The sequence below is a fragment of the Prevotella lacticifex genome (assembly GCF_019973375.1).
GTDB lineage: Bacteria > Bacteroidota > Bacteroidia > Bacteroidales > Bacteroidaceae > Prevotella > Prevotella lacticifex.
Genome location: NZ_BPTV01000001.1, coordinates 230,687 through 288,357, shown reverse-complemented (window position 1 = coordinate 288,357; position 57,671 = coordinate 230,687). Strand labels below are relative to the sequence as shown.

The following is a 57,671-nucleotide window of genomic DNA, read 5'->3' as shown; positions in this document are numbered from 1 at the left end:
CTACCGGCGGCTGATGGCGAAGAACTTCACTGCCGTCGCCGATTTCCACGATGTGCTGCGTACAAAGTATGTCAGAACACGGTTCAACGTCAGTCTCACCGACCATGTAAAGGTGGAGCACATCGACAAGCACAGGGCTGAGAAACGGCGGTTGTGCGACTATAGTAATAAGGTAAGGAAACAGCTGCCCACGTCTTTCGACAACTACAGTGATGTTCTTGCCAAATTGGGTTATCCCGTAAAGCTCGACTTCACAAGCATCTTCGGCGAGGGGAAGGGCGATATGGCGGCATTCCCGGCGCTTATCGGCACCACGAAGCCTTCAGGACAGAAGTGGATAGGACTGGCTCCGTTTGCCGCCCACCAGTGGAAAGTATATCCCGTGGAGATGATGGAGGCCGTAATTCGGCTTATAATCAATGCTCATCCCGACTGCCGGATATTCTTCTTCGGCGGCGGAGAGGGCGAAATGATGCACTTCGACCAATGGTGCGCCAAGTACGACCAGTGCACCAATGCCTCGAAAGTGCTCGGCGGACTTGCCAACGAGCTTATCCTCATGAGCCATCTCGACGTGATGCTGTCGATGGACAGCGGAAATATGCATCTCGCAGCGGTGGCAGGATGCAAGGTTGTCAGCGTCTGGGGAGCCACACACCCCTTTGCGGGATTCCAGCCATGGCATCAGGACGACAGCGACAGCATCGGTGTCGACTTGCCATGCCGGCCCTGCTCGGTATATGGAAACAAGACTTGCCGCCGCGGCGACTTTGCTTGCATGCGGCAGATAACACCGGAGATGATTGCAGAGGCCGTGGAGAGGCATCTCAAATAGATTATCATTCATCCATTATATGTCCCAAGTTAAACAGATAAATAAGGTAACCCTCCGTAATTTAAGGATGGAGGATTACGACCAATTGGCTAAATCGTTCCGGCGCATATACGGCGACAGCGATGTATTCTGGACCCACGAGCAGATAAAGAAGCTCATAACCATCTTCCCGGAAGGGCAGGTGGTCATCATCGCCGACGACAAAATTGTGGGCTGCGCGCTCAGCATCATCGTCGACTACAATATGGTCAAGGGCGACCACACATACGCTCAGGTCACTGGCAACGAGACGTTTAACACCCATGAGCCCGACGGAAACATCCTCTACGGCATAGAGGTGTTCATCCATCCCGACTACCGCGGACTGCGCCTTGGCCGACGGATGTATGAATACCGGAAGGAACTCTGCGAGAAACTGAACCTCAAGGCTATAATGTTCGGCGGTCGTATACCTAATTATCATAAGTATGCCGACAAGATGCGCCCGAAAGAGTACATCGAGAAGGTGCGCTCAAGGGAGATTTACGACCCCGTTCTCAATTTCCAACTGTCGAACGACTTCCACGTCCGGAGGGTTATCAGGAACTACCTGCCCAACGATGAGGAGTCGTGCCATTGCGCTTGTCTGCTCCAGTGGGACAATATCTACTATGAGCCGCCCAAGGAACAGAACAAGGTGGAGCGCCGTCCGACGGTCAGAATAGGTCTGGTGCAGTGGCAGATGCGAAACTATAAGGACATCGACGACCTCGTGGAGCAGGCCGAATTCTTCGTCGACTCGGTGTCGAGCTATAAGGCCGACTTCATCCTCTTCCCCGAATATTTCAACGCACCGCTCATGGCTCCGTTCAATAAGATGGGTGAGGCACAGTCGATACGTGCCCTGGCACAATACACTGAGAAAATTCGCGACCGCTTCCGCGAACTCGCCATCAGCTACAACATTAATATTATCACCGGTTCCATGCCGTTCATAAAGGACGACGGGGGACTGTATAATGTGGGATTCCTTTGCCGGCGCGACGGCTCCATGGAGATGTATGAGAAGATTCATGTCACCCCTGATGAGCAGAAGTTCTGGGGTCTCAGCCAGGGCTCGAGGGTAAAGACCTTCGATACCGACTGCGGGCGCATCGGAGTGCTTATATGCTATGATGTCGAATTCCCCGAATTGTCGCGACTCTTGGCCGACGATGGCATGCAGATCCTTTTCGTTCCCTTCATGACCGACACGCAGAACGCCTACAACCGGGTGCGTATCTGTGCGCAGGCCAGGGCTATCGAGAACGAGTGCTACGTGGCTATAGCCGGCAGTGTAGGCAATCTGCCGCGCGTTCAGAATATGGACATCCAGTATGCGCAGTCGGGAGTGTTCACCCCTTGTGACTTCCAGTTCCCGTATGACGGGCGGCGCGCAGAGGCAACACCTAACACTGAGATGATTCTCGTTGCCGATGTCGACCTCAATCAGCTCTCAGAACTCCATACTTATGGTTCCGTCCGCAACCTCCGCGACCGCCGTAAGGATCTCTACGAAACACGGTTCAAGAAGTAAATCACATGCCGGCCACAGCTTTCTGCGGCCGGCATGTTGCATTATATTGCCATTGTCAGCCTATCGTCACGACCGATTTTTATCGCCGTCACCACTCTTCCGATGAGTTCTACCTGTAGTAAAATTCTGATAACCAATAACCTAAGCACCACCTTATCAAGGCAAGTGTAGCTTACGACCTTTTATATATCCCTAATAATTACGGTTTCTTGGTGAATTCTATGGATGCAGAGATAAACCAATAGCATAGTGTTTTCTCTATCATCCTTGTAGCCTGGAAAAGACAACTCAACAACAAACCAATATCGAAATATCTTTACACCATCCCCAAACCTATCGTTTCGGCCTCTAAAACGGCCTGTTTCAGCTTGCGAAACGGACCGTTTTGCATCCCAAAACGGACCGTTTTAGAACGCAAAATGGCATGTATTGGCAACCCTCTGATAATCAATGCAGTACAAAGACGGTGCGATAGACGAAATGATATGAATTATTTTTACATCTTATTGCCGGTATTCTCTTGTTGCTTTACCCTATTCCATCAGTATTCCACCAACTGTTGCCATGCAGATGCGATGGATTCGGGTAGCGGGGTGATAGTCTCGGGGATGGTAAAACTCCAGATGTGGTTCTTCTCTTTCATTATTTTCTTCATCTGTTGCCTTGTGACCATCTGCCGGTCGGTGACGAAAAACTCGCTTGTAACGCTGATTTTCTCGTCTGTATCCTCCCCGCGGTACCTCGCAAGATACTCCGTGTGCTTGCCGAAAGAGATTATGGCGTTGTGGTTTTTGCCGTTTACAGTAGAGCGTTTCTCAAAGTCCTGATATCCCGTCATGGTCGCTTTAACGCCGTACATCTTCAGTTGGCTCATGTCAAGGCTATGGTCGGGTCGTCCCGCTAACTCGTCGAGAACAATCGTTGCCGTCGAGTCGGTGCGCGCGATGTTTCCCGCTTTATGGCTGAGGAAGTAGATGTCGCCGTTATTGCGGGTGGAATATTCGTCGGCACTGATACTCTTCGACAGCGGTGTCACCTCAAGATTGGGCAGATTTATCTGTACGAAGAGGTCGTCGCCGTTGGCTTTCGGGGCTTTTCTGCGCCTTTCGCCGAGGAATTTCCGCTGGCAGAACGTGGCATCGTCGGTGCTGTCAAGAGGTACGAATATCTCCATGTAGCCGTCCCAGAAGTATGTCAGCGCCGAGTCAGTGGTCTGATATACACGGTAATAGCCTTTCAATCGCTGAAAATCCTGTGCGCCGGCGGATGCAGCGCACAGGATTGCCATCACGAGAATTATTATCTTATGAACGTTCATTACTATTTTTTTCTTCTCTTTCCGCCTTTTTTCCCGCCTTTATTCCGTTTCCGGTCGTCGCGCCGTTTGTCGTCGAGACTTACGGTTTTCTTCGTTGTAGGAGCGTCGGGAGAGTCGTCGGCAATGATGAAGTCGAGTTGTTTCTTCTCGAGATTAGCCTTTGCCACCTGTATTCTTATGGGGTCGCCGAGCTGATAACAGTGGTGATGGCGTCGTCCGATGAGACAATAGTTCTTTTCGTCGAAGTCGTAGTAGTCGTCGCCGAGGTCGCGCATGGAGATCATTCCCTCGCAGTGGTTCTCGTCGATTTCGGCATATATGCCGTAGCTCTGGATGCCAGAGATGTGGGCGTCGAACTTCTCTCCAACGTGCTCGCCCATGAATTCGACCATCTTATACTTTGTCGAGTCGCGCTCAGCGTTCTGTGCCACCTGCTCCATATCAGAGCAGTGCTCGCACAGTTCCTCATACTTATCCTGATTTGCCGACCGTCCGCCGTTCTGATACCTGGTCAGCAGGCGGTGCACCATGGTGTCGGGGTAGCGCCGGATAGGTGATGTGAAATGCGTGTAGTAGTCGAACGCCAGTCCGAAGTGGCCGATATTGTGGGTCGAGTATTTTGCTTTCATCATCGACCTGAGGGCAATGGTCTGAATCAGCTTGGCCTCCCTCTTTCCTTCAACCTCATCCATGAGGGTGTTCAGAGCCCTTGCCGTGGCACCTTTCGTGCTCGACGACTTCAGCTTGTAGCCGAATTTGGCCGAGAATTCCCGCAGGTTCTCGAACTTCTGCGGGTCCGGATTGTCGTGGATGCGGTATGGCAGCGTCTTGGCTTTCTTTCCTTTTTTCACCTTTCCCACCATCTCAGCGACACTTCTGTTGGCTAAGAGCATGAACTCCTCTACGAGCTTATTGGCATCCTTCGAGCGCTTGAAGTAGCAGCGTATGGGCTTTCCCTTCTCGTCGATGTCGAAGTGCAGTTCCTCGGTATCGAACTTCACGCTTCCGTTTTTGAAGCGTTTCTTCCTCAGCATCTTAGCGAGTCGGTCGAGGGTGATGAGCTGTTCGGCATACTGTCCCTTGTATCCGTCGGGTCCGGGAGCCGGTGCCGGCTCACCCGTTCCGTCTATAACACCGTTATCCTCAAGCAGTTGCTGCACCTCCTCGTAGGCGTATCTCCTGTCCGATTTTATTACGGTGTGTACGAGCCGGAATGCCTTTACGTCGCCTTTCTCGTCGAGATTGAACACTGCGCTGTAGCACAGCTTCTCCTCGTTAGGGCGCAGCGAGCATACGAAGTTGCACAGATGCTCCGGCAGCATGGGTATTGTCCTGTCGACGAGGTATATGCTTGTGGCCCTCTTCTGGGCCTCACGGTCGATGATGTCACCCTCCTTGACGTAATGGCTGACGTCGGCAATGTGCACGCCGACCTCCCACAGTCCGTTGTCGAGCTTCTTTATGCTCAGCGCGTCGTCAAAGTCCTTGGCGTCTTTCGGGTCGATGGTGCACGTCCATGTGCCTCTGAAGTCCTCCCTCTCGTCGAGATCGGACTTCGTCACCTCACCTGTAATCTTGTCGGCGGCATCCTCCACGCGTTTAGGATACTTGTAGGGCAGACCATACTGGGCAAGGATAGTGTTCATCTCGACGTCGTTGTCGCCGGCAGGACCGAGCACGTCGATGACCTCACCGACAAGATTTTTGTGGTCGGCATCGGGCCATTGCGTTATCTTCACTACCGCACGGTCGTCGGTTTTTCCTCCTTTGAGTTTCTTTTTTGGTATGAGAATATCGTGTACGAAGAGGTTCTCCTGCGTCACGAGGAATGCGATGTCGCGGTCGACACGCAGTCGTCCGACGAATGTATCCTTCTTTCGCTGAAGAATTTCCGTCACCATTGCCTCCTTGATGTGCTTCTGCCGCCGGGCCATTATCTGCACCCTCACCCTGTCGCCGTTGAGTGCCGACATCGAGTTGCGTTCCGACACGAAGATTGGAGTGCCGCCGTCGTCGGGCTGGAAAGTATTCTTTCCGTTCGATTTTCTGATGAAAGTACCCTCCTGGACCTGTCCTTTAGTGTTCAGCCGGTAGGCGTTGTCGCCGACCTTGGCCAGGAAGTCGTCCCATGCCATCTCGTCCATGGTGTCGATGGCGAGCATCTTCTGCGGGTGTGTAGTGAGATGCAGGGCCTTGAATATCTGCTTGAAGCTGAACGTCTCGCCTGGTTGCGTCTGGAAGAAAGCCGTGAGCTTTTCAGCCATTTGCTTTTTAGTGAGGCGTCTGCCGTTTCCATTTCCTTTTGCCATAGTAGTAATATCCACAATGTTAATAAAATAAGACGAATTGTACAACAATCGTCGCCGAAATCATTAATGTAATGATTCTGTAGGCAAAGTAACAAAAAAGTTTGTACCTTTGCAAGCAAAACAGATTAAATCTTGATGAAAAAAATATTAATTACGGGTGCATCGGGCTTTATTGGCTCGTTTATCGTCGAGGAGGCCCTGCGCCTTGGCATGGAGACGTGGGCCGCCGTCCGCTCTACGTCGTCGCGAAAGTACCTCACCGACAGCCGCATCCACTTCATCGAACTCAACCTTCAGGACGTGGCGTCGCTGCGCCGTGAGCTCGAGGGCCACCAGTTCGACTATGTCGTCCATGCCGCAGGAGTGACGAAAGCCCTTCGCAGCGACGATTTCTTCCGTGTCAACACCTACGGCACAAAGAATCTTGTAGAGGCCTTGATGAGCCTTCACATGCCCTTGGAGCACTTTGTCTACATGTCGTCGCTGAGCGTCTTCGGGGCCATCCGCGAGCAGCAGCCCTACACTGAGATTGAACCCACCGACACCCCACGCCCTAACACCGCCTACGGCCGCAGCAAACTCGAGGCCGAGCGCTACCTCGCCTCGCTGCCGTCGGCCTTCCCCTACGTCATCCTCCGGCCCACCGGCGTCTACGGTCCGCGCGAGAAGGACTACTACGTGATGATGAAAAGCATCAAGGGCCACACCGATTTTGCCGTTGGTTTCAAGCGTCAGGACATCACCTTCGTATATGTCGGCGATGTCGTCCAGGCCGTTTTTGAGGCCCTCGACCACGGTGTCACCGGTCATGCCTACTTCCTCAGCGACGGCAGCGTCTACCAGAGCAGCACCTTCAGCGACCTCGTCCACGAGGCCCTCGGCCGTCCGTGGTGGGTTCGCATCACCGCTCCCTGCTGGTTGCTGCGCGTAATCACGGCTGTCGGCGACATCATCGGCCACATCACCGGCCGCATGATAGTGCTCAACAACGACAAGTATAATATTCTCAAACAGCGCAACTGGCGGTGCGATATCACCCTTGCGCGCAAGGAGTTAGGCTTCGACCCGCAGTGGGACCTCAGCCGTGGCGTCGCCGACACCGTGGCCTGGTATAAGGCCAACGGGTGGCTCTGAGGGCCGCACCGGAGCCGTTGTCGTTCCCTGCAAAATCCTTTCCTCCATAGGAAAATAACCAAAACGAATCAATGACAAAGAAAGATAATACCAGTCTGCTGACCGTGGCAGGTCTCAAGGACCTCTTCGCCATAGAGAAGAAACCCCTCGGCGGTCTGATGGTCTTCGAGAAAGTGGCCATCGCCTACGCCGCGTTGACAACCCTTCTCGTCCTTTTTCTCTATACCCGCATGTCCGACCCGTCGGCCATACTCATGGCCCGTGTGCGATTCTTGGCTATGACCCTTGCCCTGTGGGGCGTCTATCGCCTTGTGCCCTGCCGCCTGATGCTCGGCATCCGCGGGGTCGTTCAGCTCGCACTGTTAGGCTTATGGTACCCCGAGACCTACGACTTCAACCGCTTGTTTCCGAATCTCGACCACCTCTTTGCGCAGTGGGAGCAACAGCTCTTCGGCTGTCAGCCGGCACTGCTCTTCTCGCAGGTGCTGCCGAGTCACGTAGCCAGTGAGCTCTTCGACATGGGCTATGGCTCCTACTACTTCATGATAGCGGTGACGGCCATGTTCTATTTTGCTTTCCGCTATCGCGAGTTTGAGCGCGCCACCTTCGTCATCCTCGCCTCGTTCTTCGTCTACTACCTTATATATATATTCCTCCCCGTTGTCGGTCCCACGTTCTACTATCATGCCGTAGGACTGAAAACGATAGCCGAGGGAGTGTTCCCCAACGTCCACGACTACTTCCTCACCCACACCGCGAGCCTGCCCTCGCCGGGCTATACCGACGGTGTGTTCTATCAGTTTGTCGAGGATGCCAAGGCAGCCGGCGAGCGTCCCACAGCCGCCTTCCCCAGCAGCCATGTCGGGGTGAGCACCATCTGCATGCTCCTCGCCTGGCATAGCGGCAACCGCCGTCTGTTCTTCGTTTACCTTCCTTTCTATATCTTCCTCTGCTGCGCCACAGTTTATATCCAGGCTCACTACCTCATCGACGCCATCGCCGGACTCATCACCGGCGTTGGGTTCTACTTCCTCATGATGTGGCTGTCAAGAGGAATGGAGAGGAAATAACCGTCGGCCGAGGCGTGCCGGCAGAGTGATTATTGCAAATGGAATGAATAAAATTCCATTTTGCAATAAATCACTAAAATAAATGGCTTAACAGTAAGCTACTTCAGATATTTATTACTACCTTTGCATAAATTGCTTGTTTAACCTGTATTAATATTCAATCATTATGGCATACACAAGGATGACGGCCTCGGAGGCCGCAGAACTTATTCACGACGGTGACAACATAGCCATAGGTGGATTCACACCCAACGGCGACCCAAAGGCTGTGTTCCGCGAGTTGTCGAAACGTGCCGTCCGCGAGCATGAGGCCGGCCACCCCTTCAAGGTCGGAATCTTCTCCGGCGCATCGAGTTGTCAGAGCATCGAGGGCGACATGGCGTTGGCCCATGCCATAAAATTCCGGGCTCCGTTCTCGACGAACAAGGATTTCCGTGAGCATGTCAACCTTGAGGAGATAGAATATGAGGACATGCACCTCGGCCACATGGCTGAGCGCCTGCGCCATGGTGTCTACGGCACTATGGACTGGCTTATCATCGAGGCCTCCGACATCGTCGAGGGTACCGACGAGTGCCGCTTGTCGCTGACGTCGGCCGGTGGCATCGCCACTACGGCAGCCCGGCTGGCCCGCCGCATCATTATCGAGCTCAACCACTTCCACAGTCCGCTCTCGCGCATGCTCCACGACACTTTTGAACCCGGCGAGTGCGGTTTCGGCCGTCAGCCAATACCCATTATCCACGTTCTCGACAGGATTGGCAAGGACTACGTATCCATCGACCCTAAGAAGATAGTTTGTGTCGTCGAGTGCAACATCCCCGAGGAGGCCCGTCAGTTCAAGGCTCTTACCCCCACGACGGAGCAGATGGGCAACAACGTTGCCGAGTTCCTCGTTGCCGACATGAAGGCCGGTCGCATACCACCGCAGTTCCTGCCCATCCAGAGCGGTGTGGGGGCCACGGGCAACGCCGTCTTGGCCGCTATGGGCAAGAACCATCACATTCCGAGTTTCGAGGTTTATTCGGAGGTGGTCCAGGATGCGGCCATCGACCTCATCGAGCGCGGTCTCGTCAAGGCGGCGTCGGCAACGGCCATGACAGTCACCAATGAGGCCCTGCACCACGTCTACGACAATATCGACTTCTTTGCCAAGCACCTCGTCATCAGGCAGAGCGAGATTGCCAACTCGCCGGAGGTCATACGCCGCCTCGGGAGCATCGCCATCAATACGGCCATCGAATGCGATATCTACGGCAACGAGAACTCCAGCCACATCTGCGCCTCGCGACTGATGAACGGTATCGGCGGCTCGTGCGATTATGAGCGCAACGGCTACGTGTCGATATTCACCACACCGTCGACGGCCAAGGACGGAAAAATTTCGGCCATCGTGCCGTTCTGCTCGCATATCGACTCCACGGAGCACGATGTCGACGTCATCGTCACCGAACAGGGCGTTGCCGACCTCCGCGGCAAGGGCCCTCTGCATCGTGCCCATGAGATAATAGAGAACTGCGCCCACCCCGACTACCGGCCTCTGCTCAGGGAGTATCTGCGCATCGCCGAGAAAGGGCATACGCCCCACAACCTGCGCGCTGCCTTCGCCATGCACGACACTTTCGAGCGCAAAGGCGACATGCGGCTAACCGATTTTGGCGAGTATATAGGGTAGGGGGAGTGATGTTTCAAATGCAATATTATTTCATTCAGGTGCACTTAACTTCATCACTTTTCATCAAGACATAAATTTCTATCCTGATTATCAGCTCATTATGGTTTATCTATGATGATTTGGGGCGACGCATTGGCAGTGTAATCCCATTGAACGAAGAACGGTTAAATAGACAACCATAAACTGAAACCAAAACCAATAAAACCCTTTGTGTCAGCGCCAAGAGCTTTCGCTCTTTGCCATTTGTGGTTTGATGGCTTGTGAGAGGCTGGGCCTCTCACCGCCCTCAACCCACAAATGGCAGATTCACCTTCGTAGGATCTTGGCGCTGACACAAAGGAAAACCTTCAAAACAAGCTAACGCCACAGAGATTCGGTCTTACGACCGACCGGACGGCTTCTAACCTGCCTATTATCGAGCCAAAAGCCATAAAAATTTCGCTTTTTGGCTCACTAATAAGTTATAAGTGAGCCAAAAGGAGCAAAAATTGAGGCTTTTGGCTTGGTAATATCGGTTTTTTTATGTATTTTTGCCTCAGTAAAAAGAGCTATATATGAGTGGACTGATAGGAAGAGAAAAGGAGAAACAGCTATTGAAGCTGTACATAGAGAGCAATCGCTCTGAGTTCATTGCCATTTACGGACGGCGGCGCATCGGTAAGACGTTTCTCGTGACAGAGACGTTGGGCGACAGGCTTGACTTTGACATGACCGGCGTCATCAACGGCGATTCAGCCATGCAGCTCACCAGCTTCGCATTGTCCCTCACACAGAGCGGCTACACGGGAAAACGCCCGGCAAACTGGATAGAAGCGTTTTCGGCCCTGAGAGAGGTGATCACGGCACGCGGCAATCAGCAGCAAGTGCTTGTTTTCATCGACGAGATGCCGTGTCTCGACACGCCAAAGTCGGGTTTCGTCCCTGCGCTCGACCTCTTCTGGAACGGGTGGGCAAGCCGACAGAAAAACATAAAACTGATTGTTTGCGGCTCGGCTACGACATGGATGGTGGACAATATCATTGACAGTCACGGCGGTCTCCACAACCGTATCACGCACGAGATACACCTTCATCCTTTCACTTTGCACGAGACGGAGGAATACCTCAAAGCCAATGATTTTCACTGGAACCGTCTCACTATATGCCAGACCTATATGATACTCGGTGGTGTTCCTTATTATCTGAGTCTGCTCGACAATAAGTTGGGGCTGCCGGCGAATGTCGACCGCTTGTTCTTTTCGGATGATGCCGAGTTGGCCGGCGAGTATGAACGGTTGTTCAGTTCTCTCTTTCGCAATCCGCAGCCTTATAAGGACATTATACGTCTGCTGACGGACAACAAAAGCGGACTGACGCGCAAGGAGATAAGCTCCAAACTGGGAAAGGAAAGCGGTGGCAATCTGTCGAAAATGCTGACAAACTTAGAGAACTGCGACTTTCTGAGGAAATATAATGTGCGCGAGAAAAAGATCAACTCCAACAATGGCATCTATCAGCTGACTGACTTCTATGTAAGATTCTACAACGATTTCTGTCGACTGCACTCCACCGACAGCCACTATTGGTCGAATTCGTTGAACACGCCTAAGCAGAACAACTGGTATGGTCTGGCCTACGAGCGGCTCTGTATGGCGCATGTCCAACAGATAAAACAGGCACTCGGTATCGCTGGAATACGCACGGAATATTACTCCTGGCGCAGCAAGCAAAGCAAACCGGCTGCACAAGTGGACCTGATTATCGAAAGGGCGGATGACATCGTGAACCTCTGTGAGATCAAATACAGTCGGGGCAAGTACACGATAGACGCCAACGAGGAGGAGAAGCTCCGCAACCGTATTACCGATTTCGAACAGGAGACGGGACTCAAGAAGGCCATACAGCTGACAATGATTACAACCTATGGCCTGAATGAAAACGCCCACTCCTACGAGGTTGCAGCGTCGCTGGACATGAACGCTCTATTTTAAACTGTTTGTCACAGCCTTAGGAATAATGCGACTTACACTTGACGACAGAGCCAAGCGTAAGCCGGAAATTATGATTACAGCCTTAGCGTTGCTCCAAAACCTGCGTGTCGCCTTCGTAATGTACGGCATTTCCGACCGCGAAGGCACCAAGCGGCTCACCGATTTCGGAGAGTATATAGGGTTGGGGAGAGGTGTTTTAAATGTAATAATATTTCATTCAGTTGCGCCGTTTGGTTCACTCTTGCAACTGATTGATAATCAGACGTGTAGAGAAACATGCCTTTTCGCGTTCTAAAACGGTCCGTTTTGCAAGCCAAAACGGACCGTTTCGCGTCCTGAAACGGGCCGTTTTAGAACGCAAAACGGTATGTATTGTAATGGTGTAAATATATTTCAACAACACGAAACGGTTTCCAAGGGTCTCGCAGTCGGTTTCGTGAGTGATTTATTTCCTTTCCTTTTCGCCGTCGGGAAAGAACCGGAATGATTGCTCTGAGGGCGGTTGTGCTTTCAGTGTAAGCTTATATAATATATGTGTAGCGGCCGTTCATCTCTTTCCTAACTTCTCCTCAATGCCATCGCGGTAGGCTCTCCACAGCACGGGCAGGTCGCTCATCGTCCACGCGTTGGTGAACGGCATGGAGAGAAGGGCCGGAATCCAGTAGCCAAGAAGCATGACGAAACCGCGCAGGTGGCGTACGCCCCAGTTCTGTCCGTAGTGGTGACTCATGTAGGTTTCGTTGCGCAGCTGATAGTAGCGCTTCCATTTCTTCTTCTGGTTGCGCGTCGTCCACGTGTCGGAAGAGAAGAACTTATGCTTGTCCATGAGTGCCGCGGGAATATAATAAAGGCTGAAACCTGCAAGGTGAGCCCTCAGACAGTAGTCGGTATCGTCGCAGAAGATGAACAGGTCGCGGTTGGGCAGTCCGATAGTCTCGACCACCCGTCGGCTGATGAGCGGTCCCTCGAAGTCGCAGCCCACAATGGCTATGGCCGTCGCGGGGTCCTGGGCCCTGTCGGCGAAGGTCTTCTGGCGCAGCTTCTTTCCATGCATCGATGCCAAGGGATTGGCGAAGTTGAAGTGGCAGAACTCATGCGAGAACACCTCGCCGTCGAGCAGTCGGCGTGGCGCGAGGATGCCTGTGCGCTCATCGGTGGTGTGGAGGAGCAGCCGGCTGAGACAGTCGGGACGCGGGAATACGTCGTCGTCCATGCACCATATCCAGTCGGCGCCACCGTTGTAGGCCTCCTTGATGCCGGTGTGGAAACCACCTGAGCCTCCCACGTTCTCCTGGTGGATGACCCGTAGGTCGGGACCCGCGGCCTCGGTGTCGAGCCACTGGCGGGTGCCGTCGGTGGCTCCGTTGTCGACAACGATGATGTCGGTGAGGCTCTTCTGTGACCGCAGGGCGGCTATACTCTTCTTGAGCAGTTCAAGACGGTTGTAAGTGACGACGACAGCTGTAACTTTCATTTTCGTTGATGAATTATAGGGGTTGGTTGATTGTAGAATACAAAATTACGAATTTTCTTGTATTTATATGATAAAAAAGCTGATTTTGTCGACAAAAAGAATATATGACCCCAAAGATAATCCATTTATGCTGGTTCAGCGACGACCCTTATCCTGTGGAAATTCAGGCCTGTCTGAACACGTGGCGGCACCTTCTGCCCGACTATAAGATTCGCTTGTGGGACGCCGATGCTGCCCGCTCCATCGGCTGTCCGTTCATCGATGAGGCTCTGCGGTGCCACCGGTGGGCTTATGCCGCCGATGCTGTCCGCTTCTATGCCGTGTGGAAGGAGGGTGGTGTGTACATGGACAGCGACATCTTCCTCCGCCGGAGGTTCGACGATATCATTGTCGACGAGGGCTGCGTGACGTTCAATGAGTTCTTCCCCGACCATGATGGCCATAGTGCGCTCCAGGCAGCGTTCTTCATCGGCAGCAAGGGCAACGAGTTCTGCAAGCGGGTGTTCGACCATTACAATACCTCTGACTATGAGGAGGTTATCTCGCCTTACATCATGGCCGATGTCGCGGAGAAGTATTTCGGCTACCGCAACGAGGATACCGAGCAGCACCTCGATGGTCTGACGGTCTATCCCTCGCGACTTCTCACCCCGAGCAAGCGTTTCAAGGTTGCCGCCGACGCCTACGGTGTGCACTGTATCTACGGCAGCTGGCGCAAGCGGCGGTTCGGCCGGCGCATCGAACTGGCTTTGAAGCACGCCCTCTTCTGGGTGAAATTCAGAATTCTTGGCATGTACCGCTGACGGTTTTGTGGGGCTGAAGAGGCCGTATTGTCCGTCAGAAGGGATATTTCCGACGGATGAAAACAAAAAAAAGAGACCCACGTCAGTCACAAATTGTGGTTGGCGTGGGTCTCTTTCTCTTATTATAAGGGACGGAACAATGATTTCTGACAGATGGGATGGGCTGTTTTTCCGCGACTCTTTCTATTACAGTTCGAGACGGAACGGCACCTCGTGACGCTTTCGGTAGCTCGTCCAGAACTTCGCTCTTGCCGGCATGACAATGGCTAAGGCCTTTGCGGCATCATAGTGGCGGCAGTCGGCATAGGTGCGGACGACAATCTCGGTGAAGGCTTTCGGTCCCCAGAACTTACGCAGATTGAGCAGTCCCTCCTTCATTGCCACCGGTCCGAAGTGCATCCTGTTGATGTCGACGATGGCGAGATGATAGCCGTCGGCGTCCTCCTTCCACAGCACGTTGCCCGGTGTGAAGTCCTTGTGGAGCACATCCTTCGAGTGCATGTCGGCGGCATAACGACCTAAGGCTGCTGCGGCCTCCTCGTATTCGCCCTCCTTTGCGTTGCCGAAGTCGTAGTAGGTGTGGCCCCAGTCCATCTGCTGGCTGACGAAATAGCTGTAGCCGAGGAATCCAAGGGCGTTGCGTTCCTCGATGAGGGCGATGGGTTCCGGGGTGACGATGCCCTTGGCTAAGAGCAGCGGAGCATAGCTGAAGGCGCGCTGTCCCTTCGGTTTGCGCAGTCCGGAGGAGTACACTATGCGGTTGATGCCGTGGGGAACGTGGTAGCGCTTGACGTTGATGAGTGTGCCGTCGGGGGCTTTTATCACCTTGATAACGTTCCGCAGATGGTAGATCTCGGAGCCTTCGTGGTCGAAGACGGTGGGAATGGCGGTGAGAAAGTCGCGCAGTGGCTCGTATTTCGGGTTTATCGTTATTGTCTGTGGCATGGTGTCGTGGTGTGGGTTATTGCTTTTCGGCGGTTTCTTTCCTCGGTATCACCTTCCCGTTGACAACCTCAAAGCGGCGGTTGAACTCCTCGTGGGTGCGCTTCCAGCGGTTGTGCGACCACAGATAGTATGCCGGTTCTCGGCGGATAGTGGCCTCGAGCATTTTGAAGAAGCGGCGCGTAATCTCATATTCGGGCAGTGATGCCGGATTCTTGGTGATGAGACGGTATGTCAGCGAGTAGTAGCCGCGGCGCTGACGGGTTAGCTCAGCGTAGTAGACGGCATTGTTCATCTTGCGCATGATGAGCTCGCCACCGGTGAAAACGGGGGTGTCGTGATTGAGGAAGGGCAGCCACAGATGGATGTTCTCCCACTTCGGGAGCTGGTCGCTGATATATCCGAAGATGTTCATCCGTCCCTCCCGACGGCAGGTAACGAGCTGTCGGAGGATGTCTTTCTTCGGTACCGGTACGGCGTTGGCCTCATGTGAGCGGATGCGACGGAAGAGATCGTCGAAGGCTTTGTTGTAGAGCGGGTGGTAGATGAGGCCCACCATCGAGTCGCTGGGCAGGTCCTTGCCAACGCACGAGAGCCACTCCCAGTTGCAGTAGTGGCCGAGGATGGCCGCAACGTTCTGCCCCTGACTGAAGCATTCCCTTATCTCGTCGCTGTTGGTGATGGTGAAACGGCGGTTGAGCTCGTCCTCGCTGATACTCAGGAGCTTGACGGCTTCGACGAAGTAGTCGCAGAACCAGCGGTAGAAACGCCGCTCTATGTCCTTAATCTCTTTCTCGCTCTTCTCCGGAAACGATGTCACGAGGTTGCCGCGGACTATCTTCCGTCGGTATCTGACGATGTAGTAAGCGATGAAAGCTACCACATCCGACAGACAATACAGCAGCCTGAAAGGCAGCAGACTTATGACATAAAATATCCTGTACACCATTTTCCTTCTCTTCTTTAGTCCTTATTCTTGCATGTTGTGGAGTTTTCCATTCTCTTTTTTTAACCCTTACCTTGCATGTTGTGGAGTTTCTCCTTCTTCTCTTTAGTCCTTATTCTTGCATGTCGTGGAGTTTTTTGTAGTATCCTCCGAGTGCCATGAGCTCGTCGTGGGTACCGCGCTCCACTATTCTTCCCTCGTGCAGGACACATATCTCGTCGCTGTTCTTGATTGTCGAGAGCCTGTGGGCAATGGCAACGGTGGTGCGTGTCTTCATGAGTTTGTAGAGAGCGTCCTGCACGAGGCGCTCACTCTCAGTGTCGAGGGCCGATGTGGCTTCGTCGAGGATAAGAATCGGCGGGTTTTTGAGGATGGCCCGGGCTATCGATATGCGCTGGCGCTGACCGCCGGAGAGTCGTCCGCCACGGTCGCCGATGTTTGTGTCGAATCCTTTCTCCGACTCCATGATGAAGTCGTAGGCATTGGCTATCTTCGCCGCTCTGACGACTTCCTCCTTCGTTGCGTTCTCCACGCCGAAGGTAATGTTATTGTAGAAGGTGTCGTTGAAGAGGATTGCTTCCTGGTTGACGTTGCCGATGAGACTGCGTAGGTCATGGATTCGCAGGTCGCGGATGTTTATTCCGTCTATCAGAATCTCACCTTTCTGTATGTCGTAGTACCGGGGAATGAGGTCGACGAGGGTCGACTTGCCGCCTCCGCTCTGTCCTACGAGTGCCACGGTTTTTCCCTTAGGTATCCGCAGATTGATGTCGCGGAGCACCCAGTGCGGCTCACCGTTGTCGTTTTTGCTGTCGTTGTAGGCGAAGGAAACGTTGCGGAACTCTATCTCATGCTCAAAACTGTCGATGCTGACAGGGTCGGGGCGCTCGGTGATCTCGGTCTCGGCTTTGAGAATTTTGTCCACGCGCTCCATAGAGGCAAGCCCCTTCGGGATATTGTAGCTGGCCTTGGAGAAGTCCTTCAGCGGGTTGATGATGCTGTATAGGATAACGAGATAATAGATAAACGTGGGTCCGGTGATGACCGGATTGGACCTGAGGACGAGCGTACCGCCAAACCACAGGACCACGATAATCATCACTGTACCAAGGAATTCGCTCATAGGGTGGGCCAAGGCCTGCCTTGTGTTGACACGAGTGAGGTCGTCGCGGTATTCGGTGTTGATCTTATTGAATCGTTCGTTCATCTTTTTCTCGGCAGTGAAGGCCTTGATGACGCGCAGACCGCCAAGAGTTTCCTCCACCTGACTCATCGTATCGCTCCACAGCGACTGCGCTTTTATCGACTGCGCCTTTAGCTTTCGGCCTACGAAACCCATGAACCACCCGAATATTGGGACAAAGATAAGGGTGAAAAGTGTCAGCTGCCACGATACGAAGATGAGCGTTCCGAAGTATATAATGATAAGTATCGGGTTCTTGAAGAGCATCTCCAACGATGCCATTATGGAACTGTCGATTTCCTGAACGTCACCAGTCATGCGCGCAATGATGTCGCCCTTGCGCTCCTCTGAGAAGAATCCGAGGTGCAGGGATGTTATCTTCCGGTACAGCTGATCGCGTATATCGCGCACCACCCCCGTCCGTACCGGAATGAGGGCGGCGGCACTCAGGAAGTAGGCCCCGGTCTTGAGGAATGTAGCGAAGGCCAACAGCGCACCGATGATGAGCAGTGTGTTGCTGGCGCCGACGGCATCGATAACCTGCTGGACGTAGTAGTTGGCGTTGTTGGAGATAACATCCTTGATGTCGGCCGAGCCCAATGCCATGAGGTGTGTGACCCTTGCCCCACCGTCAGTCTTGAAGAGTATCTTCAGGATTGGGATGAGAGTGGCGAACGAGAAGATGTTCAGCAGTGCCGACAACAGGTTGAACACTATTGTCAGAACGATATACTTCTTATATGGCGGTACAAATCTGCGTAGAACTTGAAGGAATTCTTTCATCGTTGTTTTTTTCTCGTTATTATTTTTCGTCTACTACCTCGCCGAAGAGCGTGGCACTCGTCGAGCCGGTGATGCGCACCCTTACGGTCTCGCCGATGTGGTGACAGCCCTTGTCAATGATTACGGCCTTGTTCTGCTGGGTGCGTCCCATGAGCTGGTTGCGGTCGCGCTTGCTGAACCGTTCGATGAGAACGTCGAACTCCTTGCCCTCGTCCTGCTTGTTGCGTTCGGCCGAAATGGCTGTCTGAATGTGTATTAGCTTGTTCAGACGGCATATCTTCTCCTCCTCGCTGACATTGTCGGGGAGGTGCTTGGCGGCGTAGGTGCCGGGGCGCTCGGAGTATTTGAACATGAAGGCCGAGTCGAAACCGACCTCCCTGACGAGCGATATTGTCTGCTCAAAGTCCTCCTCGGTCTCGTCATGATAGCCGACGAAGATGTCCGTAGTGAGCCCGCAGTCGGGTATTATGCGGCGAATGGCATCGACTTTCCGCAGATAATCCTCGCGGGTATACTTCCGGTTCATGTCGTGCAGCACCTTATTCGAGCCGCTCTGGGCCGGGAAGTGGATATGATGGCAAAGGTTCGGCTCGTCGGCAATGGCGTGGAGAATATCCTCCGACATGTCCTCAGGGTTCGAAGTGGTGAACCTCACCCTCATATCGGGAACGGCCTCGGCCACGGTGCGGAGCAGATTGGCGAACGAGCAGACGTGTACCTCGGTGCCGTTCTCCTCTTCGACGATGACACCATTGTCCGGCCGCTTGCCGTTGGGGAGCAGACCGTAGGAGTTGACGTTCTGTCCGAGGAGCGTAACCTCCTTATATCCGCGGTCGTGGAGGTCGCGCACCTCAGCGAGAATGCTCTCGACGTCGCGCGACCGCTCCCTGCCCCTTGTGTAAGGCACTATGCAGTAGTGGCAGAAATTGTTGCATCCGCGCATTATACTCACGAATCCGCTGACCCGGTTTCCGCCTATCCGCGTCGGGATGATGTTGCGGTAGGTCTCCGTTGTCGACAGGACGACGTCTACTGCCGGTGTTCCGTTCTCCACCTGGGCAATCATTTCCGGCAGGTTGAGGTAGGCGTCGGGACCACAAACGAGGTTGGCATGATGGTTCTTTATGAGGTCGTCCTTGACCCTTTCGGCCATACAGCCGAGAACGCCGAGGATGGGCCGCGGCGCGCTGCCGCCTCTCTTCTCGTCGTCGCCCTTCGTCCTCATGGCGTTGAGCTGGTCGAGGCGATGATAAATCTTGTTTTCTGCGTTGTCCCTGACGGAGCAGGTATTAAGGAAAATGGCGTCAGCGTCGGTCTCGTTGTCGGTGGGTTCGTATCCTGCCATCTGCATAATGCTGGCTACAACCTCCGAGTCGGCAACGTTCATCTGACACCCGTAAGTCTCAATAAATAACTTCTTCATTACAATAAATGTGGGTATAAGCATACAAAGATACACAATTTTGAAGGCGATTGCAAGAAAATGCCAATATTTAACATATCGAAAATGATTTCGACCAGTACAATTTAATAATTTTTTAATGTGTCTGTAGACTTTTATGTAGGGGGATAATATTATCTTTGTCGGACAAAACGGAACCATTATTAAATACTGACGACGGTGCATTACACGATAAGTCCGGTGGCTGGGAGATTCGTCCCAAGTGGCTGACTCTCATCCCTCAGCAGTTATTTTACCCCTGATGAGTTCAATACATCCCATTTATTTGCATGGGTTTTGTTTATTTTCTACCTTTGCATCCGAAGAAAACATTATTCACGAACAGACAAAACGAACGACAAAAATATGAAACACTTATTTCTTCTCCTGTCCCTCGCGCTGACGGTTATGACCGCCAATGGTCAATCGTACCGCAGCGTGATAGCCCAGAACCCCCGTAAGTCGGCCAGCAACTACTCCGTCTATCCGTCTCCTAAAGGCCCGTTGGCACCGTCGCCGGCCGGCTACCGTCCCTTCTACATGTCGCACTACGGCCGTCACGGTTCCCGTTTCCTCATCGATCCCCGTCAGTACAGCCGTCCGGTAGCCATCCTTGCTCATGCCGACTCGCTCGGTATGCTCACCGCCAAAGGCCGTTCGGCACTGGCCTCCGCACGTGCCATGGCTGCCGAAGCCCTCAACCGCTATGGTGAGCTGACACATCTCGGAGCCTTGCAGCACCGTCAGATAGCCTATAGAATGGAGCACCGGTTCCCCGAAATCTTTGCCGACACCACCACGACGATACAAGCCCGCTCGACGGTAGTTATCCGTTGCATCCTCTCGATGGAGAATGAGCTCCAGGAGTTGCTGCGCTACAACAGCAGGCTGAAGATAGACTGCGATGCCTCGGAGCACGACATGTACTACATGAACAACTATAAAGACACTATGGTTCAGCGCCTTCGCAAGTCGGAGGAGGTTCGCAAGGCCTATTCCGACTGGGTTTCGGCCCACGTCGACAACCGTCCTCTCATGCATCGGCTGTTCAATAACGCCACTTATGCCGACACGATAAGCTCGGCTGACGTACTTGCCGCCGACCTCTTCCATCTCGCCACGATAGCCCAGAACTCCGAGATTGGCGATAAAATCGACCTCTACAACCTCTTCACCACCGACGAACTGTACCATCTGTGGCAGCAGACGAATGTGTGGTGGTACCTCAACTATGGTGCGTCGGCTGTCAGCGAAGGCCGCATGCCGTGGGCCCAGCGGCTCCTCGTCCGCAATATTGTCGATGAGGCCGACTCCTGCCTGCGTCTCAGCCACCCTAATGCCACAATGCGCTTCGGCCACGAGTCGGTGGTGCTGCCGTTGGTATGCTTGCTCGACATCGACGGCTATGGAGTCCAGACTGCCGACCTCGACAGCCTCGAGGCCCTGAAATGGATAAACACCAACATCTATCCCATGGGCTGCAACGTGCAGTTCGTGTTCTATAAACCCACCGACGGAAAATCTGATAAGCCCGTCCTCGTGAAGGTTCTGCTCAACGAGGAGGAGGCCACCCTGCCCATCCGTCCCTACACCCTGCCCCGGAAACCGCGCTCCCGTGCCGCTGCCGACAACGGTAGAACGGCCGCAGGAGTATATTATTCGTGGCCCGATGTCAGACAATACCTCCTGTCGAGGGCAATGCAGGGGTGTTCCGAAGAATGCTGCCGTGGCTCCAAAAACGGTTGAAAAGCTTGCGTGAGGCACCTCTCCGTGACTCTAAAAATAAGTGAAATGCTTGCGGGAATTGATTTATAGTTATACCTTTGTGGTCGAAACGGCCTGAGCTAATGATTTGAGAGCTACGTTGTTGCAACTGTAGAAAGCTGATTGGCGGCCCTCTGTTCCGTCGGATGCCAAGCTGTTTGGCTTCAAAGGATAACGGCATCGTGGTCTGCCGGGAGGTAGAAAATTGCCATCCGGCGCGTCATTTCCATACGATGAGACCCGCCGCGCCCCCTACACATTAAAGAATAAAACATAAATACTATCATTAAGATGAGGCTTATAACCAGAATTATGACCATGCTGCTGATGTTCGTTTGCACCGTAGCAACGGCCCAGACCACCATTGTCAAAGGAGTGCTCCAGGACTCTGTCACTCACGAGGGCGAGCCCTACGCCACTGTCAGGGTGTATAAAGGCACGAGCACCAAAGGCTCTGCCGATGCCATGTCGGTGACCGATGCCGACGGCAATATCCTCCAGAAGGTCACGGGCCGCGGCCGCTACACCATCGTCATCAGCAGTGTGGGCCGCAAGACCATCGTCCGACAGCTGATGCTTGAGGGTCAGAAGACCATCAACCTCGGCACATTATACGTCGAGGACGACACCCGCCAGCTCCAGGGCGTCGAGGTGGTGGCCCAGAAACCCCTTGTGAAGATGACCACCGACAAGACAACATACGACGTCCAGAGCGATGTCGACTCGAAGTCGCAGACCGTTCTCGACATGCTCCGCAAGGTTCCGATGGTCACCGTCGACGGTCAGGACAACATTTCAGTAATGGGTTCGAGCTCGTTCAAGGTGTACGTCAACGGCAAACCGAGCATAATGTTCTCGTCGAACCCGTCGCAGATTTTCAAGTCGATGCCCGCCTCGTCGGTGAAGTCGATAGAGGTGGAGACCAACCCCGGAGCGAAATACGATGCCGAGGGCACTGGCGGCATACTCAATATCATCATGGCCGACGGTGGCGGCAAGGGCGGCGGCGCGTCGAGTCTTAACGGCTACAACGGCTCAGTGCGCGTCAGTGCCACGAACAACAACTGGAACGCCAGCACGTTTGTCAGCGGACAGCAGGGCAAGCTAACCTACAGTGCCAATGTCTTCCACAACAATCCGTTCCCGATGAAGACCTCCGTCGACTTCCTCCGCACCACCTACGGCTCGGCTGGGGCCTCGGGCAGCAACGGCAGCGCCTACAACATGCACTACTATCAGGACAGCAAGTCGCGTGTGCCGTTCTCGATGATGAATGTCAGCCTCGGTTATGAGATCGACTCTGCCAACCAAGTCGACGTCACCGTCGGCGGCAACCACTTCGAGCTGAAGAATACCGGCCACCCGCTGACCACCCTCAGCGGCGGCGTCTTCGGCAACGGATTCTCCTATACCAACCAGTTCGATATGAAGCAGCGCAACTCCTCAATCGACGTCAGCGCCGACTACCAGCGCTTCCTCAACGCCAAGCGGACGAGCAATATAGTCTTTACCTATATGTTCAACAATGCGCCGTCGCACAATTCCACCCGCACCGTCTACGACTGGTTCAGCACCGGCACCACCGTATCGCCTACGGCCACTGCCGACGCGCAGGCCGCAGGCAACGGCCAGATGCCGATGTCGTTCAACGACCTCTACTCCGACGTCCACAGCCGCGGCACCGAGCATATCGGCCAGATCGACTACGTGACACCCCTCGGCAACGACAACCACAAGCTCAGCGCCGGAACAAAATTCACCTCGCGCGCCAACCACAGCGACTCGCGCTACTTCAACGTCGTCAACGGGGAGGATGTCTACAATGCCGACAACAGTTCGGAATATAAGAACGACGTGAACATCCTCGCGGGCTACGCCGAATATACCGGCACCCTCGGCAAATTCTCCACACGCCTCGGCGCACGCTACGAGCAGTCGTGGGAGAAAGTGAAGTTCGTCCATGGCGCCGGCGACGACTTCAGCCGCCACTACGGCAACTTCGTTCCCACCGGCAGCCTCACGTGGAGTATCGCCCCGACGACAAATCTCGGAGCTTCCTATGCCATGCGCATATCGCGTCCGGGCATCAGCTACCTCAATCCGTACCGCGACCGGTCCAATCCGACCTCGCTCACCTATGGTAATCCCGACCTCGACGTGGAGAAAACCCATAACATCAATGTCGTATTCAACTACTTCACACCGAAGTTTGTCATCAACGCCACGGTCAACCAGAGCTTCTGCGACAACCAGATTTACCAGTACAGCTTCATGGACGGCGACATCTTCAATACCACTTACGGCAACATTGTAAGGACGCGCCGCACCAATCTCAGCATCTTCGCCAACTGGTCGCCGACGCTCAAGACCCGTCTCATGGGTAATGTGCAGGTGGGCTACGGCGACATGCGCTCGCGCCAGTTAGCCTATCACAACAGCGGATGGAACACCAGTGCCTTCGTCAACTTCCAGCAGACACTTTGGTGGGACGTGAAGTGGAGCCTCGGCATGTTCGCACGCACCAAGGAGATTAACCTCCAGAGTCTGTCGGGCGATATGAGCATGCTCTTCACCACGCTCTCGAAGGATGTCATCAAGGACAAACTCAACATATCGGTGATGTTTGTCTCGCCGCTGAGCAGCCGTCTGAAGATGAACAGCGAGAGCTTCAACAACGACTACTACCAGCGTCAGAACATTGGTGTCGACATGCGCAGCGTCGGTCTGACGGTCACGTGGAACTTCGGAAACACCAAGCGTCAGTTCCAGAAAGCGGGTGCAAACAAGTCGAGCGAGTTCAACGAGCGCCAGCAGCCAGGCCAGCAGCTCGGAACGCTGGGCGGCGGCAGTGGCTCAAATGAGGGGATAGGATTCTGATGCCGCCCCCTCCGAGCCCCACGCCCTTGTGGTGTGGGGCCGTCGTCCGGCCAACTGTAGTGTGTGGGCGAGCCCTGTCCGCAATGATGACAGCGATGCTCTCCCGTAATCGGAAGGAACCGGTTATTAATACGAAAAATCCTTACACGATTCCAATACATATCATTTTGGCTTGCAAAACGGCCCGTTTCATCTTGCGAAATGGGCCGTTTTGCGTCCTGAAATGGGCCGTTTCGCAATGCAAAATGACTCACTTTGTAAGTCGTTGATAATCAAAGGATAACAAAGACGGGTGGAAAACGCGTTGAGTTTGAATTATCTTTACATCATCAAACCGGTTCCTGCCGATTGTTTCCGCTCCATTCCGGCTCTCTCGTCCGGTATCTGAAATGTTATTGGGCGGTTACGACGGAAATGTTGTTTAGGCGGGTTGAGAATCTGATTCCGATGTGGCGGTTACAGTCCCGTGGGTGCCACGATGCATATTGTCTTCATCTTGACGTAGTCGACGCTTACATACATGAATCCATGATAGGGGTTGTCGGTGCCCCAGCTGTTCTTCATGATGAAGAAAGGCTGGCCCTTGCTGTCGTGGGCCAGACCCATAATCTCCATGCAGTGGTCGTCGGTGGTGAGATGATTCTCAAACTCCCGCTGCCTCTCGTCCTGCACATCGTCGCCGGGATTGTCGTCGAGGGTGGCCACACCGTTCTGGAACGCGAATCCCGGTTCGCTGATGTCGCCCTCCCAGCACACGGGATGTCCGTGGCGGATGTTCCTGACGATGATGCTCACGAGCGAGTCGATGGGCACGTTCATGAACGCGTCGGAGAATCGGTTGTCGGGCACCTCGAGGATGAACGGCTGTCCGAAGGGATGATGAGTGAAGCTCGTGAAGGCCTGATATTCATTGTCGCGGCATACGCTGTGGGCAAACTCCAGTGGCGTATATACCGCTCCGAGCATGTAGACGCGCGGTATGCAGGTGTGGATGTCGCGGTCGAGGAGTGCCGAGAGGCGGTTGTCGAACTGCCGCAGCGACAGTCCGCCCTTGGCCATCTCCTGCACTTTGCGGCAGACGACGTGGTAGTCGGTGGTGCTGTCGGCGTGGAAGGCATCGTAGTGGTCGAGGCCGTAGATGCCGATAAGGTGGATGAGCATCGGTGCCATGCCCCGCAGGCTGACCGTTCCGCGGCGGGTGATGAAGAGTCGGCTGGCCTGCTCCTCGATGAACTTGCGCGCCACGTAGTCGGCACTGAGGTTCACCGAGTCGCCCTGCATGAGGTGCTCGGTCTCCATCGTGGCCAACATGGCGTAGGCCCAGCACAGGTCGCTGTGGCCCTGGTCCTTCACAGGAGTGGTCTTCAGTACCACGTCGTTGGTGAAACGCTCACCGGCGGCTTTCCGCTCCGGCTGCTTCCGTCCGCAGCCGGCGATTATCATGCATGTACAGAGTATGGCTATTGCCTTCTTCATCATCGCGTATTGATTTTTGCTTTCGTCGGGAATCTGCGCCCGTGCCGTTCCGTTCATGACAGCGCGGGGACTCAGCGGCTCCCGTGTAGCAGTTGCAAAATTACAAAAAATATCCCGAATATTTATGTAATCCCAACCGCCAATTTTCAATTCTCAATTATTATCGTTACCTTTGCACCCATGAATGCAAAACTGAACGATTTTGAGATAATGGCACCTGTCGGCTCCCGTGAGTCGCTCTCGGCAGCCATCCAGGCCGGCGCCGATTCGATATACTTCGGTGTCGGCAAGCTGAATATGCGGTCGCACTCGGCCAACCACTTCGACATCAGCGACTTGAAGGAGATTGCATCCGTCTGTCGCGACCATGGGATTAAATCCTATCTCACGGTGAACACCATCATCTACGACAACGACCTCGCCGACATGCGCGAGATTCTCGATGCGGCCCGCGAGGCCGGTGTGTCGGCAATCATCGCCTCCGACGTTGCCGTCATGGCCTATTGCAATGAGATTGGCCTCGAGGTCCATCTGTCGACGCAGCTGAACATCTCCAATATCGAGGCCCTGAAGTTCTACAGCCGCTTTGCCGACGTGAGCGTCCTGGCCCGCGAGCTGAACATGGACCAGGTGAAGAAGATTCACCTGGAGATCGTCGACGGCGACGTGCGCGGTCCTAAGGGTGAGCTCATGAGAATCGAGATGTTCTGCCACGGTGCCCTGTGCATGGCTGTGTCGGGCAAGTGCTATATGAGTCTGCATGCCGCCAACCGCTCTGCCAACCGCGGCGAGTGTGTGCAGATATGCCGTCGGTCGTACACCGTCACCGACAACGAGACGGGCAATCAGCTCGACATCGACAACAAGTACATCATGAGTCCTAAGGACTTGAAGACCATACGCTTCATCGACCGCATGATGGATGCAGGCGTGAGGGTGTTCAAGATTGAGGGTCGGGCCCGTGGACCAGAATATGTCTACACCGTCGTCACATGCTATAAGGAGGCCATAAAGAGCGTGCTCGAGGGCACGTTCACCGAGGCCAAGAAGGACGAATGGGACAAGCGGCTCGCCACCGTCTTCAACCGTGGATTCTGGGACGGCTACTATCAGGGTCAGACGCTCGGCGAATGGAACAAGAACTACGGCTCGATGGCCACGGAGAAGAAGGTGCTCATCGGTAAGGTGACGAAGTATTTCAGCCGTCTCAACGTGGCTGAGATTGCCGTCGAGGCCTCCGATTTCAGTCTTGGCGACCGTCTGCTCATCACCGGTCCTACCACGGGAGTGATGTATGTCACCGCTACGGAGATTCACGACGACAACGGCCCCGTGACGCATGCGCCCCAGCACATCCGTGTGTCGGTGCCCGTCGAGGGAAAGGTGCGCCCCAACGACAAGGTTTTTAAGCGCGTAAAGGTAGAAGGCAACAATTAAGTGATGGAGCCGCGGGCTCCTTAACAATTCAATATACGACAATGACAATAAACGAAGCTCAGGATGAGGTCATAGAAGAATTTGCCGACCTCACCGATTGGATGGACAAATACCAGATGCTCATTGACCTCGGCAACGACCTCAGTGAGCTGGACGAGAAGTACAAAAACGACTCCAACCTCATCGATGGATGCCAGAGCCGCGTGTGGCTGCAGTGCGATTATGTCGACGGACAACTCATCTTTACCGCCGACAGCGACGCCCTCATCACCAAGGGAATCATTGCCCTGCTCATACAGGTGCTCTCCGGACATACGCCGCAGGAGATTCTCGATGCCGACCTGTACTTTATCGACAAGATTGGACTGCGCCAGCATCTCTCGCCGACACGCTCCAACGGTCTGCTCTCGATGGTGAAGCAAATCAAGAACTACGCCATAGCCTATAAAGCCAAGGAGGACAATGCATAAGCTGCGCACGATAGAGATGTCGCGGCTCACCGTCGGCGAGTTCAAGGCCTCGCGGAAGATTCCCCTTGTGGTCGTCCTCGACGATGTGCGGTCGGCGTATAACGTCGGCAGCGTGTTCCGTACGGGCGATGCTTTCCGCATCGAGAGGGTGTGCCTCTGCGGTATCACGGCCACACCGCCAAGCGCCGAGATTCACAAAACGGCTCTCGGAGGTGAGGACAGCGTCGACTGGACGTATTATAAGGATACCGCCGACTGCGTCGCCGCCCTCCGCGAGCGCGGCTACAGCGTGTGGAGCGTGGAGCAGGTGGACCACAGCGTGAAGCTCAACCGCCTCGATGAGGTGACCATTCCCGGTGCCGACGGCCACGGCGGTGTGGCTGTCGTCTTCGGCAACGAGGTGAAAGGGGTGCGCCAGGACATCGTCGACATGAGCGACGCATGCCTCGAGATACCGCAGTTCGGCACAAAGCACTCCCTCAACGTCAGCGTTACGGCCGGCATCGTCATCTGGGAGTTTGCCCGTCGCCTCATGACCTCCCTCCGCGGCTGACGGTATTTCCGAGTCCGAAGGACGGTGGAGCTATACATTATATATATAGCAACGACGGCACTCAGGCTATATAATCTGTTGAAATCAAGAAAGTTTCTTCGGCTTTTATGCTAATCCAATAGTAAGAATAATCCTTAATCACAGCCCTGCATTGCGACCGTAGTCAGGCCTGATTGAGGATTATTCTTGCTGCTGAGGTCGATTTGACGGCCCTGAGGGCTACTTCTCAAGTGTCCATGTGGACTGCTCCGAATACTTAGGGCGTAGTTAATATTTTTCTTGAGTGTAGTTAATCTCTTTTATGCAAGATAGTTGCCCGCATCGGAGGAGATAAACTGCGAACGGAATAAGGTTTCTGGGCTCTGCTGGTGGCTGCCAGACACATTTATATAATATATTTCAGCATTTTATTCTTTTTTACCCTTTTAACTTACGGCCTTCCTACTTTTTTTTACTACCTTTGTACCCCAAAAAGTTTATAAGGACAATTAATCACAAGCGTATATGTCTTATTTATTCTCCTCAGAGTCAGTTTCGGAGGGACATCCCGATAAAGTTGCTGACCAGATTTCCGACGCATTGCTCGACCAGTTCCTCGCTTACGATCCCAACGCCCGTTGTGCCATTGAGACGTTCAACACCACGGGGCAGGTCATTATCATGGGTGAGGTGCGCTCAACGGAGTATATCGACCTGCAAAATATTGCCCGTCAGACAATTAACAAGATTGGCTACACGAAGGCCGACTATCAGTTCGACGGCAATTCATGCGGCATCCTGACGGCCATCCACGAGCAGAGCGACGACATCAACCGTGGTGTCGACAACGGCGACGACGACAATCAGGGTGCCGGCGACCAGGGAATGATGTTCGGATATGCATGCAACGAGACTGAGAACTATATGCCGGTGACCATCGACCTGGCACATCTCATCATGCGGACTCTGGCTCAGATACGCAAGGAGGGAAAGGTTATGAAATATCTCCGCCCCGATGCCAAGAGCCAGGTGACGGTGGAATACAGCGACGACAATATACCCCAGCGCATCGATACTATCGTTGTGTCGACGCAGCACGACGACTTTGCCGACGACAATACGATGCGAGAGATTATCACTCACGACGTTGTTAACATCCTGATTCCCAAGGTTAAAGAGCAGATTCATTCGCCGAAGGTGCTCAGCCTGTTCAACGACGACATCAAATACCTCGTCAATCCGACGGGAAAGTTCGTCATTGGAGGCCCTCACGGCGACACCGGACTCACCGGACGGAAGATTATCGTCGATACCTACGGCGGACGCGGTGCCCACGGTGGCGGTGCCTTTTCGGGAAAAGACTCCTCGAAGGTGGACCGTTCGGCTGCCTACGCTGCGCGCTATATAGCTAAGAACATGGTTGCGGCAGGCATCAGCGATGAGGTTCTCGTCCAGCTCGCCTACGCCATCGGCGTTGCTGAGCCCGTCAGTGTGTATGTCAACACCTACGGACGCAGCCATGTGGCAATGAGCGACGGTGAGATTGCCGAAAAGATAAAGACGATGTTCGACCTTCGTCCAAAGGCTATCGAGAAGACTCTCAAGCTCCGTCAGCCAATGTATTTGGAGACTGCGGCCTACGGACACATGGGACGGAAGAACGAGATAGTAGAGAAAGAATTCACAAGCCGCTACCACGAGACAAAGAAGATGAAGGTGGAGCTCTTTACATGGGAGAAACTCGACCAGGTGGAGCGCCTCAAGGAGGCTTTCGGACTGTAAGGAAACAACCGCGGGCACGGCACTGCTGTGCCCGGAAAGGAAAGAAAGGAAATAATGCCAGACAGCACATATACCGTACGACCCGTAGGAATACCGAAGGTGAACCCGCTGAAGGGCTTCGACGCTACGCACGTTACCTTCGTCCGCAACGACACCGACACGCTGCGACTGTCGCTGTCGGTGAAGGAGGAGGGTATCCTCGGCGACAACGTTCCGTACGCTGTCAGCAGCGACAACACCATCACCTCGCTGCTGTTGGGATGTTTCATCCTCGGCATGCTCGCCATTTCGGTGTCCAGAACGTTCATTGTCAGGCAGATAAAGAACTTTTTCTACGTGCCGAGGAGCGTGGCCGACATGACCGAAACCGACTATGAGATAAACGTCCAGGCCTTCCTCGTCGTCCAGACGGCACTCACCATGGGCATCTTCTACTACATCTTCTCCCACTTCGGGCTCCACAACGACTACTCACAGATGTCGCAGCTGAAGGTCATAGCGATTTTTACGGCCATCTTCATGGCATATTTCGTGGTAAAGAAGATTAGCTACCACGTCGTGGGATGGGTGTTCTTTAATGCGAAAAAAAATGACCAATGGGCTAAGGCCTGGCTCTTCCTCACAGCCATAGAGGGCGTACTCTTCTTCCCGGCACTGTTGCTTGAGGTTTACTTTGCACTGTCACTGCAAACAGCAGTGATTTATGGGGCAATATTAGTAATAATAGTTAAATTGCTTTCATTTTACAAGTGCAATACAATCTTTTTCAAACACAACGGCGGAATTGTCCAGAATATTTTGTACTTTTGTGCCCTTGAACTGATGCCGCTTCTTGCTTTAGCAGGCATTTTGCTTATCACAGGAAACAATTTGAAGGTAAATTTTTAAGACAGAAATGGTTAAAAAGATTCTTATTTCCCAACCAAAGCCGAGCAGTGAGAAATCACCTTATTTCGACATCGCCAAGGAGTTCGGCGTAGAGCTCGACTTCCGTCCTTTCTTCAAGGTTGAGGGAATATCCGCGAAGGAATTCCGTCAGCAGAAAATCAACTTGCTCGACTACTCAGCTGTAGTATTCACTTCGCGACATGCAATTAACAACTACTTCAACTTAGCCAAGGAAATGCGCATCACCATTCCCGAGGATATGAAGTATTTCTGCTCCATCGAAACCATAGCACTCTACATACAGAAGTTCGTCCAGTACCGCAAGCGGAAGGTGTTCTTCGGAAAGACAGGAAAGATTGACGACCTCCTGCCTACAATGGTGAAGCACAAGACCGAGAAATACCTTGTCCCGCTGAGCTCGGTTCATAACGATGACGTGAAGAATCTCCTCGACTCGAAGCATCTGAAGCACAAAGAGTGCGTCATGTACCGCACCGTCAGCAACGACTTCACCGATGAGGAGAAGAAGAATTTCGACTACGACATGCTCGTCTTCTTCAGTCCGACGGGTGTCCGTGCGCTCCTGAAGAACTTCCCTGACTTTAAGCAGGGCGACATCAAGATAGCTGCCTTCGGACCTGCTACGGCCCGCGAGATCGACGCCCAGGGTCTCCGTCTCGACCTCCAGGCACCGTCGAAGGAATTCCCGTCGATGGCAATGGCCTTGGAGAACTATCTGAAGGAGGAGAAGTAACCGTCAGTAAACGGTGATGCCGCCGACCGCGGCAATACTCAATAATGATTCACCCACGTTGACAGAACGTACATTCACACTACCTAAGGAAGAGCGGTTAAAGAGCCGGACGCTCATCGACACGCTCTTCGATGGCGGAAAGAGCCGGGCAATGACGGCCTTTCCGCTACGGATGGTGTATATGGTGAAGGACCGTATCGACCTCGAGCCGCAGACGCAGGTCCTCGTCTCGGTGCCGAAGCGGTGCTTCAAGCGTGCCGTCAAGCGCAACAGGGTCAAGCGGCAGGTGCGCGACGCATACCGGCATCATAAGCTGACGGTCGTCGGCGCACTGAAAGCGCACGAGCATTTCGACCGCACAGTCGTCATGGCCTTTATCTGGCTCGACGACAAACTGCACTCCTCGGCCGATGTCGAGGCCAAGGTTTCAGGACTGCTCACACGACTCAGCGAGAAGATATGAAGGTGCTGAAAGCTTTATGGCATGCCCTGGCGTGGCTGTTGGTGCAGCCGATAGTGTTCTATCAGAAGTTTATCACGCCCTACACGCCCCCGTCATGCCGGTTCACACCGACCTGCTCGGAATACGCAAGGCAGGCCATACTAAAGCACGGACCCATAAAAGGCCTCCTGCTCGCTATATGGCGGATACTTAGATGCAACCCATGGGGTGGCAGCGGATACGACCCGGTGCCGTAAGTTGTCCTCATCGTGAGGCGCCCCAATAACAGTCCCGACCGCGAAACAATGCTCCGGCGGGGATATACGAATAAAAATAAACAATCAACTGAAAATGAAAAACTTTGTTGAAGAACTGAGATGGCGAGGAATGCTTGCGCAAATCATGCCAGGAACGGAGGAATATCTCATGAAGAACCTCACCTCGGCTTACCTCGGCACCGACCCTACTGCCGACTCGCTTCACATCGGACACCTCTGCGGAATAATGATGTTGCGCCACTTCCAGCGCTGCGGCCACAAGCCTTATCTGCTCGTAGGCGGAGCGACGGGAATGATTGGCGACCCGTCGGGAAAGAGCCAGGAGAGAAATCTCCTCGACTCCGACACCTTATATCATAACCAGGAGGCCATAAAGAAGCAGGTTTCGAAGTTCCTCGACTTCGACGGTACGGAACCAAACAAGGCTGAGATGGTCAACAACTACGACTGGATGAAGGACTATAAGTTCCTCGACTTCGTTCGTGACATCGGTAAGCACATCACCGTCAACTACATGATGGCCAAGGAGAGCGTACAGCAGCGACTCAACGGAGTGGCCCGCGACGGACTCTCGTTTACCGAGTTCACCTATCAGCTGCTCCAGGGCTACGACTTCCTCTACCTCTACGAGCATAAGGGCGTGAGGATGCAGATGGGCGGCAACGACCAGTGGGGAAACATGACCACCGGAACAGAGCTCATCCGCCGCACCCTCGGCAACGACAACGAGGCTTTCTGCCTCACCTGTCCGCTCATCACCAAGGCCGACGGAAAGAAATTCGGCAAGACCGAGAGCGGCAATGTATGGCTCGACCGCAACCGCACCACACCGTATGCTTTCTATCAGTTCTGGCTCAACGTGACCGACGCTGATGCCGAGCGCTACATAAAGATATTCACCGACCTCGACAAGGACACCATCGAAGGACTCATCGAGGAGCACAAGCAGGACCCGGGCCGACGCGTTCTGCAGCACCGTCTGGCCGACGAGGTGACGACGCTCGTCCACTCGAAGGAGGATCTCGACATGGCTATCGCCGCATCGAACATCCTCTTCGGTAAGGCAACGAAGGACCAGCTCGCCAAACTCGATGAGGCTACCCTTAACGATGTCTTCAAGGACGTGCCCCACTACGACCTGCCTAAGGACCAGCTCGGACAGCCGGCTGTAGAGGTGTTCTGTCGCGAAGGATGGCAGATATTCCCAAGTAAGAGTGAGATGAGAAAGCTCGTCAAGGGCAACGGAGTCAGCCTGAACAAGGAGAAGGTGACCGCCTTCGACCGTCCGGTGACCGCCGACGACCTTATCGACGGCAAGTATCTCCTCGTTCAGCGTGGAAAGAAGAACTACTATCTCATCACAGTGAAGTAAATCAGCCGCCCGGAGGATTGAAAATCAACCGACAGGGCACCGTTTTCTTCACGACGGAGAAACGATAACGTCCGGCTCACGAATATGCAGCAACGTATTTGTGAGCCGGATTTTTTTGTGCCTATATATTATATAAGATATTAATAATATGGGTGTCGGAATGTAAAAGTATTTCAAACGACATACACTTTGATACCGCCTTTGTAGTTGTCTGATTATCAATGGATTACAAAACATGCCATTTTGCGTTGCGAAACGGCCTGTTTTGCAATGCCAAACGGCCCGTTTTAGACGCTGAAACGGGCCGTTTCGCAAGCCAAAATGGTATGTATTGAAATCGTGTAAAGATAATTCGTATTTATCGGACCGATGTTATCCATTATCTCAAATGACGAAACCGGCTACGACAATCACTTGAAGTAGTCGCGCAGCTGGGCGGCAAGAGCCGAGAGAGTCTCCGGGTTGTCGTTGCCATAGCGGTTCCATATCTCCTGACAAGGGAGGAGAAGGGGATTGATTATCATGTCGTCGCGGTTGAGATAGGGGTCGCAGAACTGGAAGACATCCATGACATCGGCGACGAGCTGCGGTGTGATGTGCATGAGTTTGGCCAGCTGGCGCACCTCTGGAGTCTCCGGGCTCATCGTTATCGGGGTCAGCCGGAAGTAGAGGTCGAGAATCATTATGAGCATCACGGGCTTCAGTTGCTTGTTCTGTGGCAGCGGACGGAAGTCCTTCTCGAAGGTCTCCTTAATCTCAACGCCGTCGTAGAATTTCTCCGACTTGCCGAATCCCTTCATCCTCTTCAGCTTTTTCACGTCGTCAGCCAACTTCTTCGGCTGCTTGCCGTAGGTCTCCCACAGCAGGTGGAGCAGCGGCGAGTCGCTGTGGCGCAGGCGGAACATCTGGTTGTAGAGATAGCGTGGGGGCACATGGGTCTCTAAGCTCAGGTCGACAAGTTGTCGCGAGTAGAAAGGCTTCATGCCCACAGGCTTCTTCAGGTACAGTTGCAGCAGCAACAGCCAGTATTCGTCGTTCCAGAGAGGATGGGTCATTTCGTGATGGTTTCTTGGCGGTTCAGAGTTTCGGCAGCATCTCGGCGAGTTCCTTCATTCCCTCGCTGGCACCTTTGCGTATGTACGTGATGTTACGGGCCTCGGTGCTGACGGCATTGGGGTCGATGAGGAATGTCGGTGTCCCCGGCTTGGTATAGTATAGCAGACTGGCTGCCGGATAGACGTTCAGCGATGTGCCTATGACAACGAAGATGTCGGCATCCTCGACCTCACGGGCCGCCGGCTCAAGCATGGGAACGCTCTCGCCGAAGAAGACAATGAACGGCCGCAGCAGCGATCCGTCGCCGGCCTTAGTGCCGGGAGCCACCTGCGAGTTGTCGGGACCGAGCTCCTCGATGTACTGCGGGTCGTAGGGCTCACGGCTCGAGCATACCTTCGTCAGCTCGCCGTGGAGGTGTATGACGTGCGTGGAGCCCGCTTTCTCGTGCAGGTTGTCGACGTTCTGGGTGATGACCGTCACGTTGTATTCCTTCTCCAGGGCCGCAATAATCTTGTGACCCTCATTGGGCTGGGCGGCGTAGAGCTTCTTGCGCAGCATGTTGTAGAAGTTTGTAACCAGCGTCGGGTCCTGTTCCCAACCCTCATGGCTTGCCACCTGCTCCACGGGATAGTTCTCCCACAGACCATCGTTGCCGCGGAATGTCTTGAATCCGCTTTCGACCGACATTCCGGCTCCGGTAAGAAAAACAATCTTCTTCATACTTTATTTCCCTTTCTGCTTTACATATCTCAATAACACTGGCAAAATTAAGAAAAATTATTGGAATAACAATGCTTTGTTTTCAGAAATTAATTACCTTTGCACGTTAAATTGTACAGATAGCATAAAAACTACATTCAACATCATCAATGGACAAATTAAGTTACTCCCTTGGCCTGGGCATTGGCCGCCAGCTTTCACAATTAGGAGCGAAGAACATCAACGTTGACGACTTCGCGCAGTCAATCAAGGATGCTCTCAGCGGCAAGGAACCTGCCGTCAGCGACGAGGAAGCACAGCAGATAGTAAACCAGTTCTTCGTGGAACAGGAAAAGGTAAAGTCGGCAGCAGCAAAAGCTGAGGGCGAGAACTTCCTGGCCGAGAACGGAAAGAAGGAGGGGGTCGTCACCCTGCCGTCCGGTCTACAGTACACTGTCCTCCGCGAGGGCAACGGAAAGCGGCCGTCGGCCACCGACACCGTGGAGTGCGACTACGAGGGAACGCTCATCAACGGAAAGGTTTTCGACAGCAGCTACCGTCGCGGCGAGCACGCCACATTCCCCCTCAACCAGGTTATCGCAGGATGGACCGAGGGTCTGCAGCTCATGCAGGAGGGTGCCAAGTACCGCTTCTTCATCCCTTACAACCTCGCTTATGGTGAGCGTGGCGCCGGACGGGATATCCCGCCTTACGCTGCTCTCATCTTCGACGTTGAGCTCCACAAGGTGAAGTAAAGCGACACGACAACGAAATACAACGATATAACAATAGACAAGCAAATGAAAAAAATCGCATTGGTAGCCGGTATGGCTATCGCCGTGGCTGCAACATTCACAAGCTGTGGCAATTCAAACAAGAAGTCGGATGCAGGCTCGCAGAAGGAAGAGGACTCTCTGGCTTACGCAATGGGTGTCATGGAAAGTCAGCAGATGCAGATGGCTCTCCAGCAGATAGGTGTCGATTCCACCAACATCGATGAGTTCCTCAAAGGTGTAAAGGATGGTGTCCAGAGTGCCGGCGACAAGGATAAGGACGCTTACAACAAGGGTCTTGCCATCGGTGTCAGCGAGAGCATGCGCTTCAAGCAGGTCATATACCCACAACTCTTCGCCAACGACTCTACAAAGACTCTGCCTATGGATAAGTTCATGGAGGGCCTCAAGGCCGGCATGAAGCACAAGGCTGGTGCCATGACGCCGCAGAGAGCACAGGAAGTGTTCCAGCGTAACGCACAACTGGTGCAGGAGCACTACTTCGAGAAGGCTTATGGAGCCAACAAGAAGAAGAGCGATGCATATATGGCCAAGGTAGCCAAGATGCCGGGAGTGAAGTCGTTGGGCAACGGCGTATATTATAAAGAGGTGAAAGCCGGAACCGGAAAGACTCCTACCGTACAGGATATGACAAAGGTTAACTACAACGGTCAGACCCCTGACGGCAAGACTTTCGACAAGCGCGACAACGCCGAAATGCCGGTATCGGGCATGATTCCGGGCTGGACGCTCGCCCTCACACACATGAAGGAAGGTGCCACATGGGAGGTTTATATTCCTTACGATGCCGCTTACGGTGCTCAGGATAAGGGTCCTATCAAGCCTTACTCTGCACTCCACTTCACCATTACCCTCCTCAGCGTTGAGAAGAATCCGCAGGCTCAGGGTGCTCCACAGCAGATGCCTGTGAGATAATCGGACGAAAGAAACAACGTTTCTTAAACACTCATTAAAATGAGAAAAACCATATTATTGGCGCTCGCTATCCTGGCGAGTGCCTCTTTTGGCACTGTCAGTGCCAAGGACAACAAGAAAGACAAGAAGACCGCCCCTGCTACAGAGCAGAAGGTGGTACTGAAAACAGCCAACGACAGCCTGAGCTACGTATCGGGAATGGCTCTCACGAACGGTCTGATGCCGTTCCTGCACCAGAATTTTGACATTGCCGATGCCGACATGCCGAACGTTATAGCCGGTTTCAAGGATGCCGTGGCAAAGCGTAAGGACCCTAATCAGAAAGGATTCCACGCCGGTGAGCAGATTGCTCAGATGGTTATCAGCCGCATGTTGCCGGGACTTCAGAAGGAGTTCACAATCGGTTCGGACTCCCTCAACGAGGAAATGGTGTTCAACGGATTCCTCGCATCGCTGACAAACGATACCACTCACTACACGCTGAGCAAGGCTGAGAAGGTCTTTGCCGACCAGAGAACGGCCTACAAGAACCGCGCCGACAGCCTGAACAAGAAGAAGGGAGAGGACTTCCTCGCCGCCAACAAGACGAAACCGGGTGTCGTCACCCTGCCTTCTGGCCTCCAGTACCGCATCATCAAGAAGGGCGACGGAGCCATTCCTAAGCTCTCCGACAAGGTCGAAGTGGTCTATGAGGGCCGCACTATCGACGGTACCGTCTTCGACGCGACAAGCAAGCACCACGGATCGAAGACCGATATCTTCACGCCGCAGAACCTTATCAAGGGCTGGCAGGAAGCTCTGACGATGATGCCCGTGGGCTCGAAGTGGGAGCTCTACATCCCTTACAACCTCGCTTATGGCGAGCGTGGTGCCGGCCGCGACATCGCTCCGTACTCTACTCTCATCTTCACCATGGAGCTCAAAGGCATCCAGGAGAAGAACGACGAGTCGCTTGCTGTTGACGCCAAGACCGCTGCAAAGAATGCAAATGCTGCTGCCAAGAATGCAAAAAAGGTACCAGCAAAGCCAGTAGTGAAGAAAGCACCTAAGAAAGTGGCTGCTAAAAAGCACTGATTGGACCGAACTTTGTCAATATCATTGACATAAATAAATTAAATGCGCCTCCTTGGCGCATTTTTTTTGTCTTTGAGTTGCACGTTTGAGTAAATATCTGTAATTTTGCTTTCGGATTGCAAACCAATATGCGACAAACTTACCAAAAATTATATTAAATGGATAAAATCGACAGATTAGACAAGAAGATACTCTCCATTCTCTCGAAGAATGCGCGCATCCCGTTCAAGGACGTCGCCGAAGAGTGCGGTGTCTCCAGGGCTGCCATTCACCAGCGTGTGCAGAAACTGATTGAGATAGGTGTTATAACGGGCAGTAGTTTCGACGTAAATCCCAAGAGCTTAGGCTACAACACATGTACCTATATCGGCATAAACCTCGAACGCGGCTCCATGTACCGCAAGGTCGTTGAGCATCTTGAGCACATCGATGAGATTGTCGAGTGCCATTACACCACCGGTCCGTACACTATGCTCATCAAAGTCTACGCCAAGGACAACGAGCAGCTTATGGACCTGCTCAACAATCAGTTGCAGGGCATCCCCGGAGTTGTCAGCACCGAGACCCTCATCTCGCTTGAGCAGAGCATTAAGCGCGGGCTGCCGATAAAACAGCAGGAGGAGTAATCGAGCGACTATGAGATTCAATTTGGACGACCAACTGTCCGACTTCTACAACACTTTCCCCGAGGGCAGGCACCAGCCGGTTATCGGCATCACCGCCAATTATGCCGATGGTTGTGCCACTCTCGCCGACAAGTACTACACACAAGTGGTGGAGGCCGGTGGCACTCCCGTGCTCATACCTCCCGTTGCCGACCGCAACGTCATCGTCAACACCCTTGACCACATCGACGGACTGCTTCTCACCGGTGGCGGCGACTACAATCCGCTGTGGGCAGGGGAGGAACCGTCGGCGAAGTTGCATGGCATCAACGCCACCCGCGACCTCCCCGAGCTGCTCATTACGCGGCTCGCGTTCAACCGTCAGATTCCTATTCTCGGTATCTGCCGGGGCATCCAGACCCTCGTTATGGCCCTTGGCGGCGAAGTCGACCAGGACATCTACGAGAAGGGAGCTACCGTGAAGCACAGTCAGGATGCCATGCGCCAGGAGCCGACACATACTGTCAAGCTTGCTGCGGGGAGCATTCTCCACAGCATCTACCGTGCTGACACGATTGTCGTCAACTCATTCCACCATCAGGCCGTGCGCAAACCGGGACCCCGTTTCAGGGTGACGGCTGTCGCGGCCGATAACGTCGTGGAGGCCATCGAGAGCCGTGAGTACAAGCCAATTATGGGTGTGCAGTGGCATCCCGAATGGCTCGGCGACGAAGGGAGGAAAATCTTCCAGTGGCTTGTGGGTCAGGCAAATAACTTCTACATTGCCAAGCGCGTCCACCGCGATGTGCTCACACTCGATACTCACTGCGATACGCCGATGTTCTTCCCTCAGGGTGTAGAGTTCAGTCACCGCGACAAGCGCATCCTCTACGACCTCCACAAGATGACCGACGGCCGTCAGGACGCTGTCATCATGGCCGCTTACCTGCCACAACCGAAGATTGGGGTGCGCTTCTCGCAGAACATTGACCTCGAGGGAATAGCGAAATTCAATCCCGACCTCGCCGAGAAATACATTCGGACAGCCGAGGTTAAGACCTCGAAAGGGACGGTGACGGAACGCACGATAGCCCCCAACGACTATGCCGACCTCATCTTCGACAAGTTGGAGTCGATTGTCCGGGCCAATTCTACCTATATAAGTATAGCGCGCACCCCCACCGATCTCTACGAGGACAAGCGCAAAGGCCGCAAGAGTATCATGTTCGGCATCGAGAACGGACTGGCTCTCAACGGTGATATTCGCAACGTCAAGCACTTCGCCCAGCGCGGTGTCGTCTATATGACGCTCTGTCACAACGGCGACAACGACATCTGCGATTCGGCCCGCGGTAGCAATATGCACAACGGCGTGAGCCAGTTCGGTGCCAAAGTCATTGAGGAGATGAACCGTCAGGGAATCATGGTCGACCTCAGTCATGCGGCGGAGAAGAGCTTCTACGATGCCCTCGACATCAGCAGTCAGCCCATAGTGTGCAGTCACAGCAACTCCCGTGCGCTCTGCGATGTGCCGCGCAATCTCACCGACGACCAGATGCGGGCCCTCGCTGCCAAGGGTGGTGTGGCGCATATTACCCTCTACCACGGATTCCTGAAGAAGGACGGCGAGGCCACTATCCTCGATGCCATAGCCCATCTGGAGCATGCGATAAGCGTAATGGGCATCGACCACGTGGGTGTGGGTACCGATTTCGATGGCGACGGCACTGTCCGAGGCATGGCCGATGCCAGCGAGATGATAAACTTCACCCTCCAGCTCCTGCGCCGGAAGTACAGCGAGCGCGACATTGCGAGGATATGGGGCGGCAACTGGCTGCGCGTCATGGCTCAGGTTCAGGCCGTCAGGAAATAAAAACGAAGGAGAACAATCAATAAGATGACAAGGAAAATGAAAATTGTTACCGGCATCATCGTCGCTGCCCTTATCGGTGGCGGCTATGGCTGGAAACTCCATAAGGACAGCGAGGCAGCGTCGGCAGCAGCCGGCGACGACGATACGGTGGCTGTGGCACCCGTGGGACCGCAGTTCAATGCCGACTCGGCCTATGCCTTCACCGCCGCCCAGTGCAGCTTCGGGCCGCGGACGATGAACTCGACAGCCCACGACAACTGTGAGAAATGGATTATCAGCAAGTTCAAGTCGTACGGTCTTCAGGTCAAAACGCAGAAAGCCGACCTCAAAGGCATCGACGGTGAGGTGTTCCACTCGACGAATATCATTGCCAGCTATAACCCCAAGGCAGCAACACGCATCCTCGTCAGCGCTCACTGGGACAGCCGTCCGTGGGCTGACAACGACCCCGACAGCACCAAGCACAACGAACCGGTGATGGCAGCCAACGACGGTGCCAGCGGCGTGGCCGTCATGCTGGAACTGGCAAGAGTACTGTCGGCCGACAAGAAACTCAGCAAGGACATCGGTGTCGACTTCGTCTGCTTCGACGCTGAGGACTCCGGAAAGGACGGCGACGACGACAGCTGGGCTCTCGGAGCACAGTATTTCGCCGCTCATCAGCCCGAGGGATTGTCGTGGAACTATGGCATCCTGCTCGACATGGTCGGCGGCGAGGGCGCTCAGTTCTACGAGGAGCAGATGTCGTCGCAGTTCGCTCCCGACATCGTCACGAAGGTTTGGAACGCTGCCGCTGCCGCCGGCTATTCGTCGTACTTCCCGACAGCTGCGGGCGGAGCCGTCACCGACGACCACATCCCGCTCAACAAGGCCGGGATTCCCACCGTCGACATCATTCCGTTCTACCGCGACCTGCCCGACAACTCTTTCGGTCCGACATGGCATACGACCTCCGACACGATGGAGCACATCGACAAGAACACGCTGAAAGCTGTGGGCCAGACCGTCGTTCAGGTGCTCTACTCGGAGCAACGCTGACGCTCGGGCGACTACAAGCGGACGAAAAAGAATGATTGTCGGGCAGGGTTCATACAGTATGAAACCCTGTCCGCCACTCTAATAAAGGAGATTATTGATGTAAATATATTTCATAGTTACGTTCAACGAAATCCACGTCTGTAATCCATTGAAATTCAATGGGTTATCAAAACCTACTCTTTGGCGTTGCAAAAGGGTAGGTTTTGTAGTGCAAAACGGTCCGTTTTTGACGCTGAGACGGTCCATTTCGCAACGCAAAACGGCATGTATTGGAAAGGTGTAAAGATTTATCGCAATTATGACGGGGCAATCAGCCTGTTGTTATAGGGGTAAATTGCGATTATAGGACGATATAGGAAACGATAGGAAAGGATAGGAAAACGGGGGCGATTCGCTCTCGGACCCGATGCCAATATGTTCGTTTTTGAATACGGGAATGTTCGTAATGTCGGCATATATGTTCTCGGTGGAGTGACGGTTTCGTTAAATATTGTTTATTTCATAGTCATTACAATAAGAAATAAGTACCTTTGCAATCTAAAAAGCAACATTGATGGGGGGTATAATAGTAAAACCTGCAGATAGTAGATCTATGATGAATGCCTTTATAAAGTTTCCGAATATTCTTTATAAAGGTAATCATTCTTATGTTCCTGACCTCGACATCGATGTGCGGAATACTTACAACCCAAAGAAGAATCCGGGCCTTCGGTTCTGTGATGCCCAGCCTTTCGTAGCCTATCGCGACGGAAAAGTCGTGGGGCGCGTAGCCGCTGTGATAAACCATCATGCCAACGAGACGTGGAAGAAAAAGGTCGTCCGGTTCAGTCAGATTGACTTTGTCGACGACGACGACGTATCGCGTGCGCTCATCGAGGCTGTGGAGCAGTGGGGCAGGAGTCGCGGCATGGACACCATCGAGGGTCCTCTCGGCATCACCGATTTCGACAAGGAGGGCATGCTTCTCGAGGATTTCGACTCGATGTCGGCCATGACCGAATATTACAACTATCCCTACTATGCCGGTCACATGGAGCGGATGGGGTTTGCCAAGGCAGTCGACTGGGTGCATATCCGTGTGAAGGTGCCCGATGAAGTGCCGGCGCGCTATGCCCGTGTGGCCCGGCTGTCGAAGGAAATGTTCGGTCTGCACGTGCGGGCGCTGACGAAGAAGGAGGTGCTCGGAGGCTACGGCATAAAGATTTTCAAGCTCCTCAATGCGGCCTATGCTCCGTTGTTCGGGTTCACACCGATGTCGGAAGGCCAGGCCATGGAGTATATCCGGCAGTATCTTCCGCTGCTGAACCTCAAGCTGGTGCCCGTGGTGGAGAACGAGAAGGGCGAGCTCATTTCCGTGGCCGTAACGATGACGAGTCTGTCGCATGCCCTGCGGCGCACCCACGGCCGTCTGTTCCCCTTCGGCTGGTTCTACCTTCTGAGGTCGCTCAGGTGGCATCCTGAGCATACGGCGGGCCTTCTGCTCATCGCCGTCCGTCCCGACTATCAGGGCTTTGGCGTCAACGCGCTCATCTTCGACCATCTTATACCCGTCTACAATAGTATGGGCATACGCTACGCCGAGACGGGACCGCAACTCGAAAACAACGTAAAAGAAATATCGCAGTGGAAGCCTCTCAACCCCGAATTCCTAAAGAGGCGGCGCTGCTGGACAAAGAATATTTGATTTCTATGAAGAGAGTAGTAATAACTGGTATGGGTATCTGGTCCTGTCTGGGCACCACCCTCGACGAGGTACGCGACGCGCTGTATAACGGAAAGAGCGGAGTCATCTTCAGCCAGGAGCGCAAGGACGCCGGCTTCCGGTCGGCACTGTGCACCGATGTCAAGAAACCCGACCTGAAACCTTACGTCAAGCGCAACCTCCGGCAGTTCATGCCCGAGGAGGCGCAGTATGCTTATATGGCCACCCGCCAGGCCTTGGAGATGGCCAAGATGGACCAGGAGTTTATCGACAGCCACGAGGTGGGAATCATCTATGGCAACGACTCGGTGGCTGAGGCTACTATGGTGGCTCTCGACAAGTTCCGTGAGTTCAAGGATACAGAGATGTGCGGCAGTGGTGCCATATTCCAGAGCATGAACTCAACGATATCTATGAACCTCGCTTGTCTGTTCCATCTGAAGGGCATCAACCTCACGGCGTCGTCGGCTTGCTCGTCGTCGAGCCAGGCTATCGGTCTGGCCGCACTGCTCATCCGCAACGGTCTGCAGGACTATGTTGTCTGTGGCGGTGCCGAGGAGAACAATATGTACGGCATAGCGAGCTTCGACGGTATCCAGGCTTTCTCCACCCGTGAGGACGCTCCGACAAAGGCCAGCCGCCCCTTCGACCGCGACCGCGACGGTCTCGTGCCCGGTGGCGGTGCCGCAACGGTCATTGTCGAGGACTATGAGCACGCCGTGAAGCGCGGTGCACCAATCATCGCAGAGGTCCTGGGATGGGGATTCTCGGGCAACGGCGACCATATTTCCACACCGACGGTGGAGGGTCCGGCGCGCTCGCTGAAGCACTGCATTGAGAACAGCGGTATAAAGGACATCAGGGAGATTGGCTATGTCAACGCCCATGCCACCTCAACACACGTCGGCGACAGCCGTGAGGCACTCGCCATAGCGCAGAATTTCGGTGATTATCGCGTGCCGGTGACGTCGACAAAGAGTCAGACAGGCCACGAGATGTGGATGGCCGGAGCCAGTGAGGTCATCTACTCGACGCTGATGATGAAGAACGACTTCATAGCCGGAAATATCAACTTTGAGAATCCTGATGAGGAAAGCGCAAAGCTGAACATCATCCCTGAGACGCAACAAGCACATTTCGACATGTTTCTCTCGAACAGTTTCGGTTTCGGAGGAACCAATTCAACATTGATAATAAAGAATATTTAGGAGTAAATTTTATGACACGCGAAGAAATCATCCAGAAAGTTAATTCCACGCTCGCAGAGGAATTTGAGGTAGATGAGTCCAAGATCTCTCCGGAAGGAGCCATCAAGGACGTTCTCAGTCTTGACAGTCTGAGCCTCGTCGACCTCGTTGCTGTAGTCAATTACACGTTCAAGATCAAGATTCCGACAGAGGACCTGCGCAAGATCGAGACCTTCAACGACCTCTATGACTACATTGAGCAGCACGCAAAGTAATAGTCACGGCGACGGTTCCGCCACCGCGGCGCCCGCCGACTACGACGTAGCGATAATCGGCAGCGGCCTTGGTGGGCTTGAATGTGCACACATTCTTGCCTCCCAAGGTCGTCGCGTTATTGTTCTGGAGCGGTGGCGGCAGCCCGGCGGATGCACCCAGGGCTACCGCCGCGGAGGCTATGTCTTCGACACGGGCATGCATTATGTCGGTGGTCTCGATGCCGGTCAGCCCCTCCACGATGCCTTTAACAGGCTGGGACTCTTGCGGTTACCGTGGGTGAGACTCGACGCGGGAGGCTTCGACCGGGTGACGATAGGCCGTCAGTCGTTCCGTCTGGCGCAGGGCTACGACCGCTTTGTCGATGTGCTCGCAGCCGATTTTCCCGCCGAGAGGGAGGCCCTCGAGCGTTATGTGGCGGCTGTGCGACAGTCGGACAATGTCGGCGACATGCAGATGTCGCGGCAGATGATGGAGACGAACGCCTGGGAGTGGCTCACGCAGAACTTCTCGGATGAGCTCCTCGTGAACGTTGTCTCGGGCGCTTCGATGAAACTTGAGCTCCGGAAGGAGTCGTTGCCGCTCTTCACGTTCCTCCATTGCAACGGCGGTTATATCGGTAGCGCGTGGCGGCTGCGTGGCGACGGCGGTCAGATTGCGGCCTCGCTCATCGGCGATATCCGCCGTATGGGGGGCGAGATTGTGTGCGGTGCCGAGGTTGTGGAGCTCGTCGAGGACGACGGCCGCATCGATGAGGCTGTGTGTAATGACGGCCGCCGTGTGCGTGCAGCGATGTTCATATCCGATGTCCATCCAGCCGTCACGATGCAGTGGCTCCGTGGCAGCAGGATGGCGAGGGGCGTCTACCGTCGGCGGATAGCGATGCTGCCCGACACTTTCGGCATGTTTACGGTGTCGGTAGTGCTGAAGCCCCGCACGGTGCGCTACTTCAACCATAACGAATACGTCTACCGCAATGCCGATGTGTGGGATTTCTATACGAAAAAAGGACCCGTCGGCGGACTGATGGTGTCGTGTCGGGTGCCGGAGGATGCCCATATCGACGCTTCGGGAAATATCACTGACAGTGAGCTCTACGCCACACAGATTGACATTCTGACCCCAATGCTGTGGAGTGAGGTGGCTCAGTGGGAGTCGACGAGCGTTGGCCGCCGCGGCGACGACTACAAGGCCATGAAGCAGCGGCGCGCCGAGGAGTGCATAGAATTGGCCTCCACGGTCGTCAAAGGGCTCTCGGGGGCTGTAAAAGAGATATATACGAGTACGCCTCTCACCTACCGCGACTACACGAATACGCCCTATGGCTCGGCCTTCGGCATAAGAAAGGACTACAGCAACGCGCTGATGACACAGCTGTCGGTGCGCACGCCGGTGCCGAACCTGATGCTCACGGGGCAGAGTCTCATCCTCCACGGACTCCAGGGGGTGACGATGACGGCCCTGGCGACGGTGGGGGAGATAAGCAAACAATATAACAACAGATAGAAAATGAGATACGCATTAGTAACCGGAGGAAGCCGCGGAATAGGACGGGCGGCATGTGTGAGACTGGCCCGGATGGGCTATCGCATACTGATAAACTTCGTTCACAATAGTGAAAAAGCTGAGGAAACCCTCGAACTCGTACGGAAAGAGGGTCAGGACGGCGAGCTGCTGCAGTTCGACGTGGCCGATGCGGCATCGTCGCGGAAGGCTATCGACGACTGGCAGCAGGCTCATCCCGACGATTATGTGGCGATATTGGTGAACAACGCGGGCATTCGGCGCGACAATCTGCTCGCTCTCATGCCCGACGAGGACTGGACGGCGGTGCTGAACACCACGCTCAACGGATTCTTCAACGTCACAAAACCGCTCATTCCGATGATGCAGTTCCATAAGTTCGGCAGAATAATCAATATGGCCAGTCTCAGCGGCATCAAGGGCCTGCCCGGACAGACTAACTATTCGGCGGCTAAAGGCGGCATAATCGCTGCTACTAAGGCCCTTGCCCAGGAGGTGGCGAGGAAGAATATTACGGTAAATGCCGTGGCACCGGGATTCATCAAGACCGATATGACATCGGATCTCGATGAGGACGGACTGAAAAAGACGATTCCGGCACGCCGCTTCGGTGAACCGGAGGAGGTGGCCGCGCTCATCGGTTTCCTCGCTTCGGACGACGCAGGATATATCACCGGCAATGTCATCTCGATAAACGGAGGACTCTATACTTAATGACCAGTGGCGGATTTCAGCCCTAAGAGAATGGTTGCGGCGGCGGAATGATGTTTCCGTATTGCCCAAGAACGATGCTCGTGAGGTCGGAAATCAAGCCCTGTTTCATTTGGGAGATATGTCCATAATGGCCTGTTAGTGACGACGATATAACGGAAATGACAAACGTAAGAGAACAGATGAAGAAGGAAAAGGATAATTTGGAGCCGATGCCGGCTACCCGCCAACTCGAGGATATCACGCGGATAAAGGTCAAATTCAGCGAGATCGACTCTATGCGGTGTGTCTGGCATGGATCGTATGTCAAGTACTTCGAGGATGGACGGGAGTCGTTCGGACGCCATTATCCGGGCATTGGATATGCCGATATGGAGCGTGAAGGCATCTACGCGCCTGTCTACGACCTTCATGTCCATTACCATTCGCCTCTCGGTCTCAACGATGTGGCGGTCGTCCACACTCGCTATAACTACCATCCCGGGGCCCGTCTCGACTATGAATATGCCATTTACCGCGAGAGTGACGGCAAGCTGTGCTGTACGGGGGAGTCGGTGCAGCTGTTCATAGGGCCTGACGGAAATCTGATGGTGGACCTGCCGGACTACTATACGGACTGGCAGAAAAAATATTTAGGTGAAAACAACAAAAATCAATAATATTATGCAGAACTTGATAATTTACAATACGCTTCACAGGCAGAAGGAGCTCTTCAAGCCTATCAATGCGCCCCACGTGGGAATGTATGTCTGCGGACCAACCGTTTACGGCGACCCGCACCTCGGACATGCCCGTCCGGCAATCACTTTCGACATCCTTTTCCGCTACCTTCAGCACATCGGATACAAGGTTCGCTACGTCCGGAACATCACTGACGTAGGCCATCTTGAGCACGATGCCGACGAAGGCGACGACAAAATAGAGAAGAAGGCCCGTCTCGAGCAGCTTGAGCCCATGGAGATAGCGCAGTATTACACTAACCGCTACCACGATGCGATGCGCGCGCTGAACGTTCTGCCGCCGTCGATAGAGCCGCATGCCACCGGACATATCATCGAACAGGAGCAGCTCGTGAAGGAAATTCTCAACAACGGCTATGCGTATGAGAGCAACGGATCGGTATATTTCGATGTCGAAAAGTACGACAAAAAGTATCACTATGGCGTACTTTCGGGACGAAACCTGCGCGATATAGTCAACAAAAGCCGCGAACTGGCCGGTACGACGGAGAAACACAATCAGGCGGACTTCGCTTTGTGGAAGAAGGCCATGCCGGAGCATATCATGCGGTGGCCGAGTCCGTGGAGTGACGGATTCCCCGGATGGCACTGCGAGTGCACGGCCATGGGACGTAAATACCTTGGCAATCACTTCGATATACACGGAGGAGGAATGGATCTCGTATTCCCGCACCACGAGTGTGAGATTGCTCAGGCTGTGGCTTCGCAGGGCGACCAGATGGTGAAGTACTGGATGCACAATAATATGATTACCATCAACGGCCAGAAAATGGGAAAGTCGCTCGGCAATTTCATTACTCTGGAGCAGTTCTTTACGGGTAATCATCCTACGCTCGACCAGGCTTACTCGCCAATGACGATACGCTTCTTCATCCTCTCTGCCCACTATCGTGGCACCGTCGACTTCTCGAATGAGGCTCTGAAGGCCGCTGAGAAGGGCTATCAGAGGCTGATGTCGGCCGTCGACGACCTGAAACGGGTACAGGCTTCCGATGCCAGCGATGCTAAGACACATGAGCTCGTGGCCGCTCTGAGGCAGAAATGCTACGACGCTATGAACGATGACCTGCAGACGCCGCTTGTCATAAGCAACCTCTTCGAGGCCACACACGTCATCAATTCCATCCTCGACCACAAGGCACAGATTAGCGCTGACGACCTGAAAGAGCTTACCGATACGTTCAACCTCTTCACCTTCGACCTCTTGGGACTCAAGGATGAGCGCAGCGGCAATAACAGTAAGCGTGAGGAAGCCTTCGGAAAGGTTGTCGATATGGTCCTCGACCTCAGGGCAAAAGCTAAGGCTGCCAAGGACTGGGCTACTTCCGACCGCATCAGGGACGAACTTGCCAAGGACGGTTTCGAGATTAAGGACACCAAGGATGGTGCCACCTGGAAGCTGAACAGCTGATAGACAGCCGGCAAAAACGTGAGATAATAACGCTAAGAGCGGGGAATGTATGGACCGGTTTCGGTCGCGTACGTTCTCCGCTCTTAGCGTTGTTGGGGTTACAAATGGTCGTAGGCTCGTTCTGGAACCGCCCTGCCTTCTCTATCATACTTACAGCCCGGAAAGGACAACGCGACAACAAACCAATATCGAAATATCTTTACACCATTCCCAAACATGCCATTTGGCGTTCTAAAACGGCCCGTTTCGGCTTGTCAAACGGTCCGTTTTGCGTCCTAAAACGGCCCGTATTAGAACGCAAAACGGCATGTATTAGTAACACGTTGATATTCAGCGTTTTATAAAGGTGGAATAAAACGTAGAATTGTCTGAATTATTTTTACATCTTATTGCCGGTATTCTCTTGTTGCTCCATGATCCTGCTAAATAATATAGACGGATGAATAGAGCCACACCATCTACATCATACTATGTAGTAATCATCTGTCGGAGGCTATCAAGGCTACAATCATGCCATGTCGTTCAAAATTTAAAATGAAAGAGCCGTGACCCTGACCGAATAATATTTTGGTTGCGGAGACATTACCGGAACGGTCCCGGTGTTGGATTATACCGTGAGCCTTGCGATGCCGGCTATTCGAGTTCTACGTGCTTAACATCGATATCCTCAGGCAGGAAGATACGTGCGTTCTCGGTGAATTTATCCGCGCTCTCGGTGGTGTAGAACTGTGCTGTGGCTCCTTTAGTGCACATCTTGTCCATCTCGGGGTGACGCGAGAGATAGTCTTTGAGGCTGTCGGCGACATATTCGCTCTGCGGCACGATGCGCACTCCGTTAGGAACATACTTCATAATCTTCGGCATGAGGATGGGGTAGTGGGTGCATCCGAGGATGAGAGCGTCGATTTGCGGGTCGAGACGCATGATATGGTCGATGCGTTTTTTCACAAAATAGTCGGCACCGGGACTGTCGGCCTCGTTATTTTCGATTATTGGCACCCACAACGGGCAGGCGACGCCGGTGACGGTAATGTCGGGCCACAGCTTCTTTATCTCCATATTGTAGCTCTGGCTCCTCACCGTTCCCTCAGTGGCGAGCAGTCCTACGTGGCGCGAGACGGTCAGATTGCCTATAATTTCGGCCGTAGGACGTATAACACCAAGTACGCGGCGCGATGGGTCGAGTTCCGGCAGATCGCGCTGCTGGATGCTCCTGAGAGCCTTTGCTGATGCAGTGTTGCAGCCGATGATGACGAGATGGCAACCCATGGAGAAGAGTTTGACAACGGCCTGACGGGTGAACTCGTAGACGATATCGAACGAACGGGAGCCGTAAGGGGCCCTCGCGTTGTCGCCAAGGTATATATAGTCGTAGTCGGGAAGCAGCTGACGGATGCCGTGGAGGATCGTCAGACCGCCATAACCAGAGTCGAATACTCCAATTGGTCCTGGATTTTGTGAAAGTTGATTGTCCATAATATTACTCGGTAATAACTTGTTTTGCGGTCAGAGGTGGTGCGCTTTCGTTCACCGGTAAGCACCTTCGGCCGCTTATTTCTTGGCGAGTTTCTCCTCTATGGCCGTTGTGATGTCGTCGCAGTACTGTGGGTTGACGAAGGGAACGCTGTGGTTGTCGGTGTTGAAAACGAAAGCCAGTCCATGCTCCTGTCCTACCTCCCGTGCTGCGTTGTCGATGAGACGGCAGAGCGAATCGGTAGCACTGTTCTCCGCGGCGCTAATGAGTTTTTCGGCCTCTTTCTTGAAAGCGATGTTCTTTTCCATCAGGTCCATAATCTCGGCCTGACGCTTCTTGCGGATGTTTGAAGCCAGTCCGGCCTGCTCATCGAGGAAAGCCTCATACTTGGTGTTGAAGTCCTCCTCCGACCTTTTGGCCTCGGCAGTGTACTGGTTGCGCAGTTGGTCGATGTTATGGCGCACTATCGAATAGCCGTCCATGGCCTTGAGAACCTTCTTATAGCTGAAATAGCCATAGCGTGCCGGTGCCGGTACGGTCTGCGCGCAGATGGCCGACGGCATTAATACCGTCAACAGTAAAGCGAGAAACAGTTTCTTCATATTGCTAAAAAAGACAAAAGTCTGCAGCGCCCGCCCCTTTCCGGAGCAGCACTACAGAACTTTCATTACTTAGATACAATAGTTTTATTTTAGCTTGTTATACTCCGTCTTGACCTGTGCCGAGACATCATCGCTGAGGGTCTCGTTGATGTACAGGGGCTGACCGGCGTTTTTCTCCATGATGTAGACATACTTTCCAGCCTTGGCAACGTTCTGGATGGCTGTGCGAACCTTGTCGAGGATCGGGCCGAGCTGCTTCTGCTGCTCATCGTTGAAGGCCTTCTGGTTGTCCTGAGCGGTCTGCTGGATCTTTGTGTACATATCCTGCAGCTGCTTCTCGGTCTCCTCCTGCTTAGTGGTACTCATCGTAGCCTTCTGAGCATCGTAGTCCTTGGCCTTGCGCTCCAGTTCGTCCTGCATGGCCTTGAGGTTCTTCTGGTACTCGTCGCCCTTTGCCTGGAGAGCCTTCTGGACTGCCTGAGCCTCAGGAAGCGACTCGAGGAAAGCCTGGGAGTCGATGTAACCGAACTTTGTCTGTGCGAACATTGTCATTGGTGCTAAGAGCATCAACATTAAAATCAGTTTTTTCATCTTCTTCGTTTTGTAGTTATAATATTATTTAATGTGTTAATTCGTGATTCAATCAGTGGCTGTCGCGGCCGTTTACTGGTCGTTGCTGTAGCCGAGTTTCTGCAATACCTCGTTGGAAATGTCAATCTTCGGCGAGCCGAAAACGATTCCCGCGTTGGCCGAACGGTCGACAACGAGGCTGTAGCCCCTCTGGTCGGCGATGTCCTTTACGGCATTGTAAATCTCGTCCTGGATAGGAGTCATGAGTGCTTCACGCTTCTTGAAGAGCTCGCCCTCCGGTCCGAAGTACTTCTTCTTGAGCTCCGAAGCCTCCTTTTCCTTTGCGAGGATATCGTCCTGGCGCTGTTTTTTCTGCTCCTGCGAGAGGAACACCACCTCGTTCTGGTAGTTCTTGTATAGTGTGCTGGCCTCCGTGTTGAGAGCCTCGACCTCGGCTTGCCATTTCTTGCTGACCTGATTGAGCTGTTCGTTGGCGCGCTCGTAGGCCGGAACGTTCTTCAGAATGTACTCCATATCGATGAGAGCAAACTTCTGGGCACTCATGGTCATGACTGTCATGAGCATCAATGCCAACATCAAAACCTTCTTTTTCATTTATGTAGCCTTTCTTTTTAAATCGTAATTTTTTTATTATCGTCCTGCCGCAATTGTCTAAGCAGTTATGCCGCAGGGAGGTATCGTTTAGAACTCCTGTCCGAGGATGAAGTGGAAGTTGCTTCCGCCTTTCTCCCATCGTGTACCCGTGAAGACCTTGTCGAAACCGTATGCCCAGTCGATACCCATGAGTCCGACCATTGGCAGGTTGATACGGATACCGATACCCGCCGAGCGTTTCATGTCGAACGGGTTGAAGTCGCTGGTGTTGTACCATGAGTTACCGGCCTCTACGAATCCGAGTCCATAGATAGTGGTATTTCCCAAGAGGAACGGATAGCGCAGCTCGAGCGAGAATCTGTCGTAGGCGTAGGCGTTGTAGCTTCCCACTCCGGCCTTGGCAGCGGCACTCTGCGATATCGAACCGTTGTCGTAACCGCGCAGTCCGATAGTCTCCTCAGCATATCCAGTGGAGTATCCGCTCATACCGTCACCACCCATGTAGTACGTCTCGAACGGGCTCTTGTTGTACTTGTTATAGTGTCCGAGCAGACCCATCTCCACTCTTGTCATGAGTACGAAGCATTTCTGTCCGCTGGTGAGGGCTGTAAACATCCTTCCCTGGAATTTCCACTTGTGGTATTCAATCCACTTGTACTTCTCCTGCTGTTCCTGCTCGAATGTTGACGAGTTGGCGTCGGTGGCCAGATGCTTATAGTCCTTGTTGTTGAACACTGACCATGGCGGGGTGAGGGTGACGCTGGCGGTGAATTCCGAGCCCCGTCGTGGATAGAGCTGGTTATCCGTCGACGATCGGTTGAGGGAAACGCTGAGGTTGATGTTGTTGGCATCGCCGTTGCGCATCAGGAAGTATCTCCAGTTCTTCAGCATGTATCTGTTGTATGCGAGCTGCATTGTCAGCGTGAAATAGTCGTCAGGCCAGCGCAGGCGCTTGCCCCATCCGATGTTCACCCCCAACATCTTCACGTACGTGTTCGGGTCGTAATAGTTCTCGTAGTTGTTGTAACCGTAGCTGCCCGAGCCGTAATAATAATTGTAGTAGTTCTGGAGATAGCCCTGATTATAGTATCTGCTCGACACGTCGGTCTGCTTCGAGTAGTACATTCCGACGCTGAACTGTATAGGCCTCTTGCCTCCGAGCCAGTTTGTCGAGTAGCTGGCGTTGTAGCTCTGGTAGTAAGTACCGTTGGTCTGGGCACCGATCTGTAGGGTCTCACCGTCGCCGATAGGCATTATTCCGTGGCGTTTCCCGTTTTTGTGGAAGAGATTTGCCATTGAGAAATTGGTCAGTTTCAGTCCCACACGGCCAATGATACCCGTCTGACCCCATCCGAGCGAGAGCTCCACCTGGTCGTTACCCTTCTGCTTGAGGTTCCAGTTGATGTCGACGGTACCGTCCTCGTAGTTCTGCTTCACGTCAGGCGTTACAGCCTCCGGGTCGAAATATCCCATGCTTGCGAGCTCACGTGCCGAGCGCTGCAGAGCCTCTTTCGAGAAGAGGTCGCCCGGTTTTGTGCGCAGTTCGCGCCGTACGACGTTCTCATAGAGCCTGTCGTTACCGTTTATCCTCACATGGCTGATGTGGGCCTGCTGTCCCTCGTAGATGCGCATCTCAAGGTCGATGGAGTCGCCGACGATATTTACCTCGGCTGGATCGAGGCTGTAGAAGATGTAACCGTTGTTCCAGTAAGCGTTTCCTACGGCATCCTCGTCCTCTGTCAGACGCTTGTGGAGGTACGTCTGATTGTAGACGTCGCCCTTCTTCATGTCGAGCAAGCGTGACAGATAGTCGGTCGAATATACCGTGTTGCCCACCCATGTGATATTCCGGATGTAATATTTCTTTCCCTCATTGAGCTTGATGTAGATATCGACATGCTTGTCGTCGACATTCCATACGCTGTCCTTGAGGATTTCAGCGTCGCGGTATCCGTATTCGTTATATTTCGTAATGATATTTTTCTTGGCCTCCTCCCATCTCTCGGGAGTGTACTTCTTGGGCTTAAAGAAGTTTGCGAACTTTCCTGCCTCGTGTATTTTCTTGAAGGCACCCTTAGTGAAGAGGCCTCCTTTTAACTTCTTGTCCGACAGTTGGTTGTTGCCGTCGATGATGATGTTCCGCACCTTCATCTTCTGCTTTTTGTCAACATCGATGTCGAGAATCACCGAGTTCTTGTTGGCCACGTCGTCGCGCTGCCGGATGGAAATCTCTGCGTTGTTGTATCCCTTATCGTCAAAGTATTTCTTAGCGAGCGTTTTGGCGCGGTCAATCATGTTCGGCGTTATCTGTCCGCCCTTGATGATGCCGAGCTTTTTGTCCATATCGTCGCGCTCGCTCTTCTTCAGTCCGATGTAGTTTATTACCGATACTCGCGGCCTGGTCTTCAGATAGATGTGCAAATAAACCTTGTCGCCGACTATGGAGTCGGCAGCTATCGACACGTCGGAGAATAGTCCGTGCTTCCAATACCTCTTCACGGCCTCGGTAATCTCGTTTCCCGGCAGACTGATTTCCTGTCCGACGGTGAGTCCCGAGATGCCCGTGAGCACATAGTCGTCGTAGCCTTCCACCCCCGATGTCGTTATACCACCTATAACGACAGTCTGTGGATTGCCGGCATACGATATTATCGGGTTGACGACTTTCTCCTGTGCCAACGCTTTTATAGAGATGCCAAAGAGAACTACCAACAGCAAGTGTTGTATTATTCCTGGATGGTTCCTGTACATATATTATATATATTATGTTTTATTTGCTCTCCCCCTCGTTGGGTGAGGTTTCAACCTGTTCCTCTGTTTTTCCGAATCTTCTCTGTCTGCTCTGGTAGCTTGCAATGGCCTTGTGGAGGTCTTCCTCCGAGAAGTCGGGCCAGTAAGTGTCGCAGAAGTACAGTTCTGAGTATGCTATCTGCCATAGCAGGTAGTTGCTTATTCTCAGTTCGCCTCCTGTTCTGATGAGCAGCTCCGGGTCGGGCATGAAGTTTGTCGTAAGCCGCTGGCTCACTGTGTCCTCGGTTATGTCGTCGGCGTTCAGCTCACCGCTCTTCACTTGCTCTGCAATCTGCCGTGCGGCCTCGGTAATCTCCCAGCGTGCGCTGTAGCTCAGGGCCACGACCATGGTCATCTTTGAGTTGTTGCGCGTGTGCTCCTCGGTCTCGTGGAGTTTCTCCTGCACCTCTTTCGGCAGTCGTCCGATGTCGCCGATAACCCGGAACCTCACGTTGTTCTTCATGAAAATCTCGTCCTCGAGCGATGTGAGTACGAGTCCCATGAGGGCGTGAATCTCCTCGGCGGGCCTGTTCCAGTTCTCTGTCGAGAAGGTGTAGAGCGTGAGGTATTTCACCCCGAGACGTGTACACTCCGATGTTATTCTCCTTACGGTGTCGACCCCGGCCTGATGGCCGTAGCTGCGGGGCTTGTTTCGCTCAGTGGCCCATCGTCCGTTGCCGTCCATGATGATGGCAATATGGCGTGGAATCCTTGACATATCGAGTTCGTTAGTCTTCATCTTCATTATGGCATGTACGGCACCGAGCCGAGAAACTGTATGTCAGCGTCAGCTGCAAGGTGCTGTAGCAATCAGTGTTTTTGAAAGCCCCCGAGCTGACGATGCCATACGGGTCCTTCTGACCGTCGAGCTCATCGCTCAGCGAGAAGTGCATGGCCCATTCCACCCCGAGGTTCATTCTTTTGTTTATTTTATATTTCAGTCCGATACCTATCGGAACGTTTGCCGAAAAGTCGCTTTTTTTGTCTCCGTTCTTTATGCTGACGTATGTGCCGCCCAATCCTCCGAAGATGAACGGTGTCAGCCGCTGTGCGCCACGGTAGTCTCTGCCGGTGCCGTAGGGCCAGAAGTTGTATTCGAAGGTAATGTCCAAGCCCACGAGCGTGTTGCTAAACTCGTACGGTTTTGTGGCGAATGCGGGATAATAAGTCTTTACGTCGGCCGACGAGCCTTTCATCTTGCCTGTCTGCAAATTGAATTTCAGTCCGTAGTAGGGATTGAAGTTATACCTCGCCACTACGGATGCCATGGGCTGAAGGTCCTTCGTCAGGTTGCCGTTGAAGTCGCCGAGATACCCCATAAGTCCTCCGCCGACACCAATTTCCATCCTGTATTCGGGGTCTTCCTGCGCCTTTGCCGGCACGATTGCCATGGCTGCGGCGAATAATATCAATGTCAGAATCTTTTTCAAACCTCTGTCCGTCCTTTAATTTTTCCACACAACGCCGTCGGCTATTATCCACAGCGAGCCCTCACTGTCGGTGGTCATGGCCATCTTTCCCACGGTAGCCTTCAGCAGCGCGGGCAGAGCTCTGTCGGCCTCTTGCCATGTCAGACCGCCGTCGCGGCTCTGCAGCATCGGGCTGACGCTGTCGGCCGAGCATACTACGGCCGTGGGGTAGCCGCCGTAGGTGGTCACCGCCAACGACGGAATATCGCCAAGAGCATATTTCGTGTTCCCGGCGTTGTCGACATAATTCCACGATGACTTTACGGGACTGCTCGAATAGTCGTCGAGCTTTGTCCAAATGCGTGCTGTGATGTCGTTGGCAGCGGTGCAGCGGCCCACAATCATCACCTGTGCTATGTTGTCGTTGGTTGTCAGCGCGTTGCATGTGTAGGCCACACCGTCGTCGGGCAGCATTGCTGCGTTGTCGTCGATGCCGTCGGCTGTCCACGTCACACCATTGTCGGCCGATGCCGCCATGCCCGTTGTAACGCCGTTGCCGTCGGCTGTCAGGGCAAAGAGATGAGCCGGACTTGCCGCCACGATGCGTTTCAGACTGCTGTTTGTCGCCACCGTTGTCCATGTCTGACCGTCGGCCGATGTCATTACGGCATCGTTGTCGAGGGCATAGAGGGCTTTGTCCTTGACGACGAATGTTGCTGTCGGCGAGAATGTCGCTGGGAGCTTTGTCCATGTAGCCCCGTCGGTGATGTCGGTGGCGTAGCCCACGGTGCGTCCTCCTTCGGTTCCGAAGGCGTAGAGCCGTGTTCCGGCTGCAAGAGCACGGATGTCGTCGAGTGCAGCGAGCTCAGCGTTTGTGGTCTTTGCTGTCCATGCCATTGTTCCCTCCGGCACCTTTCTTGCGTTCACGCTGACGGTGTAGTCGGCATATCGCTGACCGTCCTGCGCTACGATTCGCACCGTCCGTGGTGTGCTGAAGTCGAGCGAGTCGGTGTTGCTATAGTAGCTCAGCGAGTCGCTTGTCGCCGATTTCATGAGAATAAGACCGTTGTTTACCGCCGTGATGGTGGCAATGACGTGC

Annotated in this window: 49 protein-coding genes (2 of these 49 running past the window's edge); 31 read left to right on the top strand and 18 right to left on the bottom strand. The window is 53.7% G+C overall.

Features of this window, described 5'->3' with window-relative positions; translation table 11 throughout:
- On the top strand, positions 1–835 hold the 3' portion of the coding sequence (locus tag LDN30_RS01125) for a glycosyltransferase family 9 protein (RefSeq protein WP_223929408.1). The gene continues 170 nt to the left of window position 1, outside the view; only the last 835 of its 1,005 coding nucleotides appear in the window; its start codon lies beyond the left edge, outside the window; its stop codon occupies positions 833–835.
- Positions 836–854: 19 nt separating this feature from the next.
- Complete coding sequence (locus LDN30_RS01120; protein ID WP_223928487.1) at positions 855–2,390, top strand: bifunctional GNAT family N-acetyltransferase/carbon-nitrogen hydrolase family protein; 1,536 nt, start codon at positions 855–857, stop codon at positions 2,388–2,390.
- A 541-nt stretch (positions 2,391–2,931) separates the two neighbouring features.
- Here the strand turns inward: LDN30_RS01120 and LDN30_RS01115 are convergent.
- On the bottom strand, positions 2,932–3,708 hold the full coding sequence (locus tag LDN30_RS01115; protein WP_223928486.1) for a hypothetical protein: 777 nt from the start codon (positions 3,706–3,708) through the stop codon (positions 2,932–2,934).
- A gap of 2 nt (positions 3,709–3,710) precedes the next feature.
- Positions 3,711–6,017, bottom strand: a complete 2,307-nt coding sequence (gene rnr, locus LDN30_RS01110; protein ID WP_223928485.1) for a ribonuclease R — start codon at positions 6,015–6,017, stop codon at positions 3,711–3,713.
- A gap of 135 nt (positions 6,018–6,152) precedes the next feature.
- Here rnr and LDN30_RS01105 point away from each other — a divergent pair, with 135 nt between their 5' ends.
- From LDN30_RS01105 to LDN30_RS01090, 4 genes are all read left to right on the top strand, one after another.
- On the top strand, positions 6,153–7,151 hold the full coding sequence (locus LDN30_RS01105) for an NAD-dependent epimerase/dehydratase family protein (RefSeq protein WP_223928484.1): 999 nt from the start codon (positions 6,153–6,155) through the stop codon (positions 7,149–7,151).
- A 71-nt stretch (positions 7,152–7,222) separates the two neighbouring features.
- The gene (locus LDN30_RS01100) at positions 7,223–8,221 is read left to right on the top strand and encodes a phosphatase PAP2 family protein (protein ID WP_223928483.1); all 999 of its coding nucleotides are present in this window, start codon (positions 7,223–7,225) and stop codon (positions 8,219–8,221) included.
- A 166-nt stretch (positions 8,222–8,387) separates the two neighbouring features.
- Positions 8,388–9,896, top strand: a complete 1,509-nt coding sequence (locus tag LDN30_RS01095; protein ID WP_223926761.1) for a butyryl-CoA:acetate CoA transferase — start codon at positions 8,388–8,390, stop codon at positions 9,894–9,896.
- 554 nt (positions 9,897–10,450) lie between these two features.
- Entirely contained in the window at positions 10,451–11,866 is a 1,416-nt protein-coding gene (locus tag LDN30_RS01090) for an AAA family ATPase (protein ID WP_223928482.1), read from the top strand.
- A gap of 547 nt (positions 11,867–12,413) precedes the next feature.
- Here LDN30_RS01090 and LDN30_RS01085 read toward each other — a convergent pair.
- On the bottom strand, positions 12,414–13,340 hold the full coding sequence (locus LDN30_RS01085) for a glycosyltransferase family 2 protein (RefSeq protein WP_223928481.1): 927 nt from the start codon (positions 13,338–13,340) through the stop codon (positions 12,414–12,416).
- Between the two features lie 104 nt (positions 13,341–13,444).
- On the opposite strand from LDN30_RS01085, the gene LDN30_RS01080 reads away from it, so the two are divergent.
- A complete protein-coding gene (locus LDN30_RS01080) occupies positions 13,445–14,143 on the top strand; it encodes a glycosyltransferase family 32 protein (protein ID WP_223926758.1) in 699 nt (232 codons plus the stop codon).
- A gap of 186 nt (positions 14,144–14,329) precedes the next feature.
- Here LDN30_RS01080 and LDN30_RS01075 read toward each other — a convergent pair whose 3' ends face one another.
- From LDN30_RS01075 to miaB, 4 genes are all read right to left on the bottom strand, one after another.
- On the bottom strand, positions 14,330–15,088 hold the full coding sequence (locus tag LDN30_RS01075; protein WP_223928480.1) for a lipopolysaccharide kinase InaA family protein: 759 nt from the start codon (positions 15,086–15,088) through the stop codon (positions 14,330–14,332).
- Between the two features lie 16 nt (positions 15,089–15,104).
- Positions 15,105–16,034 (bottom strand): lysophospholipid acyltransferase family protein, encoded by a 930-nt coding sequence (locus tag LDN30_RS01070; protein WP_223928479.1) that lies wholly within the window; start codon positions 16,032–16,034, stop codon positions 15,105–15,107.
- 109 nt (positions 16,035–16,143) lie between these two features.
- Positions 16,144–17,997, bottom strand: a complete 1,854-nt coding sequence (locus LDN30_RS01065; protein WP_223928478.1) for an ABC transporter ATP-binding protein — start codon at positions 17,995–17,997, stop codon at positions 16,144–16,146.
- A 19-nt stretch (positions 17,998–18,016) separates the two neighbouring features.
- The gene (gene miaB / locus LDN30_RS01060; RefSeq protein ID WP_223928477.1) at positions 18,017–19,420 is read right to left on the bottom strand and encodes a tRNA (N6-isopentenyl adenosine(37)-C2)-methylthiotransferase MiaB; all 1,404 of its coding nucleotides are present in this window, start codon (positions 19,418–19,420) and stop codon (positions 18,017–18,019) included.
- A gap of 384 nt (positions 19,421–19,804) precedes the next feature.
- Here miaB and LDN30_RS01055 point away from each other — a divergent pair, with 384 nt between their 5' ends.
- Complete coding sequence (locus tag LDN30_RS01055; RefSeq protein ID WP_223928476.1) at positions 19,805–21,184, top strand: histidine-type phosphatase; 1,380 nt, start codon at positions 19,805–19,807, stop codon at positions 21,182–21,184.
- A 309-nt stretch (positions 21,185–21,493) separates the two neighbouring features.
- Positions 21,494–24,079: a TonB-dependent receptor domain-containing protein gene (locus tag LDN30_RS01050; RefSeq protein ID WP_223928475.1), complete on the top strand. Its 2,586-nt coding sequence runs from the start codon at positions 21,494–21,496 to the stop codon at positions 24,077–24,079.
- A gap of 456 nt (positions 24,080–24,535) precedes the next feature.
- On the opposite strand, the gene LDN30_RS01045 is transcribed toward LDN30_RS01050, so the two are convergent.
- The gene (locus tag LDN30_RS01045; protein ID WP_223926975.1) at positions 24,536–25,555 is read right to left on the bottom strand and encodes a C1 family peptidase; all 1,020 of its coding nucleotides are present in this window, start codon (positions 25,553–25,555) and stop codon (positions 24,536–24,538) included.
- A gap of 180 nt (positions 25,556–25,735) precedes the next feature.
- On the opposite strand from LDN30_RS01045, the gene LDN30_RS01040 reads away from it, so the two are divergent.
- The 9 genes from LDN30_RS01040 to tyrS all read left to right on the top strand — a co-directional run bounded on the left by LDN30_RS01040 (position 25,736) and on the right by tyrS (position 33,510).
- Positions 25,736–26,992, top strand: a complete 1,257-nt coding sequence (locus tag LDN30_RS01040; protein ID WP_223926751.1) for a peptidase U32 family protein — start codon at positions 25,736–25,738, stop codon at positions 26,990–26,992.
- 41 nt (positions 26,993–27,033) lie between these two features.
- Positions 27,034–27,462, top strand: coding sequence for a SufE family protein (locus LDN30_RS01035; RefSeq protein WP_223926750.1), 429 nt, complete (start codon positions 27,034–27,036; stop codon positions 27,460–27,462).
- The gene (locus LDN30_RS01030; protein WP_223926749.1) at positions 27,455–28,015 is read left to right on the top strand and encodes an RNA methyltransferase; all 561 of its coding nucleotides are present in this window, start codon (positions 27,455–27,457) and stop codon (positions 28,013–28,015) included. Before LDN30_RS01035 ends, LDN30_RS01030 begins: the two co-directional genes overlap by 8 nt.
- 504 nt (positions 28,016–28,519) lie before the next feature.
- Positions 28,520–29,776, top strand: a complete 1,257-nt coding sequence (metK, locus tag LDN30_RS01025) for a methionine adenosyltransferase (protein ID WP_223926748.1) — start codon at positions 28,520–28,522, stop codon at positions 29,774–29,776.
- 54 nt (positions 29,777–29,830) lie between these two features.
- The gene (locus LDN30_RS01020) at positions 29,831–30,664 is read left to right on the top strand and encodes a DUF4271 domain-containing protein (protein WP_223926747.1); all 834 of its coding nucleotides are present in this window, start codon (positions 29,831–29,833) and stop codon (positions 30,662–30,664) included.
- A 7-nt stretch (positions 30,665–30,671) separates the two neighbouring features.
- Positions 30,672–31,418 carry a uroporphyrinogen-III synthase gene (locus LDN30_RS01015; RefSeq protein ID WP_223926746.1) on the top strand — a complete coding sequence of 249 codons (747 nt, stop codon included), beginning with the start codon at positions 30,672–30,674 and terminating at the stop codon, positions 31,416–31,418.
- 16 nt (positions 31,419–31,434) lie between these two features.
- Positions 31,435–31,881 carry a ribonuclease P protein component gene (rnpA, locus tag LDN30_RS01010; RefSeq protein ID WP_373316524.1) on the top strand — a complete coding sequence of 149 codons (447 nt, stop codon included), beginning with the start codon at positions 31,435–31,437 and terminating at the stop codon, positions 31,879–31,881.
- A complete protein-coding gene (yidD, locus tag LDN30_RS01005) occupies positions 31,878–32,117 on the top strand; it encodes a membrane protein insertion efficiency factor YidD (RefSeq protein ID WP_223926744.1) in 240 nt (79 codons plus the stop codon). Before rnpA ends, yidD begins: the two co-directional genes overlap by 4 nt.
- A gap of 94 nt (positions 32,118–32,211) precedes the next feature.
- Positions 32,212–33,510 carry a tyrosine--tRNA ligase gene (gene tyrS / locus LDN30_RS01000; RefSeq protein ID WP_223926743.1) on the top strand — a complete coding sequence of 433 codons (1,299 nt, stop codon included), beginning with the start codon at positions 32,212–32,214 and terminating at the stop codon, positions 33,508–33,510.
- A gap of 410 nt (positions 33,511–33,920) precedes the next feature.
- On the opposite strand, the gene LDN30_RS00995 is transcribed toward tyrS, so the two are convergent.
- Positions 33,921–34,565, bottom strand: a complete 645-nt coding sequence (locus LDN30_RS00995; protein WP_223926742.1) for a hypothetical protein — start codon at positions 34,563–34,565, stop codon at positions 33,921–33,923.
- A 22-nt stretch (positions 34,566–34,587) separates the two neighbouring features.
- Positions 34,588–35,286, bottom strand: a complete 699-nt coding sequence (locus LDN30_RS00990; protein WP_223926741.1) for an SIR2 family NAD-dependent protein deacylase — start codon at positions 35,284–35,286, stop codon at positions 34,588–34,590.
- 149 nt (positions 35,287–35,435) lie between these two features.
- Here LDN30_RS00990 and bamJ (LDN30_RS00985) point away from each other — a divergent pair, with 149 nt between their 5' ends.
- The 13 genes from bamJ (LDN30_RS00985) to cysS all read left to right on the top strand — a co-directional run bounded on the left by bamJ (LDN30_RS00985) (position 35,436) and on the right by cysS (position 49,112).
- Positions 35,436–36,020 carry a BamJ family beta-barrel-assembly machinery protein gene (gene bamJ, locus LDN30_RS00985; protein ID WP_223926740.1) on the top strand — a complete coding sequence of 195 codons (585 nt, stop codon included), beginning with the start codon at positions 35,436–35,438 and terminating at the stop codon, positions 36,018–36,020.
- A gap of 45 nt (positions 36,021–36,065) precedes the next feature.
- Entirely contained in the window at positions 36,066–36,974 is a 909-nt protein-coding gene (bamJ, locus tag LDN30_RS00980; protein ID WP_223928474.1) for a BamJ family beta-barrel-assembly machinery protein, read from the top strand.
- Between the two features lie 39 nt (positions 36,975–37,013).
- Positions 37,014–38,048, top strand: a complete 1,035-nt coding sequence (bamJ, locus tag LDN30_RS00975) for a BamJ family beta-barrel-assembly machinery protein (RefSeq protein ID WP_223928473.1) — start codon at positions 37,014–37,016, stop codon at positions 38,046–38,048.
- Positions 38,049–38,206: 158 nt separating this feature from the next.
- On the top strand, positions 38,207–38,674 hold the full coding sequence (locus tag LDN30_RS00970; protein ID WP_223926737.1) for an Lrp/AsnC family transcriptional regulator: 468 nt from the start codon (positions 38,207–38,209) through the stop codon (positions 38,672–38,674).
- 10 nt (positions 38,675–38,684) lie between these two features.
- A complete protein-coding gene (locus LDN30_RS00965; protein ID WP_223928472.1) occupies positions 38,685–40,526 on the top strand; it encodes a membrane dipeptidase in 1,842 nt (613 codons plus the stop codon).
- Between the two features lie 24 nt (positions 40,527–40,550).
- A complete protein-coding gene (locus tag LDN30_RS00960; RefSeq protein ID WP_223928471.1) occupies positions 40,551–41,564 on the top strand; it encodes a M28 family peptidase in 1,014 nt (337 codons plus the stop codon).
- Between the two features lie 553 nt (positions 41,565–42,117).
- Positions 42,118–43,248 carry a GNAT family protein gene (locus LDN30_RS00955; protein ID WP_373316479.1) on the top strand — a complete coding sequence of 377 codons (1,131 nt, stop codon included), beginning with the start codon at positions 42,118–42,120 and terminating at the stop codon, positions 43,246–43,248.
- Positions 43,249–43,253: 5 nt separating this feature from the next.
- Positions 43,254–44,474 (top strand): beta-ketoacyl-[acyl-carrier-protein] synthase family protein, encoded by a 1,221-nt coding sequence (locus tag LDN30_RS00950; protein ID WP_223928469.1) that lies wholly within the window; start codon positions 43,254–43,256, stop codon positions 44,472–44,474.
- 11 nt (positions 44,475–44,485) lie between these two features.
- Positions 44,486–44,728 carry an acyl carrier protein gene (locus LDN30_RS00945; RefSeq protein WP_223926732.1) on the top strand — a complete coding sequence of 81 codons (243 nt, stop codon included), beginning with the start codon at positions 44,486–44,488 and terminating at the stop codon, positions 44,726–44,728.
- Entirely contained in the window at positions 44,700–46,232 is a 1,533-nt protein-coding gene (locus LDN30_RS00940; RefSeq protein ID WP_223928468.1) for a phytoene desaturase family protein, read from the top strand. Before LDN30_RS00945 ends, LDN30_RS00940 begins: the two co-directional genes overlap by 29 nt.
- 3 nt (positions 46,233–46,235) lie before the next feature.
- Positions 46,236–46,964: a flexirubin biosynthesis SDR family reductase FlxB gene (gene flxB, locus LDN30_RS00935; RefSeq protein WP_223928467.1), complete on the top strand. Its 729-nt coding sequence runs from the start codon at positions 46,236–46,238 to the stop codon at positions 46,962–46,964.
- A gap of 158 nt (positions 46,965–47,122) precedes the next feature.
- Positions 47,123–47,620: an acyl-CoA thioesterase gene (locus LDN30_RS00930; RefSeq protein WP_223928466.1), complete on the top strand. Its 498-nt coding sequence runs from the start codon at positions 47,123–47,125 to the stop codon at positions 47,618–47,620.
- 4 nt (positions 47,621–47,624) lie between these two features.
- Positions 47,625–49,112: a cysteine--tRNA ligase gene (gene cysS / locus LDN30_RS00925; RefSeq protein ID WP_223926728.1), complete on the top strand. Its 1,488-nt coding sequence runs from the start codon at positions 47,625–47,627 to the stop codon at positions 49,110–49,112.
- 633 nt (positions 49,113–49,745) lie between these two features.
- On the opposite strand, the gene murI is transcribed toward cysS, so the two are convergent.
- From murI to LDN30_RS00885, 8 genes are all read right to left on the bottom strand, one after another.
- A complete protein-coding gene (gene murI, locus LDN30_RS00920) occupies positions 49,746–50,588 on the bottom strand; it encodes a glutamate racemase (protein ID WP_223928465.1) in 843 nt (280 codons plus the stop codon).
- Positions 50,589–50,663: 75 nt separating this feature from the next.
- Positions 50,664–51,188 carry an OmpH/Skp family outer membrane protein gene (locus LDN30_RS00915; RefSeq protein WP_223928464.1) on the bottom strand — a complete coding sequence of 175 codons (525 nt, stop codon included), beginning with the start codon at positions 51,186–51,188 and terminating at the stop codon, positions 50,664–50,666.
- An 84-nt stretch (positions 51,189–51,272) separates the two neighbouring features.
- On the bottom strand, positions 51,273–51,779 hold the full coding sequence (locus tag LDN30_RS00910; RefSeq protein WP_223926725.1) for an OmpH/Skp family outer membrane protein: 507 nt from the start codon (positions 51,777–51,779) through the stop codon (positions 51,273–51,275).
- A gap of 72 nt (positions 51,780–51,851) precedes the next feature.
- Entirely contained in the window at positions 51,852–52,373 is a 522-nt protein-coding gene (locus tag LDN30_RS00905) for an OmpH/Skp family outer membrane protein (RefSeq protein WP_223926724.1), read from the bottom strand.
- An 87-nt stretch (positions 52,374–52,460) separates the two neighbouring features.
- Positions 52,461–55,124, bottom strand: coding sequence for a BamA/OMP85 family outer membrane protein (locus LDN30_RS00900; RefSeq protein WP_223928463.1), 2,664 nt, complete (start codon positions 55,122–55,124; stop codon positions 52,461–52,463).
- A gap of 19 nt (positions 55,125–55,143) precedes the next feature.
- Positions 55,144–55,902, bottom strand: a complete 759-nt coding sequence (locus LDN30_RS00895; RefSeq protein ID WP_223926722.1) for an isoprenyl transferase — start codon at positions 55,900–55,902, stop codon at positions 55,144–55,146.
- Positions 55,892–56,593 carry a type IX secretion system protein PorG gene (porG, locus tag LDN30_RS00890; protein WP_223928462.1) on the bottom strand — a complete coding sequence of 234 codons (702 nt, stop codon included), beginning with the start codon at positions 56,591–56,593 and terminating at the stop codon, positions 55,892–55,894. Before porG ends, LDN30_RS00895 begins: the two co-directional genes overlap by 11 nt.
- A 15-nt stretch (positions 56,594–56,608) precedes the next feature.
- Positions 56,609–57,671, bottom strand: the 3' portion of a protein-coding gene (locus LDN30_RS00885; RefSeq protein WP_223928461.1) for a DUF6242 domain-containing protein. 287 nt of this gene lie beyond the right edge of the window; 1,063 of the gene's 1,350 nt are visible here — the last part of the coding sequence; the start codon falls outside the window, past its right edge; it ends in the stop codon at positions 56,609–56,611.

Excerpts from the sequence above, each read along its gene's own strand:
- LDN30_RS01040 (WP_223926751.1), top strand. The coding sequence starts at position 25,736 with ATGAATGCAAAACTGAACGATTTTGAGATAATGGCACCTGTCGGCTCC.
- LDN30_RS01030 (WP_223926749.1), top strand. The coding sequence starts at position 27,455 with ATGCATAAGCTGCGCACGATAGAGATGTCGCGGCTCACCGTCGGCGAG.
- LDN30_RS00950 (WP_223928469.1), top strand. The coding sequence starts at position 43,254 with ATGAAGAGAGTAGTAATAACTGGTATGGGTATCTGGTCCTGTCTGGGC.
- LDN30_RS00930 (WP_223928466.1), top strand. The coding sequence starts at position 47,123 with ATGACAAACGTAAGAGAACAGATGAAGAAGGAAAAGGATAATTTGGAG.
- LDN30_RS01035 (WP_223926750.1), top strand. The coding sequence starts at position 27,034 with ATGACAATAAACGAAGCTCAGGATGAGGTCATAGAAGAATTTGCCGAC.
- LDN30_RS01045 (WP_223926975.1), bottom strand. The coding sequence starts at position 25,555 with ATGAAGAAGGCAATAGCCATACTCTGTACATGCATGATAATCGCCGGC.
- bamJ (WP_223928473.1), top strand. The coding sequence starts at position 37,014 with ATGAGAAAAACCATATTATTGGCGCTCGCTATCCTGGCGAGTGCCTCT.
- cysS (WP_223926728.1), top strand. The coding sequence starts at position 47,625 with ATGCAGAACTTGATAATTTACAATACGCTTCACAGGCAGAAGGAGCTC.
- LDN30_RS00945 (WP_223926732.1), top strand. The coding sequence starts at position 44,486 with ATGACACGCGAAGAAATCATCCAGAAAGTTAATTCCACGCTCGCAGAG.
- LDN30_RS01055 (WP_223928476.1), top strand. The coding sequence starts at position 19,805 with ATGAAACACTTATTTCTTCTCCTGTCCCTCGCGCTGACGGTTATGACC.
- LDN30_RS00910 (WP_223926725.1), bottom strand. The coding sequence starts at position 51,779 with ATGAAAAAACTGATTTTAATGTTGATGCTCTTAGCACCAATGACAATG.
- LDN30_RS00955 (WP_373316479.1), top strand. The coding sequence starts at position 42,118 with ATGGGGGGTATAATAGTAAAACCTGCAGATAGTAGATCTATGATGAAT.
- LDN30_RS01120 (WP_223928487.1), top strand. The coding sequence starts at position 855 with ATGTCCCAAGTTAAACAGATAAATAAGGTAACCCTCCGTAATTTAAGG.
- LDN30_RS01105 (WP_223928484.1), top strand. The coding sequence starts at position 6,153 with ATGAAAAAAATATTAATTACGGGTGCATCGGGCTTTATTGGCTCGTTT.
- bamJ (WP_223928474.1), top strand. The coding sequence starts at position 36,066 with ATGAAAAAAATCGCATTGGTAGCCGGTATGGCTATCGCCGTGGCTGCA.
- rnpA (WP_373316524.1), top strand. The coding sequence starts at position 31,435 with ATGCCGCCGACCGCGGCAATACTCAATAATGATTCACCCACGTTGACA.
- LDN30_RS00905 (WP_223926724.1), bottom strand. The coding sequence starts at position 52,373 with ATGAAAAAGAAGGTTTTGATGTTGGCATTGATGCTCATGACAGTCATG.
- bamJ (WP_223926740.1), top strand. The coding sequence starts at position 35,436 with ATGGACAAATTAAGTTACTCCCTTGGCCTGGGCATTGGCCGCCAGCTT.
- LDN30_RS01050 (WP_223928475.1), top strand. The coding sequence starts at position 21,494 with ATGAGGCTTATAACCAGAATTATGACCATGCTGCTGATGTTCGTTTGC.
- LDN30_RS01090 (WP_223928482.1), top strand. The coding sequence starts at position 10,451 with ATGAGTGGACTGATAGGAAGAGAAAAGGAGAAACAGCTATTGAAGCTG.
- LDN30_RS01085 (WP_223928481.1), bottom strand. The coding sequence starts at position 13,340 with ATGAAAGTTACAGCTGTCGTCGTCACTTACAACCGTCTTGAACTGCTC.
- rnr (WP_223928485.1), bottom strand. The coding sequence starts at position 6,017 with ATGGCAAAAGGAAATGGAAACGGCAGACGCCTCACTAAAAAGCAAATG.
- LDN30_RS00965 (WP_223928472.1), top strand. The coding sequence starts at position 38,685 with ATGAGATTCAATTTGGACGACCAACTGTCCGACTTCTACAACACTTTC.
- LDN30_RS00895 (WP_223926722.1), bottom strand. The coding sequence starts at position 55,902 with ATGAAGACTAACGAACTCGATATGTCAAGGATTCCACGCCATATTGCC.
- metK (WP_223926748.1), top strand. The coding sequence starts at position 28,520 with ATGTCTTATTTATTCTCCTCAGAGTCAGTTTCGGAGGGACATCCCGAT.
- LDN30_RS01020 (WP_223926747.1), top strand. The coding sequence starts at position 29,831 with ATGCCAGACAGCACATATACCGTACGACCCGTAGGAATACCGAAGGTG.
- tyrS (WP_223926743.1), top strand. The coding sequence starts at position 32,212 with ATGAAAAACTTTGTTGAAGAACTGAGATGGCGAGGAATGCTTGCGCAA.
- LDN30_RS01070 (WP_223928479.1), bottom strand. The coding sequence starts at position 16,034 with ATGGTGTACAGGATATTTTATGTCATAAGTCTGCTGCCTTTCAGGCTG.
- LDN30_RS01080 (WP_223926758.1), top strand. The coding sequence starts at position 13,445 with ATGACCCCAAAGATAATCCATTTATGCTGGTTCAGCGACGACCCTTAT.
- yidD (WP_223926744.1), top strand. The coding sequence starts at position 31,878 with ATGAAGGTGCTGAAAGCTTTATGGCATGCCCTGGCGTGGCTGTTGGTG.
- LDN30_RS01095 (WP_223926761.1), top strand. The coding sequence starts at position 8,388 with ATGGCATACACAAGGATGACGGCCTCGGAGGCCGCAGAACTTATTCAC.
- LDN30_RS01015 (WP_223926746.1), top strand. The coding sequence starts at position 30,672 with ATGGTTAAAAAGATTCTTATTTCCCAACCAAAGCCGAGCAGTGAGAAA.
- LDN30_RS01075 (WP_223928480.1), bottom strand. The coding sequence starts at position 15,088 with ATGCCACAGACAATAACGATAAACCCGAAATACGAGCCACTGCGCGAC.
- LDN30_RS00960 (WP_223928471.1), top strand. The coding sequence starts at position 40,551 with ATGACAAGGAAAATGAAAATTGTTACCGGCATCATCGTCGCTGCCCTT.
- LDN30_RS01065 (WP_223928478.1), bottom strand. The coding sequence starts at position 17,997 with ATGAAAGAATTCCTTCAAGTTCTACGCAGATTTGTACCGCCATATAAG.
- LDN30_RS01100 (WP_223928483.1), top strand. The coding sequence starts at position 7,223 with ATGACAAAGAAAGATAATACCAGTCTGCTGACCGTGGCAGGTCTCAAG.
- LDN30_RS00940 (WP_223928468.1), top strand. The coding sequence starts at position 44,700 with ATGACTACATTGAGCAGCACGCAAAGTAATAGTCACGGCGACGGTTCC.
- LDN30_RS00915 (WP_223928464.1), bottom strand. The coding sequence starts at position 51,188 with ATGAAGAAACTGTTTCTCGCTTTACTGTTGACGGTATTAATGCCGTCG.
- murI (WP_223928465.1), bottom strand. The coding sequence starts at position 50,588 with ATGGACAATCAACTTTCACAAAATCCAGGACCAATTGGAGTATTCGAC.
- LDN30_RS00970 (WP_223926737.1), top strand. The coding sequence starts at position 38,207 with ATGGATAAAATCGACAGATTAGACAAGAAGATACTCTCCATTCTCTCG.
- flxB (WP_223928467.1), top strand. The coding sequence starts at position 46,236 with ATGAGATACGCATTAGTAACCGGAGGAAGCCGCGGAATAGGACGGGCG.
- miaB (WP_223928477.1), bottom strand. The coding sequence starts at position 19,420 with ATGAAGAAGTTATTTATTGAGACTTACGGGTGTCAGATGAACGTTGCC.
- LDN30_RS00990 (WP_223926741.1), bottom strand. The coding sequence starts at position 35,286 with ATGAAGAAGATTGTTTTTCTTACCGGAGCCGGAATGTCGGTCGAAAGC.
- LDN30_RS00900 (WP_223928463.1), bottom strand. The coding sequence starts at position 55,124 with ATGTACAGGAACCATCCAGGAATAATACAACACTTGCTGTTGGTAGTT.
- LDN30_RS01115 (WP_223928486.1), bottom strand. The coding sequence starts at position 3,708 with ATGAACGTTCATAAGATAATAATTCTCGTGATGGCAATCCTGTGCGCT.
- LDN30_RS00995 (WP_223926742.1), bottom strand. The coding sequence starts at position 34,565 with ATGACCCATCCTCTCTGGAACGACGAATACTGGCTGTTGCTGCTGCAA.